Here is a 57,671-nt window from a genome sequence, read left to right on the forward strand (position 1 = left end):
GACTTCCCGCGTTATGCAGGCCGATATGCAGTCCAAAGGAACCGAGATGGATCTGCTGTATCAGGCGCTGGATGAGACATTGGATCAGTTCTTTGTCCGCACGGCGACGTGGGGCTTGGATTTCTGGGAGCAGGAGCTCGGTATTGAGACGGATCGTCTCAAACCTGTGGAACAGCGGCGTGCCGTGGTGGAATCAAAGCTGCGTGGTGCGGGAAAGTTTTCGGGGAGATTGGTTGCAAACGTGGCTGAGGCGTATGCCGGGGGCAAGGTAGATGTAACGTTTCAGCCGGAAGCGTGGAGCTTTACGGTAAGTTTTGTGGATACGATGGGCATTCCGCCCAATATCGATGATCTCAAACGTGCAATTGATGAACTGAAGCCGGCCCATATGGCCGTGGAATATGAGTATCGCTATTTGATCTGGGATGATCTGGACAACAAACAGATGACCTGGGATGATCTGGACGCCGCGTCCCTGACGTGGAATGAACTGGAGGTGTGGGCGTAATGCCAAAAGAAACGAATCGACTAAAATTGCCTCTTCCCTTGGGGAATGAGAACGTAACCCGGGAGAGTATTAATGGGATTTTTGAGAAGATTGATGCGGGGGTTGCTACTCAAGCGGATTTGGATACGCTTCGTGAAGCGGTGAGCAAGATGGATATTCCTGATGCGTCATTGACGCAGAAAGGGAAGGTCCAGTTATCCAATAAAATTGATGGTGACTCTGAAAAACTTGCACCTACTGAAAAGGCGCTCAGTGATGCTAGATTAGCGGCTCAACAATACGTGGATGATAAAGCGTGGCAAAAATACAAACTTACCAGTGACGAAGGTTTTGTTACCAATCTGACCGGGTCGGTTGACTTGAATACGTTATTGAATACTGGGTTTTACTTTATATCTGGTTTCATTAATGGTCCTAACAATAATGGCGGGGCGTACCATGTGGAAGTGTTGACACGGAATTATTCTGGTTTAACTTGGACTTTGCAAAGATTGACACAAGCGAATTATCCAGGAGGGACAAGAACATATCAAAGGGTGAAAATGAATGCTGATTGGAACCCTTGGGAATTGCAAACACCAAAACGAAACGTTTGGGGGCCGATTAGCTAATGGCAGACATTATAAAATTATTATATCAGGCAGTACTACCAACGTCGGCTACAAGCGTGTATACTGCTCCTCAAGGAAAATATACTGTAATAAAATCAATTTTTTTAAGCAGTCTAGCCAACGGAACCGACCGCACATTTAGGATGATAATTGGAGGAATTACCGTTGGGTATGATCATGTTGTTAAGTCGTTTAAGACTCTATTATTGAACGATTTGAACATATTCTTGCTTCCGGGAGAATCTATACAACTCCATTGCCCGGGGGGGAATATGATTTCTCAAATAAGTGGAATAGAAGTTGATTATATTGCTTCGGAGTTCCCTTACATTAAGAGCAATGGAGTCTTAAGTGTACCTTCTTCAGCCATCTTAAATCCTGACGCAAGCAATGACCGACTAATAAAGTCCTTAATAATTACCAATCCGTCTTCAACATCTACAGAAGTCGTAGTCCAGGCAAACGGTTTTGCTTTGATGTACAGACAATTAATTAAGCCATATGACACATTGGTAGTTCCTATGCCAAACTTCTTTTTAATAAAAGGGCAAACGATTACCGCAAATGTAATCTCCGGATCTGGCACGTTATTCGGAATAGTAGCCAAAAAGGTGGTGCAATAAATGCCGCTAATGGATAATTACTTATTGGATAATTACGGGTTGGATGGTCCGCTGGAACAAGGTCAATATCTATCTCAAAGCATATATTTACCGCAAACCACTCACAATCTATCCGTTAATCAACAAGGTATCATGAGGAGATTAGCTACATTCCCAGCAGGTACAACACTTATATCATCTACGCCAGATGTACAAAACGTGACATTGCCATATATATATACTCCTGTGCCTGCAATTGTAGTTGGCTTTAATCTTAGGAGCAAAAATTCCAATCGGAATCTAATCACCACTGGAGGTTCCGGTTACCTATGTATTTTGTCTATAATCATTGACTTGAAGCGAAGATACTTCACTGTGGTTTATGCATTATCAGGCTCGCAACTAACTGCTCAAAGTACAGCCGCATTTCAAGTACAGACAGGCAGTATTTCGGAAGATATGGATGTGTCAACCGAATTATACTTGGAAGCCATAGTTTCAACAAACAATTCCGGGACGACACAAAGTATTATAACGAAATGGGATTCTCATTGGACTGTATCAATGTAAACAAAGAAAATCGGAGACGGTGTTGGTATTGTGCAAGCCATAATATATAGATATAGAGGATCGAGGGGAAGAATCGCTCTCCGATAATACTAATGAAAGGTAGTGGGAAAATGAACGAGCAAGAGCCGAAAAATAAAATCGGAATGAAGATATACTACGACTTGCAATCCGGGAACGTAATTCAAATTACACCGGAAAGTGCCGGAATCGTAGTTGAAACGACAAGAGAACAAGACTTTAAATTGTATCAAGCCTTGGCTGATAAAGTACCCGAAAGTGTGGGCATGATCCAGCTTGAACATGTTGCATACAGCCTGGATCGTGCTGAGGGTGGATTGATTGCTCGTGTCGATCCGGAGACATTGGAACCGCTATTTGAATATCCGCCCAAAGGTGACGAAGAACCACAACCGCCAGGGGTTTCGTTCACGTCTCAAATTGCCGAATTGGCCGCTGAGAATGGGCGTATGAAGGAAGAAAACACCGAATTAAAGCAAGCCGTGGCTGAATTGAGTTTGGTTCTTGCAACAGTCATGGGGGAGGTGAACAACTATGACATACACTAAAGATAGCGGTTTGGTGAAAGTGTGGGTCGGTCTTGTGATGACAGGAGTGTATAAGGTCGATCAGGTGCCAGCATTGTTTAACTTAAAAGTAGTCGTGACGGAAGTCGTCAACGGCACAACATCTGCTTAACAAGCGTACCCAAGTGGTGCGCTTTTATTATGCCCTCTGGAGTGGGAGTGGTCTGGGGGATTTTTATATTTCCAGGTCAGATGAAGGGGGATTCCTATTCGTCTTTGTTTGGGTAATTGCTGACATATCAGGAGCTGATGTAGTGCTGCAATGATGGAGATGATAGGTGCGGTGATTATGGATGTGGTATGGTTACAAAGTCGGACTTCATTAGAAAAATTATAAAATAGGTTATTATATCCAAAACGACATTAGAATAGAATTAGCGCTGTAAACTATTAAGGTATCCAATATCTAATGCCAAAGGAGGTGAAACTATGGAACGATGGGAGACCCTATGGAAATGGGGAATTGCGCTAATGAGCAGTTCGGCAACGTACTTCTTCGGCGGCTGGTCAGGAGTGCTAGGTGTACTCTTAGTATTCGTCATCCTCGATTACCTAACAGGCATCGCGGGCGCGGGTATGACTGGAAAACTGGAAAGTAATGTCGGTATGTTCGGCATCGCAAGAAAGGTATTTATATTTGCAATGGTATCGGTGGCTCATCTGGTGGACGGTGTTCTGGGAGACGGACATTTGTTCAGGGATGCGGTCGCCTTTTTTTATATCGCGAATGAGCTGTTGTCCATTATTGAAAATGGCGGTAAATTGGGTGCACCAATTCCGCCTGCGATCCGGCAGGCCATTGAAGTGCTCAAGGGTAAGGGCGGAGACGGGGGTATTCCCGGTAACTATACTCCTGATTCCAAAGAATCTTTTGTACAGTCAGAACATGAGGACACTGATCAACAGACCAGAGATGAAATGAAGTAAGGACTTAGCATTCATTTAAATGTGCCTAGTAGCAAGAGATAGAGCAATATTCGAATTGAGAGTCCGATCCAATTAGCTACAAGTAGTGAAGGAGACGGAATCGATTCTGAAGAAGCGGTAGCGGTCGCCTTTGTCTCCGAATTTCTAACCTTTAAGAAAATGAATCAAGAAAATTTGGAGACAACAGCGATCGGAAGAACGATCCGTATCTGGAACGGTCACGTACCGACTCGGTATTTTTTCCTTAGTTAGTTAATGGAAATCCAATAGATTACCAATAGAAGTTAGATAGCACCGACATAGAATTCGAAACAGACTGACCAAGCAGCACCTAATCTTATCTTACCCAAATAGCAAAACCGACGTAATCTATAGCCATCCGAACTTGGCTTTCATCAACAATCAGGGACACGCACACAAGCAACCCCTGATCCCCAAGCATTAACTATAAGAGCATTTTGCATCAATCCAGAGAGCAACTTTCCATCAGCAATGTATAGATCAGAATGCTTTAGTCTGTCTATACTTGTACCCGGAGCGTTTGAATCGAATGATGCAAAATGCGGATACAAACGGCAATTTGCCGCATAAAGGATGTGAGATGCATGCAAACCAGAAGCTCGGGCAACACGCAGGGCATTGACGTCTCCCGATATCAGGGCACAATCGATTGGGCCAAAGTGAAGGCAAGCGACATGACATTTGTGTTCATCAAGGCCACCGAAGGGCAGACGTACACCGACCCAAATTTCCAAAAAAACGTAACTGGGGCACTGGCGGCAGGCATGCTGGTCGGAACGTACCACTTTTTCCGCGCAACGACAACCGATGGTGCCAAGGCTGAAGCGGCGCATTATGCTACGACATTGCAAAAAGTAGGAGGAGCCAAGGCACTACAATTACCTCCTGTCATGGACTACGAGAATAATCCGGGTAACCTGAGCAAAGCTCAGATCAACACGGTAGCCAAGGCTTTTTTAACGGAATTGCAACGTCTCACGGGTGTGAAACCGATCATATACACGGGCAATTCATTTGCCGGCAATTTTGAACCTTCGATAAGCTCATACGATCTATGGATTGCGCGTTACAGCAACACACGTGTACCGGATGACCAGCCGGCCTGGAAACGATGGACGTTCTGGCAGTATACGGACTCGGGCAAGGTGAACGGGATCAGCGGCAACGTGGATATGAACGAGTTTGAAGGATCGGCAGCGGAATTGAAAGCAAGATATGCAACAGCAACACCTAAGCCGCCAGAGCCATCCGAACCGACCAATCCCACGAATCCAACCGAACCACCGAAAGGGGGCGAACCGATGACAACCGAAGAGAAAGCAGCGTTTGATGCGTTGAAATCCCAGGTCGATAAACTGCAGGCGCGCCAGCAGATGGAAGTTCCAGTCTGGGCAAAAGCAGCCGTTGACGCAGCACTGGCATATGACACCAAAAATCCATTGTTCAGCATCGATAGTGGGGCGAGTTATGATTTTTACCGTTTTATTACGGTCATGTACCGCAGAGGTTTATTCAAAAAATAAGCTGATCTAACTTATAATATACGTTGGACCCGGTTTTAAAAGAGGGAACACAACAAGGGACACACGACGCATTTTGTCGAATGGTGTTCCTTTTTTGTGGTTTATGTAAATGATATTAACATATATAATAAAGTTGAAGACTTATGTCCGTAAATCTCTTGTCTAATTGATGAATGTGATGTAAAGTAAGTTACACGAAATCGATTTTCACTACTGTTTATTTACACAATCCTCCTCATCATGACAAGACTTTAACATGAAAAGTTATTGTAATGTCTCCCTGTTGTAAAATCCAACATCTCTAGATCAATCTCACAACGTTATGACACAATCCAACCTGTTTGAGAAACCACTAAAATGTTCTGTTTACCTACTTTGTGTTCCAGCTAATCGCCACCATTAGATTTTTGCCAATTACACTTTAGCCATGATGACCTAACTCCAAGAAAACTTCATACCAGGAGACACTACCGTTCTCTCTAAAACAGCCATATTTGGTCGCCACCAAGTCGGTACCATTCTACTGCTGTTTATTGACCTAAGTTCAATTATTACGCAACAACAACAGTTTTTATAAATCGTCACATCACCCCAAAAAATCTAACAAAATGTGTACGGTTACATCCCGTTTTACATTTCATATACACGCTTTAACTTATTCAGATTCACATTACAGGTATCAAAGGCATTTAAAGCCTTTCATATGATACAAAGCACCAAACCGATCGATTGCAATCATTGGAGTTTTTTCACGCCGGTATCACACACATTATGAGACAGGGAAGGGTGTTGTACGTATGCGAATGAGAAAAAAGTGGTTATCCGGGGTCATGGCAATGGCCATGAGCACAGTGTTGATTCTATCGGGCTGCTCCAGCGCCAGTAACGAGGGTACAGGCAATTCCCCCGCTCCGGCGGAAGGTAGTGAGCCTCCGGCAGAAGTGGCAGCACAGGATACGATGATTATGGGACGCGGCGGAGATTCCGTGGCATTGGACCCGGCAATCATTACAGATGGGGAGTCGCTGAAGATTGGACATCAGGTATTCGACTCATTGCTGGACTACAAAGAAGGTGGAACCGAAGTTGTCCCTGGACTGGCTGAGAGCTGGGAGATTTCGGCGGATGGACTCAAGTATGACTTCAAGCTGAAGTCCGGCGTGAAATTCCACGATGGTACCGACTTCAACGCAGAGGCTGTGGTGTTCAACTTCAACCGATGGAGTGATCCTGCTAGTGAATATAAATTCGAGGGAGATTCCTTCGACTATTATGACTCTATGTTTGGTCCAGAGGATGCACGTGTGATCAAGGAAGTAAAGGCGATTGACGAGACAACGGTCGAGTTCACCCTGAACCAGCCACAAGCGCCTTTCCTGCAAAACATTGCGATGACGCCATTTGGCATTGCGAGTCCAACCGCGATTCAGGAGAAAAAGGAGAATTTCAAGAGCGAGCCAGTAGGCACAGGCCCATTTGTATTCAAAGAGTGGAAGCGAAACGACTCCATCACCCTGGAGAAGAATCCGAATTATTGGAAAGAGGGATTGCCGAAGCTGAACAAGGTGATTGTGCGTTCCATACCGGATAACACGGCTCGCTTCAATGCGCTGCAAAACGGCGAGATTGATATCATGGAAGACCTGAACCCGGACGATCTGTCCATCCTTGAGGGAAATAGCGAGCTGCAAAAGATCGAGCGTCCACCATTTAACGTGGCATACATCGGCTTCAACTTTAAGAAAAAACCGTTTGATAACGTGAAAGTAAGACAAGCCCTCAACCATGCGGTAAACAAACAGGGCATTATCGATGCTTTCTTTGCCGGACAGGCCCAGCCTGCTGTGAACCCAATGCCGCCAACGCTTTGGGGATATAACGACAGTATTGAGGACTACGCTTACGATCTGGAAAAAGCAAAAGCATTACTTGCCGAAGCCGGCTATCCTGATGGATTGCCTGACCCGGTAACGTTCTATGCAATGCCGGTATCCCGGCCGTATATGCCTGACGGCAAGAAGGTTGCCGAAGCGATCCAGGCCGATTTTGAGAAAATCGGAGTGACCGTCAACATCGAATCACCGGAGTGGGCGACGTACTTGGATGATGCCAAAGCCGGGGAGAAAGATGACATTTACATGCTCGGCTGGACCGGTGATAACGGTGACCCGGATAACTTCCTGTACACGCTGCTCGATAAGGATGCAATCCCGGGCAACAACCGCAGCTTCTACGTAAACGAAGAATTGCATACGTTGCTGACGAGTGCGCAGAAAGAAACGGATCAGGACAAACGTGCGGAACTGTACAAGCAAGCGCAAGTGATTATTAAGGAAGATGCTCCATGGATTCCACTGGTGCACACCACTCCGATTCTGGCAGGGAAAGCGAACCTGAAAGATTTCGTACCGTCCCCATTGGGAACGGAATCCTATGCCAATGCCTATTTTGAATAACTTATATATGAGCTGAACTTAGTATTATCAAGATCCATTAGTTACAAAGCGCTGGCGTACACGCAATGCTTGGCAGAACCCACATCAGGATGTAACGATCTAAAGCATGCATGTCTGCCAGCGCTTTTTATACGTTAAAGGCAGGTGAATGAGGAGTGAACAGTTACATCGTCAAACGTGTACTCGTGTTACTGCCCGTGCTGCTGGGCATGACCCTGATCGTCTTTTCCATTATCCACGCCATTCCGGGTGATCCGGCCGAGACCATACTCGGACAAAAGGCTACCGAACAATCCAAGCAAGCTCTGCGTGACCAGCTCGGACTGGACAAACCTTGGTTTCAACAATATTTCGCTTATCTGGGCGATCTGTTTAAGGGAGATCTGGGCACATCCATCCGCACCAAGGTTCCCATTGCCCAGGAAATTGTGCCATATCTGACGGCGACCCTCGAATTAACGATGGCGAGCATGCTGTTTGCGATTATCATTGGTGTGAACGCAGGGATCGTCAGTGCATGGAAACATAACTCATGGTTCGACTATTGCTGTATGGTCATTGCGTTAGTTGGTGTATCGATGCCAATCTTCTGGCTTGGTCTCATGGAGCAGTGGTTATTTGCGAACAAACTGCACTGGCTGCCCTCCATTGGCAGAATGAATGCGCGTGATCCAATTGAAGCCATTACGGGCTTGTATGTGCTGGATACGATGATTGCCGGACGTTGGGATCAGTTGTGGACGGTAACAAAACATTTGCTGCTGCCAAGTATCGCGCTCGGTACAATTCCAATGGCTGTTATTGCCCGGATGACCCGTTCCAGCATGCTCGAAGTGATGAGTTCGGATTATATCCGTACCGCAAAGGCGAAGGGACTCGGGCCATTTTTTGTTGTATATGGACATGCATTGAAAAATGCGTTTATTCCCGTGCTCACCGTTATCGGCATCCAAACCGGATCTTTGCTGGGTGGAGCCGTGCTGACCGAAACCATCTTTGCTTGGCCTGGTGTTGGTCGCTATATATATGAAGCAATTAGTTCGCGGGACTATCCCGTGATCCAGAGCGGCATTCTGATCGTGGCATTCTTTTTCGTAGTGATCAACCTGATTGTGGACTTGCTGTACGCCGTATTCGATCCGCGTATTAGTTATAAATGAGTATGAACAGAAGGGAGACGCCGCATGGCCAAATTATCGACCAATACCGGGGCATCCATTGACGCCGCGTCGGCACCTGCATCAGGTCCATGGCGGGAAGCCTGGAGAACGTTTCGGAAAAATCGGCTTGCGCTGGCAGGCTTGATTATTATCGTTTTTTTCATCCTGTTGGCCTTTGTTGCCCCGTATATTGCCCCGTATGACTACAAAGAGCAGGTACTCACAGATCGTCTGCAAGCCCCTTCGGCAGAGCATTGGTTTGGTACCGATGATCTCGGGCGTGACGTTTTCTCCAGAGTGCTGCACGGAGCGCGCATTTCATTGTGGGTTGGTTTCTTTTCTGTTATTGGCTCTATTATTGCGGGTGCATTGCTTGGTCTGATTGCTGGGTATTATGGAAAATGGGGAGACATGCTCATCTCACGTTTGTTTGACATCTTGCTTGCTTTCCCCGCTATCCTGCTGGCAATTGCCATTGTGGCGATTCTCGGCCCATCTTTGCAAAATGCACTGCTCGCGATAGCGATCGTGAACATCCCGACCTACGGACGACTGGTGCGTTCAAGGGTACTTAGCTTGAGACAGGAGGAATTCATTACGTCGGCGCGTACGCTGGGGGCTGGCAATATGCGAATTCTGTTCCGGCACATCTTGCCCAATAGTCTCACCCCGCTCATCGTACAAGGCACACTGGGGATTGGAACAGCGATTATTGAAGCGGCTGCGCTTGGATTCCTCGGCATGGGTGCGCAACCACCTGACCCAGAATGGGGCAAAATGCTGTCGGATTCCCGCCAGTTTCTGCAAAAAGCGCCGTGGACGCTTATTTTTCCTGGACTTTCCATCATGTTCACCGTGCTCGGCTTCAACTTGTTGGGGGACGGCCTGCGCGATACCCTTGATCCAAAGATGGCCAAAAAGTAGAGATTGCATCTCTATTTTTATCTCTAACTGAGCCTCCGACGCTGTTCCAAATCTAACGAACCTAGGAAGCCTTATTCTGCGATTTCCTGCCAATTTCTCAGTCTAACCAATCTCACACACGCTATTTTGCGAAAACCTGCGGAAAGTCTCGAAAGGCCGGCTAAAGGTGAGAAATAGCGTGTCTACGATTCTTTAGATTATGAAATCATCCTAAAAAGGCCAATTAACGTCTGTGAGGTTCGTTAGCGTGTGGCTTGCCAATGCTGCCCACACTCATTACAATCTGTCTCCAAGCCGTTTCGAACTTTGGTTCGAGGCGGCTTTTGTATTGCATGATGTATTGAGCTAAAATGGTTAGAGATTGCAAAACTTGAAGTGTTATTCGATCATTTTGTTAAAATAACCGCCTTCGTATTGACACCCAATTTTCCCATATGTTATATAAAAGGAAGGGTTTAGCACTCTGACGATCGGAGTGCTAACAAATGATGTTTTTACTACACGACTACATATGGAATGATTGTGTTTTTGAATATGGATTAAGTTAAACTTGAATAGGACATGCGAAGCTAAGGAGACACATAAACTTGAAGAAGCGGCGCTCCACCTTTATAGCAGATATCACTTCATTGACGATCTCAATCCTTAAAATCAGTTCCTGATTAGATGCAAAAGTAGTGAAGGGGACGAAATCGATTTGGAGGAAGCGAAGCGTTCGCCTTTATCACTGAATTTCTCCCTTTTCAAAAAGGGAATCAAAAAAATTCGGGGATAACAGCGATCCGAAAAACGATTCGTAACCGGAACGGCTACATTGCAGAACGTCATGCACTTATTTTTACAATGAGTCATTAGAGTCAATCGCAATATCTGTGGACCAGAGCGATCAAAGGTTTTTGAGTCTACTAATCTTCCTGGATTATTTCAGTTACTTTCCACATTCAACCAAATCATTCTATATCCAAATTTGAAAGGAGACACCTATTCATGGCTAAAAAAGAATTCCAGGCTGAATCCAAACGCTTGCTGGATATGATGATCAACTCCATTTACACCCAAAGAGAAATCTTTTTGAGAGAATTGATCTCCAACTCCAGTGACGCCATTGACAAAATATATTACAAAGCATTGACGGACGACACACTTGTCTTCAACAAAGAGGACTACTACATCAAGCTTACCATCGACAAAGAGAACCGTACGCTCACGCTGACCGATACAGGAATCGGGATGACCCAGGAAGAGCTGGAGAACAATCTGGGGGTTATCGCGAAGAGTGGATCGCTGGCGTTCAAGAAAGAGAATGAAGCCAAAGACGGTCACAACATCATCGGACAATTCGGGGTTGGTTTCTACTCCGCATTTATGGTGGCGGACAAGCTGACGGTAACCAGTAAAACGCTGGGCAGCGACGAAGCATGGAAATGGGAATCCGAAGGTGCGGACGGGTACACGATCTCTCCTGCCGAGAAAGATTCCGTGGGTACGGAAATCGTCCTGACGATCAAACAAAATACCGAGGAAGATTCGTATGACGAATTTTTGGAAGAGTACCGCCTGAGATCCATCGTCAAGAAATACTCCGACTTCATTCGCTACCCAATCAAGATGGATGTGACAGGTCAGCGTCCGAAGGAAGGTACGGAGAACGAGTTCGAGGAGTACAAAGAAGAGCAAACCGTGAACAGCATGGTGCCGATCTGGCGCAAAAATAAAAGCGAATTGACCGAAGAAGACTACACTAACTTCTATATGGAAAAACGCTACGGTTTTGACAAACCACTCAAACACTTGCACATCAGCGCGGATGGCGCAGTGGTATATAATGCGATCCTGTTTATCCCGGAGAACACACCGTTTGATTATTATACAAAAGAGTATGAAAAAGGCCTCGAACTGTACTCCAACGGTGTATTGATCATGGATAAATGCGGCGATTTGCTGCCAGATTACTTCGGATTTGTAAAAGGTATGGTGGACTCGGAAGATCTGTCCCTGAACATCTCCCGTGAAATGCTGCAACATGACCGTCAGCTCAGTCTGATCGCGAAGAACATCAAAAACAAGATCAAGAGCCAACTGCAAAGCTTGCTCAAAGACGAGCGTGAGAATTACGAGAAATTCTATCAAGCGTTTGGCCGTCAGCTGAAGTATGGCGTATACAGCGACTATGGCGTGAACAAGGACACCCTGCAGGATCTGCTCTTGTTCTCTTCTTCCAAAGAGAAGAAGTTGGTTAGCTTGGACGAGTACGTTTCCAGAATGCCGGAAGATCAGAAGTACATCTACTACGCATCTGGTGAATCCATTGAACGGATTGAGAAGCTGCCACAGATCGAGGGTGTACTCGACAAAGGCTATGAAGTCTTGTACTTTACCGACGATATCGATGAGTTTGCAATCAAGATGATTACAAACTACAAAGAGAAAGAATTCAAATCCATCTCTAGCGGTGACCTGGGCATCGAGGACAGTACAGACAAAGAAGAGACAGACGCACAGGACAACGATAACAAAGAGTTGTTCGAAGCGATGCAAGCGCAGCTCGGCGGCAAAGTAAAAGCTGTTAAAGCTTCCAAACGCCTGAGAAGCCACCCGGTATGTTTGTCCACTGAAGGTGAGCTGACGATTGAGATGGAGAAAATCCTGAAAGCCATGCCGAACAGCGAAAATGTACAGGCAGATAAAGTGCTGGAGATCAACGTAAATCACGATGTCTTCAAATCCTTGAAAGACGCATTCGCACAGGATAAAGAAAAACTGAGCCTTTACACAAGCTTGCTGTATCATCAAGCATTGCTGATCGAAGGACTGCCAATTCAAGACCCGGTAGAGTTTACCAATGACATCTGCAAAGTTATGGTGTAAAATCCGCAATACTGCAGTAATATAACGGTGTAACAAGAAAGCAGGGTTACAACATTTTAAGCAACGTAAGGGTTCAAGGTACGGTTGATTTCTTCTGAAACCTGCAACGTCCTAACCCTTGCACCCACCATCTCCACTCCGACAGGGTGTTTCCGTCCTGTCGGTTTTTTTTATTGTAAGGATAGATGTGTTAATTCTGTTGGGGTTGAAACATATCGATAAAAAAGCTGATTCATTTTCTTGACATTCCAATGACAGAAAGATCACAATGGCAAGCGACAAAAACCGTTAGAAACCGTGGCCACCTTCATCTCATTAATCACAGACCTCGAAATTTTTAGGTTGGAAAACCGCTCACGAAACTTTCATAGAGGAACTGTCGCACCTAATTTTACAATTCGTGATAAAAAAATGAGGCTATGAGGTAGCCATTTGTTATAGATAGTGGTTCCTCCAGATGTAATTTTCAAAAAAAATGAATGAAACTATTTTTTACTGAAATTACTTTTGCATTGATACAAACTATTCACCGTGATACAATTTGTATCAAAAGCGATATTGAGAGGTGAAAGTATATTAAAGCATTATCCTCACCTAAACCTTTTGATAATTATTTTAAAATATGGGCCATTGTTTTACCTATAAATTCTTGGGTTTTAATGCCTTCAAATCCAGGAACAACGCCCGGGCTACTTTTATCCTTGTTATCAGTTGTTTTTGTGCTTTTATTTGCTATTAGTATAAAATTTAAAAACAATGTTAAACAGGTAACTAATTATTTTTATAGAGACTTAATTATTTTCGTTTACGTGTTAACGCTATTTAACGGTTTAGCACAATTAACTGTCTTATTCAAAATGAATGATGGATATGACTACGATTTCGTGCACAATGTTATATTAGTTAACGAAAATGGACATGTTTTTTTAAGATCTAGCTTATTTACTCAATCCATTTATCTTATTGCTGCTTCAATAATTTGCTTTTACACTAAGTATTTTTACAAGAAAGAGTGGAATAAGTACATATTCATAGGTACTTCTATATTTCTTATATATGGGTTTTACGAATGGATTTATTATTTACTATTTGGAACAACTGGAGACTTTTTAAGTAACAGAGTATTTGCTTTAGATATTAACGGTGATCCTAGATTGGGGAGCATGAGTCAGAGAACTGATGCTTTTGGAATAGATACACTCAGAATGAAGAGTCTAACAGGAGAGCCAAGCGCTTTCGCGCTAACTGTATTACCTCTCTGGATATTCGCAATACATTTACGCAAACCTTTATTCCACATTCCCATGCTAATAGCATTAATTTTATCTACCTCTTCTACTGCATTTTTAGGAATATTAATTTATTTCATGTATAGAGTTTTGCGCTATCATTTAAGAGATAGGTATTGTCAAATACTCATATATTTCTCCACAATTCTAGTTATCCTAAATTATAAAAGAGTTGCATCTGTTCTTGAATTCTTACTATTTAATAAGATAGATTCCCACTCTGGAATTCAAAGATCCTCTTCTATGTTCACGCATCTAGAATATTTTTCCCATATGCCATTTTTTAATAAATTGTTCGGGGTTGGATTTGGATATGTTCGCTCAACCGATTTTTTCTCTACGTTATTGGTTAATAGCGGTATTATTGGATTTATTTTCTTTAGCATATTTTTCTTATATCCAATGTTTAAATTAAAGAGAAACTATTTTAATGATGGTCTTAAAATTTCTTTGCTAATCATTTATGTATCCTTAATGATATCCGTCCCGGAATTTTCCTACTTGACTACATGGTTATTTTTAGGAATAAGTTACAATCAGCTAGCGAGAGAAAAAAAAACAACCATTCTTCATAACTTGAATCTCGCAAAATTTCAATCATCAAAAGTAATGTGAGTATGTCGGGACTTAGAATTAAATGTTCGGTAAAGTAGATTTCTCATTCTTTGAGGGATACTTTACCGAACTTTTTTTAAGAGAATTTAATCAATGGAATACGTTGTACTTATTTACTCAACTTTCGCACCTAGAATGTTGACTTAAACCCTTAAAGGCGTAAGTAAGAATTCAATACAGTTACTCCTATTGACAAAAAAACACCCCGCTTGTTTGGTTCATGGAAGTGTTGAGCAACCATGCCTGTCCAAACAACCTCGTTTTTCTAAACTTTTTCCTACGCTTCACATCGGGAAAGCCCTCAAGCATTCCAAATCGTTTGGCTTTCGATTTTAGCGATTTTTAGAATTGTATTCTCTCTGGTCTTTGAGGGACAGAACTGGACGCTGAATATTGAATAATATTATCATTATCATTTAGGTGCACGGATAATAGTCTGGCAGGGTATAATAAGAGAAGACGACTGTGCATCACAAGTTGATGTGAGAAGAGATGACAATCGCAGACAGGTTTTGCTTTTCGAAACTGCAGAATATGTGTATAATCACTCAAAATAGAGACAGTCGGCTAGGAGTGATCAAAACATGCAATGGAACGATCTGAGAGAACATAGACAATATCCTGAACTAACGAAACTGGATGGAGCTCGTGCAGCCTATGAGCGCGACTATTCCAGACTGATACATTCACCGACTTTTCGTCGGCTGCAAGGCAAATCGCAGGTGTTTGGTGCAGGAACGGGCGATTATTATCGCACACGATTGACTCACTCTCTGGAGGTGGCGCAGATTGCGCGAGAAGCGGCAAGAAGCTTGCTGCGTCGCTACCCGGAGGTGGAGTTGAACCAGGCGGACAGCCCCGGACTGATTATTGATTCGGAAGTGGTGGAGTGTGCCGCGATTGCGCATGATTTCGGTCACCCGCCTTTTGGGCATAAAGGGGAAGAGGTGCTGGATGGCATCCTCGATGATCTCATCAACACAGAGGTCAAGAAAATCATGAAGAAAAATCGCGGGGCCAAATCACCCCAACCGGAACCGGAGATTCGTGCAGAGCTGAAGCGGAAATATGAGCATTTTGAAGGCAATGCGCATAACTTCCGTCTCATTATGTTTCTGGAAAAACGGGAAGATATTGATGGGCTGAACCTGTCCGACGCGGTGCTGCTGGGCATCAACAAGTACCCTTATCCTGGCACGGAGAGCAAGAAAGGCATGTATCATCATGAATGGCAGTATATCCGCGAGATTCGCAATCGTTGGGACATCCCTGCTGGCAAAAAGACGCTTGAAGCGCAGCTGATGGACCTCTGCGACGATATTGCGTATTCTGCACATGATCTGGAAGATGGCATCAAGGCAGGCAAAATCGAAGTACACGAGCATTTCCTGCAAGATCCGCATATCAATCGACTGATTGTGGATAAGATTACCACGCTGGAGGATCTGTTCTGGAACGGATGGACAAGGGAAGCGATTGGCAAAAAAGTTGAAGAAGTCCTCGCTTCGTTCCTGCGCATCTGGAATGAAAAGATGCCGTTCTGCGAGCATGATTACTCACGCACCCGCCGTGAGGTCAAGGCTTACTGGGTCAGCCTTTTTGTCGCTAGCCTGGGAGTTATTGATAATGGAGACTGGAAAAAGGTGACGTTTGTCCGTGAAGGTGCCGAGGATCTCGATATGCTGCGTACGGTGAGTGTGCTCAAGAGTTTTGCCTGGGTGACCATGATTCGTGACCTACGTGTGCAGAGGTTGCAAAAGCGCAGTGAATGGATGATTAAGCGTCTGTGGGATGCTTTCCTTGACCCGGAAACGTCCAAATCCATTATTCCGTCCGATTGGCTGCAACGCTATGAGAAGGATCAGGCGAAGGAGAATCCGATCTGGACTTGGGAGCACATGGTGATCGATTATATAGCCGGGATGACGGATGCTTTTGCCGAGAAAATATACAATGAACTATACGGTCTCAAGGTCGGTTCCATCTACGATCTGGATTAGAGATAAGCGAGACGAAGGGAGATGAGACGCTTGGGTGCGAACATCAGTGGAAAATACAATCTGGGCGTACTTGACCTTGTTCCAAGGTTGAACGGCGCCACAGCAGAACAGGCGCTGCAACAATCCGTTACACTTGCGCAGCATGCTGAAGCATGGGGCTATTCAAGGTACTGGACGTCTGAGCACCATGACATGGACGAACTTGCATCAGCATCACCGGAAGTATTGCTTGCCCATATTGGCGCGCGAACGAACACGATCCAGCTTGGCTCCGGTGCCGTACTGTTACCACATTATAGCCCGCTTAAGGTAGCGGAGTCGTTCCGACTGTTGGCGGCGCTCTACCCGGGGCGCATTGAGTTAGGCTTGGGACGTGCTCCTGGGGGCGGTCCCCATGCAACGATGGCCTTGAGTGGCAATTACTTGCAACATGTGTCCAAGTTGCCTGAATCGCTCGCTGCACTGACTGAACTTCTGGAAGACCGTTATTCCTATGAAGAACATCCAGTGACGGCCCGTCCGATTCCGGAGCTTCCATTATCCTTATGGATGCTGGGTACCAACGTGAAGAGTGCTGAGTTTGCCGCCCGATTTGGTATGGGGTATGTATTCGGACAATTCATGAGTGATGCGGATGGTACGGAGGCTGTGCGGCGTTATCGGGAGGGCTTTATCCCCAGCGCCAATAGGAAAGAGCCGGAGGTTATGGTTGCTGTCAGTGTGCTGTGCGCTGAGACGCAGGAAGAAGCGTTGTCCTGGAGCCGCGAAATGACGGAGAGACGCAGAACCGTTGGAAAAGAAATTTCAGCGCAGTCTGACAATGTCAGCACAAGTACCAGCACCAACGACAGGACCGATGCCAATGAGAATGAAGTACAACGGCATTATGCCGGTACACCTGAACAGGTCTGGAATCAGCTGCAGCAGGTGTGCCAAAGGCTGAATACGGATCGACTGCTTGTAGTGACAACTGGACCGGATTACGAGCGAAGGTTGGCCTCATACAAGTTACTGGTGAACGCATAAGAGTACGGCTTTTAGCCGTTATGATACTAAGAATGGCGGGTTCCATACCCGCCATCTGCATGGAGTCAAATCGTAAGAGCTGCAGATCGGATATTTGCCGTATGCTGCAGCTCTTTTTTGCTTCATTTTAGCCTGAATTTTACATCATTCGATTCCGTTCAACAGGTGATGTGAAATAATCACAAGATTTTACAAAATAAAGCATGACTAAAACAAAAGAATGTTATAATACTTTACGTCTCTTTTCCTATAGATATAATATAGAAAAGAGTATTTTGCAAGATGCCAAAAGAAGGGTAAAACAACGACAAAAGCACCTAAAATACGGAAGTGGCCGAAGATGGGCACAAGGGGGAAATCATATGTTCAGCAGATTCAGGATCAAGAGTATCGGTCTGCGTATCAGCATCGCGTTCTATCTATTAATCCTCTGTTTAATTCTTCTTAGTGTCACGATTGTTACACAAATGAACTCGATGGAAAAAAACACGAATATGATCACCAATAACTGGATGCCCTCCATCCAGCAGATTAACCGTTTGAATTATACAACAGAACATATTTTGTCATTGAGCTATCGCCATTATGATGCACAGGCAGGGGCCAAAGCGGACCTCGCTGAAGAGCGCACTAAATACATTCGCGAAACGGCTCAGGCTATTAAAATATATGATCAGCAGGAGAAGATGGCTGAAGAAAAAGAACATTGGGAAGCGTTAAAGACAACGTGGGAAGCTTACCTCAAGATTAACACGCAATCCATCAAGCTGAGTGACGAAGGTCAGGAGCAACTGGCTAAGGAAGTATCCGAAAAAGGGGCCGCCTCCTTCGATGCCATGCAAGTCCATCTGGACTATCTGGTGGACTACAATCAGGAGCAGTCCGATCTCTCAGCGGCTCAGACGATCAGATCCGTACAGGATGGCCGAATCATTATTGTCATTGGTGTTCTCGTGATGATTATCATTACGGCGATTGCGATCCCGATCATCCGTTCACAAGTCGTTAAACCGCTGCTTCGGGTGATTAGTGCGGTGAAACTGATTGCGGAAGGTCAATTGAATGTCCAGGACATACATACCAAACATGAAGACGAAGTTGGTGTTCTTGCCAAAGCCGTGAATGACATGAAAGGTAATCTGACCTCCATGGTACTGAATGTCAGACGAATCGCTGAAGCCGTCAACCGCCAAAGCAGCGAATTGGCCATTTCCTCTGAAGAGGTTAAGATCGGCAGTCGCCAAATTGCCATAACGATGGAAGAGTCCGCAAAAGCGGCAGAGAGTCAGGCGGAAACGGCTGTTGAATCTGCCCGTACTGTCGAGGGATTGAACGCACATATTCAGCAACATTCGGAGCAGGGAAACCAGCTTCGGCTGATGTCGGACCTCATTCTGAAACAAGGGCTGACCGGTCGCGAATCCATGGAGCAATCCGTGAATCAGATGCAGCAGATTGCTGGCGCAGTTTCATCTTCCATGAACAAGATGGAACAGCTGGATCGCAAAAACGAAGACATATCGCAGTTGGTTCAAGTCATTCATGACATTGCGCGCCAGACCAATCTGCTCGCATTGAATGCTTCCATTGAAGCTGCCCGTGCAGGAGAGAGCGGACTCGGATTTGCAGTTGTTGCAGCAGAAGTGCGAAAGTTGTCCGAAGCCGTTCGGACTTCTGTGGAAGAGATTACCCTCATTACGGAGGATATTCAGAAGGATTCCCAGGGTGTTGTTGAGGAATTGCGAACAGGTGTACTGGAGACAGAGCGCGGGCAGCAGCAAGTACGTAATTCCGGCAATCTGTTCCGTACCATTAGTGAGTCGGTAGAGGGTATGGTACAGGTCATTGGTACAATGACGGATGGACTGGAAGGCATGCAGGAAGCGAGCGGACGTATGAATGATTTCAGTCAACAAATTTCGGCAGTATCCGAAGAATCAGCGGCCAGTGTTGAGGAAGTGTCAGCGTCGGCCGAGGAACAGGTGAGTTCAATGGAAACGATTAGCGGCAATATTCAAACCTTGAAAGACCTGTCCGAAGATCTGCTTGCCTCCATTGAAAAATTAAAAATATAAAACCTCTTCTTATAATAGAAGAAACATGAAGGACGGCTACCATGTTGAGCTCTACAAACATCAAAGATTCAGTTGTTGGAAGTTACGTATATACCTTCGCTTGCCATGATAATGAACGTGCTCTATGTGAACTGGAGTTGGGAACGATGCTCGTTCCTGGCACAGATATTGGTTCAGACGACCACGCCTATGTTCGCTCCAATCTATGCATCCCACCAGGTAGAAGCCCGTTTGTCCGGGGCAGACTGGATGTGATGGCCGAAGCGGATACAGTAGCAGGTCTAAAACCTGCCGCTTCACAAATCGACCTGTCATCTGGTGAAACGTTCAAGGTTGTCTGCTTGAAAGAGGGAGATGATATGCCGGATTATGCGCATTCCCGTCTGCTGGAAAAAGAGCTGGGCATGTGCATTCAAGGCAAAGCTATGATGAAACAGCCTGACGTGACTTTTGGACTAATGCATGTGAATGGTAAATGGCTCTTCGGTCAATGGACAGAAGCCGATCGCTCGTGGCAAACCCATCATCAGAAGCCGCAAAATTACTCCACAGGCCTTGGTGTTACGTTAGCCAGAGCGTTGGTCAATATTGCTATTCCGCAAGTGCAGGGACATCAGTTGCTCGATCCGTGCTGCGGAATGGGAACCGTTGTCATTGAGGCGTTGTCGATGGGCATTGAGGCAAAAGGAAATGATTTGAACCCTTTGGCGGTACAGGGTTCGCGCATGAATCTTCCTCATTATGGGTATGATCCAGCCAGAATTACCCTCGGCGATATGAATGATCTGGAAGGTTTCTACGATGCAGCCATTCTGGACATGCCATATAATCTCTGTTCTGTTCTTCCGGATGAGGAACAACTTGCCATGTTGGCCAGTTTGAAGAGACTTGCAGGACGGGCAGTTATCGTTTCCACCGAATGGGTGGAGGGGCACATTCTGGATGCCGGATGGAACATCGATCAGTATCGGACGGTGAGCAAAGGCACGTTTATACGTCACATTTGGCTATGCACCTAGAACGACTGTACTGAAAATAACAGAAAAAACCTCCATACCGGAAAAAATCCATTTTCCGGTATGGAGGTTTTTGATTTTCGTAGGGAAACTACGACACATGGATTTGTACAATTTCACATAGGGACATCAAGCATTTTTAGTATTTATGACTATAATTCACCAGATTGAGCGGAAGGGTTTCCCCGGCAATATAGGCTTCCAAATTTTGTACAAAAATATCAAGGGCCCGTTCGGTGTATTGCTCTGTACTGCCAGCGATGTGCGGCGTAATCAGGACGTTCTCCTTACCCCACAGTGGATGATCGGCAGGGAGTGGCTCCTCCTCGAATACGTCAAGTGCAGCAAAGGCAACTTGTCCACTGTCCAGTGCATCCAGCAGAGCTTCCGTATTCACGCTTGGGCCACGTCCCACGTTAACGAAACAGGAACCGGATTTGAAATGCTCAAATGCAGTTTGATTATAGATATGATGGGTTTCATCTGTGAGTGGCAAAATATTGATAATGTAATCGCCTTGCCCCAGTGCTTCATGCAGGCCGGACATATTGTACATTTGGTCTACATTTGGAACGTCTTTTCCGGAGCGCCGAACCCCAATGACGTTCATGCCCAGTGCTTTGAGAATGCGCGCAGTTTCTGATCCAATCTCTCCGACGCCGACGATAACCGCTGTTTTGCCATGCAATTCGGGAAGCGGTTTACCTGGTGATTTCCACTCCGCCTGCTGCTGGTGCAGCATCGCTTGTCTGAGCCAGCGGCTGTGGGACAACATCATACCCAGAATAATTTCAGTAATGGGAATGGCGTGTACGCCATTAGCACTGGTTACTAATATGCTTTTTTGTTCCAAATTTGAGAAAGGAAGGTTGTCCACACCTGCGGACCAGACCTGAACCCATTTCAGAGGACTGTTTTCTTTTAGTGCATGCTCGGTTACCAGAGGAGACCAGCCTACGATGATTTCGGCTTCTTTTAACTCCGATGCGTCAATCTCCTTGGCTTTGCCAACCGTAAGTGTATAACCTGGTGCTGCATCCAGAATGCGTTGCTGCTGCTTTGTCGACAAGGATGGAAAACATACAATTTTACCCATAGTTAGTGGCCTCCTGAATACAATTAAGTTGTGGTATTAGTGTAGCAGAAAAGATGGCGATGTGCGTAAAAGGCAGGAATACAGCCTCATGTGCAAATCCCAAAAATTGTGTCACTCTATACTTAACCAACTTGAAACCTTAGAGGCGATTGTGAAATAATAAAACGAACTTTAGAAGAGGTGTGTACCATGAATAACTATTCATATACGGATCTTCCATCCCGACGGGAACGACTATTTACTGCACTTCGGGTGCCGGCACATATTCAGAATTCACTTCAGATGTCTGCGGAACAGGCGCAAGGAAAGCTTGATTTTCGCAAATGGACCGATTATAGAGATTATCATATTACATTGCAATTTCTGGGGGATACCCTTGTTAGTGACATTGGACAACTTCGGAAAGCGCTGCGCTCGGCAACGTTCGGATTCCAGCCTTTTGAACTGCAATTATCCGGATGGGGAACGTTCGGTTTGGAAGAGGCACCAAAGGTACTGTGGAAAGGTGTTGAAGGAGAAACGGATCAACTACATTTTCTGCAAAAACGGCTCGTGGAAGCAACCTCTTCCCTTGGATTTGAGGCTGAATTAAGACCTTATTCTCCTCATATTACGATCGCACGTAAATTTCTGGGTCGGGACCCAGGAAATGAAGATAAAGGAATATTTGAAGTGCTTCCAGGACAATTTTTAGGTGTTAATTCTTGGATAGTGCAAGATTTTGTGCTTTATGTGACACAGCCAGGTCAGGCGCCGATGTATGAGGTCGTGGATACGTTTTCTTTTTCCTGAAACTCATTGATATGACATAAAATCACATTGACATTACGTTATTCCCTATGTAATATTAGCCATCGTTATTCAAATTCTTTTTTTGTGGTTACTTAGATTAGGGAATTGTTTCGACAGGAGGAATCTTCGAATGGATATTATAAGCAAGAATCGTTGGGTGGCACCGATGTTATCTGTGCTGCTTGTATGTATAGTGGGGGCTAACGTCGTTCAGGCGACTGGAAAATGGAATGAGGCAAGTGATAGCAAACAGATGACCGAACTAGCGGCTTCTGCAGAAAATAGCGAAAATTCTTTTAGCGGAGACAGGCGAATGATGGAAGACGGGACAAGTCTATCTACTGATGCGTCCATTCAGACTGATAACTGGACCAATTCGCTCCCGGCCAAGAACTGGCTGACGGCTGCCCAGGAAGAGCAGGAACAAAAAGAAGCCAAGGCTAAACATGCGGCCCGAGCTGCAGCAGCGGCCAAAGCGAAGAAAGAGGCTGCTCTGAAATTGGCCAAGGTAGAGCATGCCAAAGCGGTAGCTGCAATTACGACTCCCCCCCAAAAACTTTACTTTACACGGACCAAACTCCTGAACCAGGAAGACTCGAAACTTGCAACCTGGTCATACAGTGTGTCCGATAAAGAGCTGCTCCTGCTGCAAAAAATCGTCATGGCAGAGGCGGAAGGTGAACCGTACGAAGGCAAAGTGGCAGTTGCCAATGTTGTCTTAAACCGGCTGCGGTCAGCCAATTTTCCCGATACCATTTACAAAGTAATCTACCAGAAATCTCAATTCAGTCCTGTAGCGAACGGGCGCTTGAAACGTGTTACTCCCAATGAGGACAGCGTCAAGGCTGTTAATGCAGCGTTGAATGGGAAAAAGGAAGTCGCCGATGATACGTATTATTTCTTGTCATTGACGCTTGCAGATGATCTGACAGTGGCTCGCTCCCAGAAAAAAGTGAAAACGATCGGGCATCATACTTTTTACAAGTAATTGACCTGTAAATTCTGCAAACAGGCAGGGTAGTTAACTATGTATTGGCTACATAGACCTTGAAAAGCCCTGTAATGCAGTTTTATTTCGTCGTTTTTAAATTAATTGGTGATGAGAGTTTGTTATTTAAATTACCCTTTTTTGCAGCAAATCATACGGAGATATGAATGAAATAAAAGAAGGTTCCCTTCCGAATCAATGGAGGGGAACCTTCTTTATGCATGTCCTTAAGAGATGAAACGCCCTCGTAGGACGACTAGAGGGGGTCATAGAGCTGCTAGAATGGGATTCGGGTACCTGACAGCGAAGTTGCCCCAATTCCGGCTGTGAAGCGCTCTTTGGGCGCGGATGTGACTTCCGCTGTAGCCGGGAACAATAAATCATGGACAGCCTGGGCACAACACGTTGGATCATAGGTGTTTCTGCTCCCTTGTTTATGAACTGATTTCAGCTGGCTTTCAGCTTGACGTGGTGCATAGATTTGCTCACATAAATGCCTGAAGCGATTGTCAATAACGTCAGCAGAGTGAATGACCTGACCGTATCCGGCTTGTACAAAATATTCACAGTTTTCTTCTTCCTGTCCCGGCAATGGAGGTACGAATAACATCGGCAAGCCTTTAGCCAATGCTTCTGTACAAGTCATGCCACCTGGCTTCGTAATCAGCACATCGGATACGTCCATCAGTTTGCTGACCTCGCGGGTATACCCGAGAATGCGTATGTTCGGATGCTGGAAGCAGGACATTTCCTTCAACTTGGCAATCATTTTCTCATTGCTTCCCAGACAGAACAGCAGTTGTACTCGATCCGCCCATGACGTGAGGGCCTTCATATGCTCTTCATCAAAGGAAAGTCCCCATCCGCCACCCATCAGCAGAGCAGTGGGCATGTTCTGAAGCCCCATTTCCTGTCTGAGGCTAACCTTGTCTCCTGCTTCCCAGAAGTCAGGATGTACAGGAATGCCAGTGATTTGGATGCGAGAGGGCTCAACACCCCTGATCTCAAGCAGAGCCTTTACCTGTGGTGTGGATACCAAGTATTTGTTGACCTCGGGATTAATCCACGTTGCATGTACGTCGTAGTCTGTAACGAGCGTATATAGTGGAATATTAAGTCCCTGACGTTTCAGTCGTGAGATGACCGCATTCGGAAATGGATGGGTACAGATCACGGCATCGGGTTTCAATTGGGATACAACTTGAGCCGTCTGTGTATAGAAAATCCGGTGCAAGGCCAGCTTGGTGAATCCGTTTAGTGATTTGTTGTATTGCGTCCGATACAGCAGACTGACCAACTTGGGCTGAACGGTTAGTGTCTTGCGGTATGCGGACAGAATAAGCGGAGCCATGGTTGGATTTAAAAATTTGCCGAGCTCAATGACCCGACTATGCACATGTGGACTGACTTTCTTAATGCCGCTTGCGAGCGCATGGGCGGCCTGGGTGTGACCGGTGCCGAAACCTTCGGATAACAAGAGCACTCTTGGTTTTCGCATGAGTTCACCTTTATTCATCAATTTAAATTTAACATTCACAGTCATACCGCACGTTGCATTACTACATGAATATACAGCGAAGCGGAAAATCATGTTCATTCGTTACATATTTACACTATAGTTAATGTTCTGATACATCGAAACTTCGTCTTTATCCGTGTTGTTGGAGTCATCATACACTATAGACGACGATTGAAGCAGTTTCCACTGCATTTCGGTTAAAAAAAATTAACACAAATTTTTAATGTTAGGGTTGCAATCTGATGATGAGAGTGGTAACCTTGGTTTTGACCGAATGACCGAATTGTATTTATGGTCATTTTAATGAGGACGATCAACGAAAATGAGGAGGGATATGATGGCTCCGATTGACAGGAGACAGCAGGTCATTCATGCAGCCTCGCAGTCTTTTGCCATGTTTGGATACAAGGCAACCACGATGGATCAGGTAGCGAAGATTGCGAATGTTGGCAAGGGAACGATCTACACGTTCTTTACGAATAAGGAACAATTGTTTGATCAGATTTTGGTGGAAGTAATCCAGGAAATGAAGAACATTGCTCATCGTGAAGTTCATCAGGAAAGTGCTTTTTTTGATAATCTGTTTCGTGTGCTTGATTCATTGCTGGAGTTTCGCCGTGATCACGATTTGCTGGTTAAATTGTCCCAGGAGCTTAAGGATTTTGGAACTCTTCAGGCCAAGGAAGGTTTGGAGAAAGTGGAGAAAGTCATCTCCGATTTTCTGGCTCGGGAGCTTGAGAAGGCAAGAAGCAACGGAGAGATTCGTGATTGTGATCCACAGGTAGTAGCCTTTATGATGATTCGTTTGTACATTGCCCTCACCTCAGATTGGAGCAAGCAACACGAGCCGCTGAGCAAAGAGGAAATCAAGAATTACTTTCGCCTTTTCTTAATGGAAGGAATTGCTGCTGCAACGTAACCCGAATTTATTCTACTATAATATGGGTTAGTCATACGATTGAAGGCAGTGAGGCTTGTCGTGAGACAGGTTTGTTTTTTTGCTCTAAAGTGACCGTTTGAGGAAAATAGTCACTTCGTATTTCGGTAAATTTTCCGGAAGGCATCAAATTAATTTCATTATGGTTATTCTGCTTTAAATAGCAGAGAGAACAAGGGGAGAAAATGACATGAAATCTTTATCTGTGTTTTTCAAGGATGTGGGATCGGCCGTGAGAAACCCGAAGGTGTTGATCCCCGTTATTGCAATTTTGTTTATACCGATTCTATATAGTGGTATCTATTTGGTGGCCTACTGGGACCCATATGGTCATGTCGATGAAATGCCGGTTGCGGTTGTTAACCTTGATAAAGGTGCAGAGCTGGAAGGCAAATCATTGCATGTCGGTAGTGACCTCGTCGATGAACTGAAGAAGAATGCAGATTTTAAATGGGACTTTGTCAGTGCCAGCCAAGCCAAAGAAGGCATGGAAAATGACAAGTATTATATGCAAATTACTATTCCGGAAAACTTTTCATCCCAGGCAACCACGTTGCTTGATGACAAGCCAGAGCCGGCTGATCTGATCTACGAACCGAATGGCAATTACAGCTTCGTGGGTGCGCAGATTGGCAAGACGGCCATCAAGGATCTGAAAGCTAAGGTTTCGGCCAAAGTAACGGAATCCTATGCGGAGACACTGCTCGACAAGTTTTCCGAAGTATCGGACGGATTGGCTGAAGCTGGCGACGGCGCAGGAGACTTGAATACAGGCGCAGGCAAGCTGGATGATGGAGCTGTGAAGCTCAAGGATAATCTGGAGAAGCTGGCATCGGGTACATTGGAGCTTCAGGATGGCTTGTCTCCATTAAGTGATGGTGTCAATGCACTGCACACGGGTGCAACCAAACTTGAAAGTGGTACATCGAATCTGGTATCTGGTTTGCAGCAGTTACAAGCAGCGGCGACAAGCCAGCTTCAGAGCGGTGCAGACCAGTTGAAGGACGGCAGTGCCAAGCTGGAAACTGGACTGAAGTCTTCCGTGGACGGAGCAGGCAAGCTGCAAGCAGGTCTGCAATCGTCTGAGCAGGGCAGTGCGAAGCTGTCCGAGGGTCTGCAAAGCGCAGAGCAAGGCAGCGGCACATTGGCTACTGGCCTGCAATCGGCAGTAGACGGCAGCAGCAAGGTTGCTGATGGTGCCCAGGGCGTTGCAGATGGGTTGAAGCAGCTAGCTGCATCCAACCCGGAACTGGCAGCCAGTGAAGACATACAGAAGCTGCTGGCAGCCAGTGCAGCAGTTGCTGAAGGCAGTAAGCAACTGCATGAGAGCGAACAGAAGCTCGCACAGGGGGCAGATCAGCTGCACCAGGGCAATCAGCAACTGGCAGCAGGTGCGTCCGAGCTGCATGGTGGCCAAGAGCAGCTTCTGACGGGTGCGAACCAGTTGGTGGATGGTCAGCAGCAATTGCTGGCGGGAGCTGGACAGCTTAGCCAAGGAGGAGCGAAGCTCTCCGATGGTCTGAAGCAGTTTAGCGGCAAGTTGGGCGAAGCTGCAAGTGGTGGTACATTGCTGGCAGATGGAGCCAAGCAACTGGGCTCAGGAACCACAGCCCTGCAAACGGGTGTAGGTAAACTGAGCGGTGGCGTGAGTTCACTCACGGACGGCTCCAAACAACTCGGTGACGGTGCAGGCAAGCTGGCAGACGGTTTAACTGAGCTGAAAGACGGTTCGAGCGAACTGGCTACCAAGCTGAATGATGCGGCTCAGAAAACGTCAGAAGTCAAGAAAACGGACGATGTGGTGAATATGTTCGCTGAACCTGTGAATACGTCCGAGAACACAACAGAGAACGTGAGCAATTACGGTACAGGGTTGACGCCGTTCTTCCTGTCCATCGGTTTGTTTGTTGGATCATTGATTTCAACGATTGTTTTGAAAATGCGGGAAACTTCTGTACCAGGCGCAACGGGTTGGAACCGTTTTGTCAGCCGTACACTCGTATTCGGCTTTGTGAGCATTATTCAATCCGTAATCGTGGCAAGCTTCATGCTGTACGGTCTTGGACTGGAAACACACAGCGTACCGCTGTTCTATCTGTTCACGATCTTTACGGGACTGACCTTTATGTTTATTGTTCAAGCCCTCGTAACTTGGCTTGACTTGCCAGGACGTTATGTTGTCATCCTGTTATTGGTCTTCCAACTTGCAGCCAGTGCGGGAACCTTCCCGGTAGAGCTGATTCCGTCGTGGCTTCAGGCATTTAGCCCTTGGCTGCCAATGACGCACAGCATCATGGGCTTCAAAGCAGTTGTATCCAGTGGCAATTTCGATGTGATGTGGCATCAGGTCGGTATTCTGGCAATCTATGCAGGTGCATCCGTGCTGCTGACATTGGCTTTCTTCCTTTGGAACGGCAGACGTCGCAAAAAAGAAGTCGAAGTGGCTGAATCGGGTCAAGTGGTGACGGCGTAAGCCGAATTACACCGGAATAGGACAGAATACTGAAAATAAACTTTGAACTCAAGTATCAAAATTATGCAATATAGTAGTCAAATAGTGCAAAGAGTCTGTGACCCGGAAATGGGTTGCAGGCTCTTTTTGTATACAAATGCATAGGGATGCAGATATTCGCTGGAATATGGCATGAGAAATTGGCCCAACTATGGATAAACGCAGGCCACATATGGAATGATTTTCTTTTGTCAGCAATTAAAATTAGTTGTACTCTGACATAAAATGTGTATAATTATTCGAAAAAGAGATGAATTTTAACGTCATTACACTAAAGCTGTACTGCAAATCATTTCTTATCAGAGGTATTAAAAAGTTTAAATTGCGCTGATGTTAGGTCGGTGTTAAAATAATAGAACTATATCAAAAAACGTCGCTCCATATCAGCGGCCGTGCCAGCGGTTGCGTGTTGTTATACCAAGCTGTTTGCCGGATGATCCGGACCAGCTTCTCATGGATGGCCTCTGCCGCAATAGCAGCACTTATATGATTGACAGCCCTTATTGCTGTCGCCCTCGTTCATCCAGCAGGCGATTATTCATATCGAAAATGCCCGCTCCTCCCGTTTCATTGTTGCTTGTTGCCTATGTTCTTGATCTTTCCGAAATACTTCATTATAGAAAGGTTGCGTTCCATGAGACACATCGGATTACCTCCTAAACAGGGTCTGTACGACCCGCAGTTCGAAAAAGACGCATGCGGAATGGGTTTTGTTGCCAACATCAAAGGAGTACCTTCACACGATATCGTTAGTCAGGCACTGACCATGCTCAGTAACATGGAACACCGCGGAGGACAGGGCAGTGAGCCGAATTCCGGTGACGGAGCCGGTATCCTGATCCAGATTCCACATCGCTATTTTGCACAGGAAGCGGACCGTCTTGGTTTTGCATTGCCTGAACAGGGCTTCTATGGCGTAGGGATGCTGTTCCTTTCGCAGGACCCGGCCACTCGCAGCGCGCATGAAGAGAGCCTAAAGAAGATCATTGAAGAAGAAGGCCAGTCATTCCTGGGTTTCCGGGATGTGCCTACGTTTGATGAGATGCTGGGACGTTCTGCGCTTGCAGCGAAGCCTTATGTACGTCAGGTGTTCATTGGAAGATCGGCAGAAGTTAAGGATGAACTTGGATTTGAGCGGAAGCTGTACGTCATTCGCAGACGTGCTGAGCTGGCTATTCGTTATTCGGCGGATGAAGCAGAAGGTGGTTCATTCTACCTGCCAAGCTTGTCCTGTCGCAAAATCGTTTACAAAGGCATGCTGACAACTGAACAAGTGGGACAGTTCTATCTGGATCTTCAGGAAGATCTCGTGGAATCAGCGATCGCGCTTGTTCACTCCCGATTCAGTACGAATACATTCCCAAGCTGGGAACGTGCCCACCCGTATCGCTTCATGATCCACAACGGTGAGATCAATACGATGCGTGGTAACGTGAACTGGATGCATGCCCGGCAGTCGCTGTTTGAGAGTGAATTGTTCGGTAACGACATCTCGAAAGTGAAACCGGTTATCAATCCGGATGGTTCGGATACAGCGATGTTTGATAACACACTGGAGTTCCTGTATCTGAGCGGCCGTTCATTGCCACACGTGGCGATGATGATGGTTCCTGAGCCTTGGAGTACAGATGAGGGAATGGACCCTGCCAAAAAGGCATTCTATGAATACCACAGCACGATGATGGAGCCTTGGGATGGACCGGCAGCGATGGCCTTTACAGACGGTTTGCAGATTGGTGCAACACTTGACCGGAATGGTCTGCGTCCTGCACGTTACTACGTAACGAAAGACGACCGCATTATTTTGTCCTCCGAGGTTGGAGTACTTGATATCGCTCCTGAAGAAATTCTCTATAAAGATCGTCTGCGTCCAGGACGTATGCTGCTTGTTGATACACAACAAGGACGGATCATCGCGGATGAGGAAGTAAAAGCTCTCATTGCGGCCGAGAATCCGTATCAGGATTGGCTCGATGAGCATCTGATGGATCTGAATGAGCTGCCGGATGCACCTGAATTGCCTGATCCAAAACATGATAACGTGACCCAGCTTCAGCTGGCCTATGGATATACATTTGAAGAATTGCGCAAAGTGTTAGAGCCAATGGCTTCAACAGGGATGGAAGCTACAGGCTCCATGGGTTATGATGCACCGCTGGCGGTTCTGTCGGATCGTCCGCAGCGTCTGTACAACTATTTTAAGCAGATGTTTGCACAAGTTACCAATCCACCGATCGATGCCATTCGTGAAGAGATTGTAACGTCTACGGCAACAACGATCGGACCTGAGCGTAACCTGTTGAACCCTGAACCGGAGAGCTGTCGCCAGATTCGTCTGGATACACCGGTATTGTCCAATGAGGACTTCGCGAAGATTCGCCACATTCGTCGTCCGGGCTTCCGTTCGATGACGATCCCGATCTTCTTTACAGCGAAAGAGGGCGCAGAAGGACTCCGCAAAGCGATGGAACTGCTATTCGAAGCTGCAGACCGTGTCATTGACAAAGGTCATAACATTCTGATTCTGTCCGACCGTGGCGTGGATGCTGAGAATGCAGCTATTCCTGCATTGCTGGCGGTAGCAGGTCTGCATCACCATCTGATCCGTCAGGGAACCAGAACCAAGGTCAGCATTATGCTGGAATCGGCAGAGCCGCGTGATATTCATCACTATGCCTTGTTGCTTGGTTACGGCGTAAGTGCAGTGAATCCGTATCTGGCGTTTGAAACGTTGGATGACATGATTCAGCAAGGGCTGCTGCGTGGCATCTCGCATGAGAAAGCCGTGAAGAACTATATCAAAGCCGCTACCAAGGGCGTTATTAAAATATTGTCCAAAATGGGAATCTCGACGATTCAGTCTTATCGCGGGGCTCAAATCTTCGAAGCAGTGGGTCTGAAATCAGACTTCGTTGACCGTTACTTTACCTGGACACCTTCCCGAATTGGCGGGATTGGTCTGGAAGAAGTGGCTGCCGAAGCATTGACTCATCACAACCGTGCATTTACGGACAAAGATGGCAATGACAAAGTGTTGGACTCCGGCGGTGAATACCAATGGCGTAACGACGGAGAAGAGCATTTGTTCAATCCACAAACAATCCATACGCTGCAACATGCAGTGCGTACTGGAGATTACAAACTGTATAAAAAGTATTCCAAACTCGTGCAAGGCGAAAATGATCAGTTGCTCACCATTCGCTCCATGCTGAAACTGAAACCGGTCGGTCCTGCGATTCCTTTGGAAGAAGTAGAATCCGTTGAAGATATTATGCGCCGTTTCAAAACAGGGGCAATGTCCTTCGGTTCAATCAGTAAAGAGGCACACGAAGATCTCGCTATTGCGATGAACCGTGTTGGTGGTAAATCCAATACAGGTGAGGGCGGGGAAGATCCGGCTCGCTTCATTAAAGATAGCAACGGCGATTCTCGTCGCAGTGCGATTAAACAGGTTGCATCCGGACGTTTTGGTGTAACATCCAACTATCTGGTCAATGCCGACGAGATTCAAATCAAGATGGCACAGGGAGCAAAACCGGGTGAAGGTGGACAGCTGCCTGGACGTAAGGTATACCCTTGGGTTGCTGAGGTTCGTGGATCAACACCGGGTGTAGGTCTGATCTCTCCGCCACCACACCATGATATCTACTCGATTGAGGATCTGGCTGAGTTGATCTATGACTTGAAAAATGCCAATCCACGTGCAGAGATCAACGTTAAATTGGTATCCGAAGTCGGGGTTGGAACGATTGCGGCTGGCGTAGCCAAAGGTCGTGCCGATATTATCCTCGTCAGCGGTTATGACGGTGGTACAGGTGCATCCCCGCAAGGCTCGATTCGTCACGCGGGAATGCCTTGGGAGCTGGGTCTTGCAGAGACACATCAGACGTTGATGCTGAACAATCTGCGTGACCGTGTCGTACTGGAAACAGACGGCAAAATGCTGAATGGTCGTGACTTGGTCATCGCTGCTTTGCTGGGAGCTGAGGAGTATGGATTCTCTACAGCACCACTCGTTGCACTCGGCTGTATCATGATGCGTGTCTGCCAGATGGATACATGTCCGGTAGGTGTAGCGACACAAAACCCGGAATTGCGTAAAAATTACACGGGAGATCCTGCTCATGTCGTCAACTTCATGCGTTTTGTTGCTGAAGATGTTCGTGAAATCATGGCTGATCTTGGTTTCCGTACGATTCAGGAAATGGTGGGCCGTACCGATTGTCTCGAAACGGTAGAGGCTGTAGACCACTGGAAGAAAAAAGGTGTGGATCTGTCGGTATTGTTGCATGTGCCTGAAATGCCGGAAGGCTCTGCACGTTACCGTACACAGCATCAGAACCACCAATTGGAAGAGACGCTGGATATGCAGCAGTTGCTACCATTGGCTCAACCTGCGCTCGAATCCGGTCAACCGGTTGAAGCGGTGCTTCCAATTACCAACGTTAACCGTGCAGTAGGTACCATTTTGGGTAGTGAAATCACACGCAAATATGGAATTGCAGGATTGCCAGAAGATACGGTTCAATTCAAATTTGTCGGCTCTGCTGGGCAAAGCTTTGGGGCCTTTGTACCTAAAGGTATGACATTGACTGTTGAAGGGGATTCCAATGACTACGTAGGTAAAGGATTGTCCGGAGGTAAATTGATTGTCATGCCTTCACCAAAAGCCACATTTGATGCCGAAGATAACATCATCATTGGTAACACCGCTCTATACGGGGCAACCAGTGGTGAAGCCTATATTCGTGGTATTGCCGGGGAGCGGTTTGCTGTACGGAACTCGGGTGCCAAAGTGGTTGTTGAAGGTGTAGGCGACCATGGTTGTGAGTACATGACAGGTGGACGTGTCGTCGTTTTGGGTGATACAGGACGTAACTTTGCAGCCGGGATGTCCGGAGGTATTGCTTATGTTTATGATCCGAAAGGTACATTCTTGAAACGTTGTAATCTGGAAATGGTACTTTTGGAGCGTATCGAAGATGTTTCTGAGAGCGCAGATCTGCGGGGTATGATTCAACGCCACGTTGCGAATACAGGCAGTGCGGCTGGTCAGCGCATTCTGGATAACTGGCAGCAATCTGTAGATCAATTTGTTCGGGTTATACCGAAGGACTTCAAACGGATGACCGAGCAGATTGAACGGATTCAGGCAACGGGCTTGACCGGAGAGGCTGCTTTGCTGGCTGCTTTTGAAGCCAACATGCGTGAACTTGCACGTACAGGCGGTTAATCCATTCCTGTTCGAGTGCATGAACCGGTTGTATTAAGAATAATAGGAGCTTTATGGCGGCCAATGCGGCGTCGTAGAGCTCCTATTTGGTATTCGACAAAATTAGAACCCGCACAAAAAACGCTATCGCCATGAGACGACAACATTGAAGAACTTTCTCAAGTATAATAAGGCTAGTTTTGGAGTGCAGCGAAAGTATAAAGATAAGAGAGGTTAGCGGAATGAATATGAAGCATCCAAACAGGGGCGATCGTCAGCCGAAAGGTAAACCAGTCGAAGCAACCCAGATGGACATCATGAAAGTTTTACTACAATGCGGAATCGACCCGGAGCGTTGGAACCATTTCGCATCCTCCGACAAAAACAAGCGGGCTTGACAACACGATAAGCATAGAATAGATGGAGGGAAATCAAGACATAAAAAAGCCCAGAAACCGGAGAGTGATATTTCTCGGTACTGGGTCTTCTTTGCGGGTTTAATCCATACTGCGTTCCATGCGGACAAAAGCAATAAAACGACGTGCCTCTTCTTCTGTTAAGGGTTTGCCATCAATCATCAGGCCGAAGCGTTCCAGCACTTCCTTATCCGATAATTCAAGGGCGTCCACGAATTCCCTTACGTCCTCATCCATCACGACATCACTTTGTTTCGTCCGTCCAATGAGATAATCAATGGATACGCCAAAGATGTCAGCAAGTCTCGTTAACACTTCGAAATCCGGTTTACGTCGGTTTTTCTCGTAGTGGGAGAGAGCAGCTCTCGTAATATGAATGGAGCTCGCAAGTTCTTCTTGAGTAAGTCCCCGCTGTTCCCTTAATTCAGCAATGCGATTTCCGTAGCTCATATGCTATTTCCCCCTGAACGCCATCAAATATATATTGAAACAATCCTGAGCCAAGTGTTTGATCAGGGCAGCTTTCCTGCATCATCGTAACGCCTTATTAGTCCTAGTTGTATATAGGTCTGTCTAAGGACATCTCATATTGTCGTAAATCAAAAGAACCATGTCCAAATACTGCTTGACATGATACAAATTGTATCGTAAATTGAACGTATGGAGTTACAAAATGTATCATTTGGGATATTTTAAGTATGACCACGTTGCCTAGCCAATATACCTGTGAGAAGGAGTATAGGCAACTCTTGCAAGCTAATCCATTCTAAAGGAATGAAGCCATGAATTCAATGATTCAGGAATGGGCGGATCTCAAATTAAATGTCCATATGTACATTCAGGAGTTTCAAGGCAAATGGGTAGACCGCAAAAGACGCCCAGTTCTGTTGCTTGGTATGGACACACGAGCGATCACCTTCCTGAGCGACCTGGACTTGCCAATATTACCAGAGATGCTGATTGGTTTGGATGTAGAAGATAGCCATGTATGTGTAAGACTCCACGCAAGGTTGCAATGGAAACAGCCCTTCGGTGAGCTCACATTGTATCATTCAAACTTGCATATTCAGCAAGAGCAGACACTATATATAACTGGACAGTTAAATACAATGATTCGAGAAGTTCAGTTTCCGACCGTTTCCCGGTTCCAGTATGAGAAGGCATCGGAACAACCTAATTTGCAGGAAACCTATCATTACATTGATTTTACCATATGAGTTGAACACATTCTAAACATATTCTGAACAAGCATGTACTTAACGCCATTTTACTATATTTCATAGCGTTATGCATTAGTTCTTTAACACCAAAAGCATTTGCGCACTGAATAAAGAGGCGAGGGGGATCATACATTGAGGAAGTTTGGATATGGTTGAAATGCACTGCCACATTTTATCCGGTCTGGATGATGGCCCTGTTCATATGGAACAGTCCATTGCGATGGCTGAGAAAGCGGCAGCCTCAGGAATTACCTCCATCATTGCTACTCCGCATCACCTGAACGGGCAGTACAACAATAAACCCAACGTGGTCAATCAGGCAGTGGACCTGCTACATGCAGAACTTCGCAAACGCAACATTCGCTTGGAGATCCGTCCCGGACAGGAGATCAGGGTGCATGACAACCTGATTGCAGACTTATACGCAGGAAAGTGCTGCACACTCGCCGGGAGCCGATACATGTTGCTGGAATTGCCCTTTGGTCATATCCCCTCGCAGTTCCCCGGGATACTCCAAGAACTTAGGTTGGCGGGTATCATTCCTATTATTGCTCATCCCGAACGAAATCGTCCAATCCAGAACAATCCCGATTTATTGGTTGAATATCTTGGGCAAGGTGCTCTATGTCAAATTACGGCTCAATCGGTTATGGGACTTTTCGGGCGAAAAGTTCAGAAATGGTGTTTCCATTTTTGCAAAGAAAACGGATTTCATTTCATTTCATCGGATGCCCATAATATGGAAAGACGAACGTTCTCGATGAAAGCCGCATATCACCTGCTTGAACGCCGATTTGGAAGTCACCTGGTTCAAAATTTGCAAAATAATGCTTGGTCAGTATGGAACAATCAAATTATAGAGCCGGAAGAACCCGTAATTATGAAGCGTAGATTGTTGTTCTGGTAACCAGCACTATCTTCATCATAATTTGCTGACTTAAATGGGAGGAATACGAGATGGAGCTAAAAGAGTATATGCAAATTTTGCGCAAACGAATTTGGATCATCATTGCCTTTGTTGCAGTTGCTTGTATAGGGGCAGGTGTTAAAAATTATTTTTTTACTGTTCCTGTTTATGAGGCTAACGCCAAACTAATCGTGAACCAGGCTTATAATGCTCAAGGTGTACCGACCCTGGATATTAGTTCAATTCAAACCAATATTAAAGTGATTAATTCCTATATCGAAATTATTAAATCTTCAGCAATCCTCGATAAAGTTGCTGCTACATATCCCGATCTAGGCATGAGCGGGAATCAACTGGCACAGATCATCCAGGTAACGACTGCGAACGAATCCCAGGTTATGAGTTTGACCGCCACTGGTTTATCTTCTGAAAAAGCAGCGAAAACGGTAAACGCGGTTGCCAAAGTGTTTAAATCCCAAATCCCCGTAATTATGAAAGTTGACAACGTAACCATTCTGAGTGAAGCCAAGCCTACAGATTCCTCCAGACCCATTAATGTCAATCCCGTTTTAAACATCCTTATCAGTTTCCTTGTTGGACTTCTGCTAGCTATAGGGTTTGCATTCCTGTTGGAATACCTGGACGATACTTTGAAAACAGAGGATGAACTGGAAAAAGAACTGGGTATACCTGCACTTGCCGTCATCTCTAGAATCAGAAAAGAAGAAGCGCGTTTCTCCAAACAGTCAACAACATCTCAAAAACAGGTAGGTGATGGCCAGTATGCCACGGTTAACCAATGATAAAGGGAGCCTAGTAACAATGGCTAATCCCAAGTCTACTTCATCTGAGGCGTATCGAAAGTTGAGAACCAATATCCAGTTCTCATCTATTGATAGTCAGATCCAAACCATCATGATTGCTTCGGCGTTGTCCGGTGAAGGGAAAACGACAACAATAGGCAATCTGGCAGTTACTTATGCGCAAGAGGGGAAAAAGGTTCTGCTTATGGATACGGACTTACGTAAACCTGCGGTGCATCGCATGTTTAATGTTCCTAACCATGTGGGGCTGACAAGTGTATTATCCAGCCAATATAAAGTTACGGAAGTACTTCGGGAAACCGGAGTGGAAGGGCTGCATGTTCTGTCTTCTGGCCCTATTCCTCCTAATCCTTCAGAGATGATTGGATCTCGTAAAATGACGGCTTTGCTCCAGGATTTGAAGGAAGAATACGATGTGATTTTATTTGATACACCTCCTGTTCTGGCAGTTACGGATGCTTTAATTATTAGTTCATTGTGTGATGGTGTCATTCTTGTCGTGAGCGCGGGCAAGGCGAAGAAGGATCTCGTTAAAAAGGCAAAGGCCCATCTTGAACATGTGAACGCGCGTATTCTCGGAGCTGTCTTGAACAATGTGCAGCTGCCTAAAAGTCGGACTTCTTATTATGGGGGAAATGCATAACGAATGTGCGCATTAAATTAAAGAGAATATTGTCAAGGTGATGTCTACTATACCTTTATCAAGGTAGGCACTCGGTCACACTGTGGGTAGTGTACCTTAGACGTATATCGTCAAGGGTGTGACGTGAGGATGGGTTTGATGCCCTTTTATGAAATTAAAAGTAAGAATTGCATCAATTTATTTCATGGTTTCATGGATTTAAATGATCCAACTCATGCTTTTAAACATAAAAAATAATAATGGATAGGGTGGTATTTATGACTAAAGTGAGGAAAGCAATCATTCCCGCAGCCGGCCTGGGAACCCGATTTTTACCCGCTACAAAGGCAATGCCTAAAGAAATGCTCCCTATTGTGGATAAACCGACCATTCAATACATCGTTGAAGAAGCTGTAGCTTCCGGAATCGAGGACATTATTATTGTAACGGGCAAGGGGAAACGAGCGATTGAAGACCATTTCGATAGTGCGTTTGAACTGGAGCAAAATTTGCTCGAAAAAGGAAAGCTCAGCTTACTGGAAGAAGTCCGGAAGTCCTCCAACGTTGATATTCATTACATAAGGCAGAAGGAAGCGCTGGGACTCGGGCATGCGGTATGGTGTGCTCGGAACTTTATTGGCAATGAACCGTTTGCTGTATTGCTCGGCGATGATATTGTGGTTTCTGATGTGCCGTGCACGAAGCAACTCATTCAGCAATATGAGAAGGTCAACCAGTCTGTACTCGGTGTGAAAACAGTAAGTCCAAGTGAAACCTACCGCTATGGAATTATTGATCCCCTGCATACAGAGGGACGCTTATCCTCTGTGAACAGCATGATTGAGAAACCCACGTTGGGTACAGCACCTTCCAACTTGGCTATTATGGGCCGTTACATTTTGACACCTAAAGTTTTTGAGTATCTGGAAGAACAAAATGTGGGTGCGGGTGGTGAGATCCAACTCACGGATGCGTTGCAAATGCTGAATCGGGATGAAGGAATTAGTGCTTATGATTTTGAAGGCTCACGGTTTGACGTGGGTGAGAAGCTGGGCTATATTCTGACCACACTTGATTTTGCTCTCAAAAACAAAGAATTGCGTGCGCCAGTCCTGATGGCGATAGAAGAGATTTTGATGAAGGAACAATTGAACCAATTGCTTGTAGCAGGAGGGGATAGTCTGTGAAACTTTCAAGACCGGAATATGTTGGGAGTGGAGAAGCCCTTGCTAAGGATGGCACTTCGGCAGTATTGGAACAGCCTTACTCGCAGCGTGTTGGCGGATATGCTGACGTAATAAAACCGTTTATCGATTTTATTATTGCGGCAGTGCTGTTGCTGATTACATCACCGGTCATGCTTATTGCAGCAATTATGATTAAGTTTGATTCCAAAGGACCTGTAATATTCAGACAAGAACGTTACGGGAAAAACGGAGTTAAATTTAGTATTTATAAATTCAGAACGATGCGTACGGATGCGCCCAAATATGGCGTATCTCCAACAACAAGCGATGATCCGAGAATTACACGGCTGGGTAGATTACTTCGTAAAACTAGCCTGGATGAGCTGCCACAATTGCTTAATATTATCAAGGGTGACATGAGCTTCATAGGTCCCAGACCTGAAATGAAGCGAATCGTAGAAGAAAGCTACACGGATCTGGAGCGCAGACGTTTTCTGGTGAAACCGGGGATTACTGGATTATGGCAAGTAAGTGATGTTCGCAAGGAACCGATTCACCATAATCTGGAATATGATTTTCACTACATCTCTAACGTCTCTTTGAAGATGGATATAATCATCATTTTTAAAACCGTTGGCGTTATGATTAAAAGTAATACATTTTGACCTACTCATTAGATAATATGGAGTGTGATCGCATTGAAACATATTGTAGTGACGGGTGCAGCCGGTTTTCTGGGTTCCCATCTAGTCAAATCATTGATTGATCAAGGACATCGGGTTACCGGAATAGATAACCTTTCGACAGGCGTTTCTCAAAATCTGCAAGAGGTGGCTAACAGCCCCCTCTTTTTTTTCCATGAAGCCGACGTCACGCTGCCCGATTCACTAGATTTTCTGGTAGATCAGCCAGTGGATGAAGTCTATCATCTGGCTTCACCTGCTTCACCCAAATTCTATCAGGCAGATTCGATCGGTACGATCTGGGTGAACACTCGAGGAACCTATCATTTGCTGGAGCTGGCCCGTATCAAAGGAGCAAAGTTCCTGTATTCAAGTACGAGTGAAGCATACGGAGATCCCGAAGTTCATCCACAGCCCGAGAGTTATCGCGGTAACGTGAACACTTGGGGACCAAGAGCCTGTTATGATGAGGCCAAGCGTTTGGGCGAAGTTTTTTGTTATGAATACTACACGAAACACAGTGTTACCGTGAAGGTAGCTCGTATTTTTAATACGTATTCCTCAGGACTTCGGAACGATGATGGCCGTGTTATTTCTAACTTTGTGACACAGGCACTAACAGGTGAGGACATAACGGTGTATGGAGACGGATCACAGACACGCTCGTTCTGTTATGTGGATGATAACATTCGAGGACTACAACAACTGATGGCTGTAGATAGAGCAAATGGGGAAATTATCAACATTGGTAATCCCACGGAATATAGCGTACTGGAAGTTGCTCGTTTGGTAAAAGAGCTTACGCAATCAGACAGCAATCTCGTTTTTTTACCTTTGCCAGAAGATGACCCTAAGGTAAGACGTCCGGTCATTGACAAGGCTCGAGAAATTTTAAATTGGGAACCTGAGATTGGCTTGGAAGAAGGATTAAAACTTACGATCGACCATTACCGCGCGATGCTGCTGGGAACCTCATAAAGCTGATTAAAGTGAGTTGAGAAGAATGGAAAAAGTATTAATTGCTCACAGTTTGTATCCACCCCATATCATTGGGGGCGCAGAGATATCAACACAAATTCTGGCGCAGACGATGAATCGTCATTATGATGTCAGAGTCATTACTGTAGGTGGACACGAAAAAAGGGAAGTACGTACAGAGTTGATTAACGGGATTGAAATCTCGCGGCTGCCCTATAACAATCGGTACTGGATCGGGAATTCTGATAAGGAAGTATCTACAGTTAACAAGGTGGTCTGGAGAATTCAGGATATTTTTAATATCAGGCAATACAAGTACATCAAACAGTATCTCACACAGACACGACCGGCAGTTATTCATACACAGAATATCCCAGGTCTTAGCTTGGCGATCTGGAAGGCTGCACATGAATTGCATATTCCGGTCGTGCACACGCTGCGCGACTTCTCGCTAATTGATCCTATTAAAATATCAGCGTACTCCAGGATATATAGACAAATATCAAGAAGATATAGCCGAATGGTTTCGTCGGTCATTGGTATATCCAACCATATTCTTGGGAGCCATACAGCGCTTGGTTTCTTCGAACGCTCCTCGAAACGAGTCATTCATAACATCGTAGAGGAGAATACCAAGGTCCAGCAGTTGTATACACAGAAGCAGGTTAACCATAACAAGCCGCTGAATATTGGCTATTTCGGACAATTAACGGAAGTGAAAGGCGTTCAATATTTAATTGATGCGGTCAAGAGTCTTGGACATATTGTAGGGAATTTGTACATTTATGGGGACGGTCCACTGCTGCCTCATTTGAAACAACTGGCTGGGTCAGATCAGCGAATTGTTTTCAAAGGTAAATTGGATAAATCCCAGATTGCCTATCACATGAAAGAGATGGATCTTACCGTGGTTCCCTCTACGTGGGATGAGCCTTTTGGAAGAGTGGTTATTGAGTCTTATCAGGTGGGTACCCCTGTATACGCATCGCGTGTGGGAGGCATGGCGGAGATTCTGCTGGATACGGAGACGTTTTCATTTCCTGCGCACAGTTCGGATGCTATTGCCCAAGCAATTGATCAATATTATCATCTGCGAGAACAGGAAAAGGTTCAATTGAAGCAGCAATGTTACGCACATAGTCAGACGTTTAATGAATCCTACCTTCTAAAAGAGCATATTGAGATATACGAAAAGTTAATCAGGCGTGGAGGGTAATATACATGACTTCCTTGAATGCCAATACCTATAGGTATATCCAAATAAAAAAGGAACCACAGCATACACCATTCATGGCAACCATCCATATATTGTTGATTTATTTATCGATCTATGGTTTGGTTTCTATTTATGTGGATAACATCATTATTCGTTCCCTTAAGGACGCAGGGGTGATGGGGATCGCGATCTTTGCCTTGAGCAAAGTATATCGAAGCCACAAGGCATTCATCAAACCTATTCTCTTCCTGTTAGGGTCCATTATTGCACTGGGTTCGTTGAATTTGTTGCTGGGTGCAAGTGTTATAACACTTGTATATGGGATTAAAATAACGTTCCTACCTATGATGATGATGTTTACGGGGATGCTGATCTCACAATGTTACAAAGTTTACTCGTTTACCAGAACAAATCTTGTTATTTTTATTTTATTAATTGTTGGCTGGTTGATTCAGTATTCGCTTGGCGTTGAGAATTTGATTTCACTTGGTTTTGTCTATGGCGTAAATGTGAAAAACTATTTTGAGGGTGTGCCGCGGCTGTCATCCATTACATATTCACCTGACGGTTATGCGTATGCTTTGGTGATCACAGGTTTAATAGCAGAACGAACCAAAATGGCGATGAATCACCGGCTGATTCGGGGAATCATTCAATTGCTAACGATCAGCTTTTTGCTGTTATCCACCATTCGTTCGGCATTGGTTTTGTGGATTGTATATCAAGTGGTTATGTTTTTTTTCCAGATTCGAAAATATAGTAAAAAGAGTACATTGTTGCTTGCATGCACGTTCATTATGATGCCCGCAGTGGTGTTCTATGGGGGCCGGATGCTAGAATCCTACAACCTGCTTTCTGTGTATTCCTTATTAGATCGATTTCAGACATGGGGGAACATTCTTACCTCTCCGTTCACAATGAATGGAGCTATTGGTAACGGTATCGGTTCAGTGGGGGCTGCAAGTCGGAGAACACATATTATCGGTGTAGAGTCCTATAACTTTGCTGTGGACAATCAGTATTTTTCCCTTTATGAACAGACAGGCTGGATCGGTATGATTTACTTTATGATGTTATTTATGTGGATTATCGCCTCTCTTGTGAGGAGGATGAATACTCTGCCTGCTTCTAACCCGTTGCGTCTGCCGCAGATGGCACTTGCACTTATAGCAGGTGTAACAGCCGCAAGTCTTACAACGAATGTACTGGAGATGTTTCCTTCGAACATCTTTTTCTGGATGGTCATTGGCATGGCTCTCGTTCAGCCTCTTGATTCTAGTGATATACCACAGAAAGCGGTGGGATAGAAATGAAGATTTTACACATCGGTGAATATGTCATTGGTGGAATGGCGACTTATCTTAATGAAGTTGTTGGATACCAACGTCAATTTTTTGATGTTTATCTGCTGATGAGTGATTATAACAGTGCTACGAGTTTTGATTTGGAGCCTGATCATATTTTGCACTACAAGTATAGACGTCATCCTAGATATTTCCTTTCGGCTATGCGGCAGATTCATCAAGTCATCCAAGACATTCAACCTGATATTATTCACGTTCATAGCTCATTTGCGGGCCTACTCGCAAGGGGCTTATTTTTCGTTCAACCCAAGAAAGCCCATATATTTTATTGCTCCCATGGCTGGGCTTTTCTGATGGATACCAAGCCGTTGTATAAAAAAGGATTTTTATTAATAGAAAAGCTCATGGAGTTCAAAACAGATGTAATTATTAACATTTCCCAGCATGAGATGGAACAATCTTTACGTCGAGGTCTATCCCCTTCCAAATCAAGACTCGTATATAGCGGCATACGCGAACGGGAGTCTACTAACGTGATTCCCCTAGAAGAAGCCGCAGCGGAGACAGATATCATCCAATTATTATTCGTTGGCAGGTATGATCGGCAAAAAGGACTTGATATTGTCCTTAACATCTTAAACGAGAATCCTGAATTGCAGCAGCATATTCGCTTGTATGTTATTGGTGACACCGTACTTGAAGATAAGGTATGGGATTTTCCCGACAACGTTATTCGTCTGGGTTGGGTGAACAACGCCGAAATTGATCGTTATTATCAGCAATGTGATGCGGTTATTATGCCATCCAGATGGGAAGGATTCGGGCTTGTAGCCATCGAGGCTATGAAAAACCGGAAGCCTGTCATTGGAAGTAATCGCGGCGCATTACCGGAGCTGATTCGGCATGGGGAGAATGGATATATTTTTGACATTGAACATGCATATGAACTTTTGAACACCCTGAAAAATCTAGACAAGGATGAATTGGTGAACATGGGTGAGGCAGCCTATGCCATCTATAAAGATAAATTTAGCGCTGCCAGGATGAACGAGGAGATTGTTGGTCTCTATTATGAGACGTATACCGGGGCTTCTGTTAAGGAGATACCCGTTACTAGCGGGTTAGAATTTTCTAAGAGAGCTGGAGATGCACATGATTAAAATATATATTAATGCCCGATTTCTGACCCAGACGATGACGGGAGTTCAGCGATATGCGCTGGAGCTTGTGAAAGAAATCGATCAAATGATTGATCGAGGGGAAATTGATGGCAGTCGTTATGAATTCTGCCTCTTGTCGCCATCCAATGTTATAACAAACCTGGAGTTCAAGCATATAAGTCACCATAAGGCCGGTAAGTTGAAAGGGCACCTATGGGAGCAACTCGAACTTCCCTTCTATGCCAAAGGGGGATTGTTAATAAACCTGTGTAACACAGGTCCAGCTTTTAATAAGAATCAGATTGTAACCATCCATGATGCTGCTGTCTTCAATTATCCGAAGGCTTTTTCGTTTGCTTTTCGGGCCTGGTACAAATTTTTAATGGTTCGTCTGGGTAAAACCTCTAAAAAAATTATTACGGTGTCTAACTTCTCTAAAGGGGAATTGATTCAGCACTGTAAAATAGCCGAGCATAAGCTGGTAGTCACTCATCTGGGGATCGATCACATTCACAGAAAAAAGGCTGCTCCAGGTACTCTTGAAAAATATGGGATAAAGTCCCCTTATGTTCTGGCTGTAAGTACGATGAATCCTTACAAAAACTTCAACCTAATTGTTGATGTTTTACCCGAACTCAAAGCTCATAATCTGAATGTTGTGATTGTTGGCTCCAAGAACAGTAAAGTGTTTGGTGAACAAACATGGGCACAATCCGATGCAATCAATTGGGTGGGCTATGTTACGGATGAGGAATTAAAGGCGCTATACGAAGATGCTGCAGGGTTTATTTTCCCTTCTCTATATGAAGGATTTGGCTTGCCGCCACTAGAAGCGATGGCGTTGGGTTGTCCGGTCATCGTATCTTCACGTGCATCCATACCCGAAGTTTGCGGGGATGCAGTGTTGTATTTCGATCCCCAGAGCCCGCAAGAAGCAGCTTCACGTTTGATTGAAATTACATCGGACCCGGAGTTGAGTCAGCAATTGTCATATAAAGGCAAAGATCACTCCAGTTTATTTTCCTGGAACAAATGTGCTAAAGATACAGTCAACATAATTATGAACACGGTATAGCCATGCTGGATGATCCATTAGGATCATATGTGAGACCAGCAAAAACCATGGGGGATAACGGTTATGATGGAATTAGCTCCAAAAGGAAACATTCAACAGCGAAATATGTACATCGCTATATTAATGACCAGTTTCACTAACATTCTCATCTTGGGAATTACAACGGTAACTTCGATCATTACCAGTCGAATGTTTGGAGCTGAAGGCAAGGGCGAATTGGCAGCTATCTTGTTCTGGCCCGGGTTCCTAACCAATCTGGCTACATTGGGGTTACCAACGGCGCTTATCTACCATATCAAAAAGAATAATAAACAAATTCCTGTGTTTACAGGAATCGGATTCCTGCTACAGATTCCGGTCAGTATTGTGGTTGGGGTCATTAGTTGGTTTGGAGTATCTTCGTGGTTATCCAATTATGCGGAGTCCGTTATTTCCATATCGAGGGTATATATCGCGTCTTTGACACCTGTTTTGCTAATTATGGGCGTATTCGCAGCTACTGCTCAGGGGATGGAAAAGTTCCAAATTTACAATTTAGCGAGGCTGCTTGCGCCGTTTATCAATTTGATAGGGCTCGTGTCTCTATGGATCACGGGGACGTTGTCGTTGGAACGTACAATAATTGTAAGTTTTGTATCGTTCGTCTGCGTTGTGGTTTTCTATGCGTATTCACTCAGGGAGCATATTTCACGGCAGGTCTTCTCCGTATTTCATCAGATGAAGTCCGGCTTGTATTTGCTTAGTTATGCTGCAAGAGTTAGTGGAGTGGAACTGCTGAATACATTGTATAACCAGTCCGATAAAATTATTATTTTGGCACTGCTTACTCCACGTGAATTCGGTCTTTATTCCGTTGTATACGCACTTTCCCGTATGTTTAATGTATTCCAGACCGCTATAACGAATGTGATCTTTCCAAGAGCTACTGGATTAGAAGAAGACAAAGTGTTCAGCCTAGTAGGCAGATCTTTCAGAACCAATATGGTTTTTATGATGATCATCATCGTACCTTCTATGGTGGTAGGTCGTTTTTTGCTCGGTTTATTGTATGGGCAGGAATTTTTGGAAGCCAGTGGCGCATTTTATTTATTATCCATTGAATGTGTTGTGGGTGGGGGAGCAGGAATTTTAGCCTCTTCTTTTAACGCTTTAGGTCGCCCAGGAGTCATTCTGGTTGGACAAAGTGCTGGAGTAGCTGTAAGCATAAGTTTGTTTCTACTTCTAACCCCTCATTTCGGATTATATGGGATAGGTCTTTCTTTGCTCACAGGTTCGATCGTGCGGGTTATGGTATCTCTAATCTCACTAAAAAAGATCTATAAAATCCCAATAAGACAAATGCTCTATAACAAAGGAGATATTCAATTTGTGATGCAGCGTCTGAACGAAAAGCTCATTTTGAAAAGAAGCAGATAAATGGAGTGATAACCATGAGAATCGTACTTCTCTCCGGTGGATCAGGCAAGAGGTTATGGCCCTTATCCAACGATACGAGATCGAAGCAGTTCCTGAAAGTACTGGAGGGCCCTGAAGGGCAGACGGAATCCATGGTTCAACGGGTATGGAGGCAACTGCAGCACACGGGGTTAAGCGAACAGGCCACGATTGCAACGAGTAAGCCACAGGTGGAGATTTTACGGAGTCAACTGGGCGATGAGGTTGATCTTGTCGTAGAGCCGGAACGTAGAGATACCTTTCCCGCGATTGCCTTGGCAGCTGTTTATCTGTACTCGGTACAGGGTGTCAGTCTGAATGAAACGGTTGCTGTACTTCCCGTTGATCCATATGTGGAGGAATCCTTTTTCTATAAAGTTACGGAGCTTGAAGGAGTATTGGATGAGTCTGGTGCGGAGCTCGCATTAATCGGGGTGAAGCCCACGTATCCTTCAGAGAAATACGGTTATATTATTCCTGATCCACATGAAACCGAAAAACATAACCATTACGCCAAAGTATCACGTTTTCAAGAAAAACCCTGTGAGACTGAAGCGGCAGAGATGATAGAGCAATCTGCCCTTTGGAATTGCGGGGTTTTTGCATTCAAGCTGAACTATCTGATAAATCTGCTGATCTCCCTTGAACTTCCAATTCAGTATGAAGAGATACTCAAACAATACGGAAGATTACAGAAAATTAGCTTTGATTATCAGGTAGTCGAAAAAGCCAGTCACATTGTGGTTACACCTTATGAGGGATATTGGAAAGATCTCGGCACATGGAATACGCTGACGGACGAGATGAGTACCCATATTGTGGGCAAAGGTGTGATGACGAACAGCTCGGTGAACACACATCTGATCAATGAGTTGAATATTCCGGTCTGTGTGCTGGGGGTATCCAATCTGATTGTTGCGACCAGTCCGGATGGAATTCTGGTCAGTGAGAAAGAGGCAAGTCCACAGATTAAAGAGGTTCTTAAGGATGATACTCAACGTCCTATGTATGAGGAACGCCGTTGGGGTTGTTACAAAGTACTTGATTACACACGTAATGCTAAAGGAGAAGAGGTATTAACCAAGCGCATTATTGTTGGGGCAGATAAGAATTTTTCTTATCAATATCATCTCAAACGCAACGAAGTATGGACAGTTGTTTCGGGACAAGGCGAATTGATTCTGGATGGTGAACTGAGAGTGCTTAATCAGGGGGATATCATTTCCATTCTTGCAGGCAGTAAACACAGTGTAAAAGCCGTAACCGAACTTGAGATCATTGAAGTACAGATGGGCAGTGAGCTGGTGGAAGAGGATATCGTACGAATAGAGATGGAATGGGCAGATATTATCCAAAATTGTGTGAATTGGGGGAAAACAAGATGAATATCGCGGTGATTGGAACAGGGTATGTAGGTCTTGTATCGGGAGTATGCTTTTCGGAGATCGGCAACCAGGTCATCTGTGTGGACAACAATGAGGCCAAAGTAGAGATGCTCAACGAGGGCAACGTTCCCATCTATGAGCCTGGCCTCAAAGAGTTGATGGCTTCCAACATGCAAGCAGGCAAACTATCGTTTACCTCCAATATTGCTGAAGCAATTAGCCAGTCGGATATTATCTTTATCGCTGTAGGCACGCCTTCTCTTCCGAGCGGCGAAGCCAACCTGAGCTATGTGGAGCAAGTAGCTATAGAGATTGGAAGTCACATTGAGAGCTATAAAATTATCGTGACCAAAAGCACTGTTCCTGTAGGCACCAATGATCGTGTCCGCGAGTTGATTAGCAGTATTTCATCTCAGCCTTTCGATGTAGCGTCTGTTCCCGAGTTCCTCCGCGAAGGATCTGCGGTCAATGATACGCTGAATCCTGACCGGATTGTCATTGGAACAAACAGTGATCGTGCAATTAAATCACTAAAGAAACTTCATCGGCCATTGACGGAGAACCTGATCATTACGGATATTCGATCAGCCGAAATGATTAAATATGCTTCCAATGCATTTCTCGCAACCAAAATCTCATTCATTAATGAAATCTCGAATATATGTGAAAAAGTAGGAGCCGACGTTACAAGAGTGGCAGAAGGCATGGGCTACGACAAGCGTATTGGAGCTTCCTTTTTGAAGGCAGGCATTGGTTATGGAGGTTCATGCTTTCCAAAAGATACACAGGCACTAATTCAGATCGCAGGCATGGTCGATTATGATTTCAGACTGTTAAAGTCCGTTGTCCAAGTAAACCAGGATCAGCGTTTTCATGTCATTCACAAGCTGGAAGAAGCGCTGGGTTCCTTAAAAGGAAAAACAATTGCAGTCTGGGGATTAGCGTTTAAACCAGAGACAGATGACGTGCGGGATGCTCCAGCGATTGATATCATTCAGCATTTAAGTGATGCTGGAGCAGTAATTAAGGCCTATGATCCCATTGCAACTGCAAATTTTCGTAAAGAGGTAGATGTAGCCTCCATCACGTGGGAAGAGAATCCACTTCACGCCGCTGAAGGAGCAGACGCATTGTGTGTGTTGACCGAATGGAAAGAATTCGCTCATATCGATTTGAAAGAACTGGCCAAAATCATGAAGGACCCAATTATGATTGATGGTCGTAATTTGTATAGTGCTGAACAGGTTCAGGCATCTAATCTTCAATATTATTCGGTTGGTCGTCCAGGATTGACGAAGCTGGAAGGGAAAGCAGCAGCAATCATTTAACCGCTATTCATCATCTTGAATGTGAGTGAGGAAGAACCCATGAAAAAGTGGATGAAAGTTACCATCTGGATTGTTTCCTTGTTTGTAGTTGTTGTGTTTGGTTATGCCATATATCTCTACCAATCCGTTAAATCAACCGCTGACCAAATTTATGAGCCTCGAAATCCTGTAAAGCCCGTCTCGGTCACAGATAGCCGAGGTGGGCTACCAGTGGATATCAACAGCAAAGAGCCTTTTAATGCGCTTATTCTTGGCGTGGATGAGCGTCCGAATGACCGAGGGCGCTCGGATACGATGATCGTACTGAGTGTGAACCCGGGGAAAAAACAAGTGCTCATGTTTAATATTCCAAGGGATACACGGACAGACATTGTGGGACACAATACTGTAGACAAGATCAATCATGCATATGCTTTCGGAGGCGTAGACATGTCGGTGAATACGGTCGAGAGATTTTTGGGAGTCCCCATTCATTATTATATGAAAGTGGATATGGAGGGCTTTGCCAAAATCATTGACCTGGTCGGAGGCGTGGATGTCAATAATCCTTTTGCATTTGATTATGAGGGCCAGCGTTATGATCAAGGGAATATTCATCTGGATGGTGTTGCTGCACTTGGTTTTTCAAGAATGCGCTATGATGACCCGAAAGGGGATTTGGGTCGTAATGATCGACAGCGTGAGGTTCTGAAACAGATGCTTAAGAATACGATGCAATTCTCCAGTGTACTTCATATCCAAAATATGCTTGATGAACTAGGTACTCATGTCAGAACGGATGTTACTTTTGATGAGATGAAGGAACTTCTCCTCGATTATCGTAATGATTTGGAGAATGTAGATACGGTGGAGATTAAGGGTAAAGGCGAGAAAATCAATGGGATTTATTATTACATCGTGGATCAGCAGGAAAAGGATCGCATTCACGGAATAATTGAAGAACATTTGGAGCAATAAACAGAAATATTGAAAGGCTTATGAAAGTGGTGAGAACTTTGCTTATGGAGGAGGATTACGGAAAACGAAGACATAAGCATAGACGAAAACAACGACCTTATGTTTATATCTTGTCACTGCTGCTGATTGCGTCTTGGGTTTTGGTGATCTGGCACTTTTCGACACAATCATATCAGCAGCAAACCATCCAGCCTTGGCTGCATAAATGGGCTGAAAAGGTGAACATCGGATTTGCATTACCCGATGTGAAATTCACATACGGTGAGCTTGATTATTCCTTAAGACAACAACCGTATGACTTTGTTGAGTTCATTTTTCGGAAAAGTGCACATTTATTTGTATATGCTGTGCTGGCGGTGCTTATCTATGGTGGGTTGAGATACAGAAAAATGCGAATGTGGACTTGTATCACTGCTGCCATGACCGTAGTAGCGATTATCGCCTCCATTGATGAATATATTCAGCAGTTCAGCCCTAACCGGACGAGTTCAATCCGTGATGTCGGCGTGGATCTGCTTGGTGGATGTGGCGGAATTGCCTTATATATGGGGGTTAATGCCGTTTTCAGAAGATTCAGGTCTCCAAGGCGATATTCAGTCAAAAGAAAGTGATTTCCCAGGAAATGCTGCTCGATAGTTCCCGCTTCTACTTGCTTGCTATCCATCATAAGTATGGAAGTAGGACAAGGGGGAGGGGCATGCTGCGAAGAAGGAACCGGAATGCGTTACTTAAAAAGATCGGATTCATAGCACTTGTATTGCTGCTGTTGTGGCTCATAGGCAGAACCATCCCATATCTGTTTCGTGCGGATGCACCAGATGAAGCAGCTGGCATTGCCCAAGAGTTTTACAAATATGAGCAGACGGGTGATTTCGGAAGTTCATGGGAGTTGTTTCATCCATTGATGAAACAACGCTTTCCCAAAAGCGCCTATTTACAGTCCAGAGCGCATATTTTTATGCAGCATTTTGGGGTGGAAACCTTTGATCTGGAGATGGAAAAACCGGAGCGGGAGTTTGACGTTACGGTAATTGATGGCGTTAAGCCATTTGCAGAGGCGTATCGTATCGGTGTTACCCAGAAGTTTACGGGAACCTTTGGTCAATTTAAAATCGTACAGAATTGTTATATCGTAAAGGATGGGGACGATTGGACGCTGCTTTGGTATTATCCGAAGAATGGGGATAACGAGACCGAGCATGATAAAACCGATTGATAGTATTAACCCATACTATGAACCGAATTGTATCATTTGTACTTGAAAAGGCTCTATGAATGCGAGACTTTAGTCGCATTTATAGAGCTTTTTTTGCATTTCATTTCTTTTTAAACCTGTAAGGGGTTGACATTAGTCCCGGTGTCAAGTAAATTACGAGTTAGATACAAAATGTATCAAAATTCAGCGTCTAACGACAAATAACAGGGACTTCAATGCTCCTTGTGAGGGGAAGGAATTTCATTGATCGAAACGGACCGCTTTTACTGTGTCAGTTGTGGGATGATTGTGTCGGTCGCTAGGGGCTCTGTCGAACTAAAGGAAGAGGACTGTGGAGGCAATCACGTATTTCGCACCGGATTTTATCGGAGTGAGATGCCGCTTGGATGCTGTGAAGCGTGTGTAGTTCATACGAAACGTCAGGGGAAATCCCAGTTTGCGGGACAATATACTAAAGATTATGATACACTATCTTCATATGAGAAACGGGCATGATGTGAATGTCCGTTGATGAAGGAGGAAATGGAATGCAGCAGGAGCCGGTCGTCCGTCTTCAGGGCGTCAGTAAAATCATCTCCTCCCGATCATTGGTCAGTGACCTGACTCTGGATATTTCTCCGGGGCAGGTTTTTGGTTTTTTAGGACCTAATGGGGCGGGGAAAACAACAACGATTCGAATGATGGTAGGACTCATGTCCATCAGTCAAGGAGATATCATCATCTCGGGACACAGTGTAAAGAATGAATTTGAGCAAGCCATCGCGCAGGTCGGGGCGATTGTCGAGAATCCAGAAATGTACAAGTTTCTGACTGGATATCAGAATCTCGTTCACTTTGCACGGATGTCACCTGGTATTACGAAAGAACGCATTGCCGAGACAATTGAACGTGTCGGGCTTACCGCTCGCATTCATGACAAGGTAAAGACCTATTCGCTGGGTATGCGTCAGCGTCTGGGTGTGGCCCAAGCCATATTACATAAACCAAAGTTATTGGTATTGGATGAACCCACCAACGGACTTGATCCGCAGGGAATCCGGGAACTTAGGGATTATTTGCGTCAGCTCTGTCAGGAGGAAGGGATCACCGTCTTTGTATCCAGCCACTTGTTGTCGGAGATGGAATTGATGTGTGATACCGTTGCGATTATCCAAAATGGCAAATTAATTGATGTAAGAAATCTCAGAGCTGATGCGGGAGCGGACGTACTGACTGAAGTTGCTTTTGAGGTGAATGATGCACCGCGTGCAGCCGAGCTAATTAGCGAGGCTACAGTGCAGGGCAATGCCATTGTAATTCGTTTATCCCGTGAGCAGATTCCGGACTTGAATGCGAGGCTGGTCAGTGAAGGGTTCCAGGTATACGGTATCCGTAACGTAACCCATACGCTGGAAGATCAATTTTTGCAGGTGACTGGGGGCGGAAGCATTGGGTAATTTCGGTAATCTCATTATGAATGAAAACATGAAAATTTTCCGTCGTCCGCGTACTTGGATTATGTTATCCATTCTGGCATTGATCTCGCTGTTGATGCCGGTTCTGCTCAATGAAGGCATGGGGTCCAGTGAAGTTCCATACTGGCAAGCAGCTATTACAACCGTTCAGATCGTCTTTTTCCTGAATACCATCTTCTGTGTCGTCATTGCAGCTGAAGCGGTAGCTGGAGAGTTCACCTGGGGAACTATTAAACTACTGCTGATTCGTCCGTGGTCACGCAGCAAAATACTGGCATCCAAATATTTGACCGTGATTGGATTTAGTATTCTAAGTACGTTACTTGTTGTTATTTTGGCAACTGTAATGTCGTATATGCTGTTCTCCCATTCTGTAACGCAGGATGGAAGCGGTGTTTCTGCATCACACGCATTTGCACTATGGGGATATCTGTACGTGGACTTGTTTATTACGCTCGCTATTGCTTTTATGGTCTCCTCCGTGTTTCGTTCGGGAGCTCTGGCAATCGGTTTGTCTCTGTTTATCATGTTTACACAGAATTTGTTCTCATTGATCTTCAATCCCGTTCGTTACGAATGGGCCAAGTATGTTCTGTTCAATAACATGGATCTCAGTCGTTATATGAATTCAGCATCGGATTATGGATTGCTTGGCGATGGAAATGCAGGCATGACACTGGGCTTTTCTGTTGCTGTGCTAGCTGTATATTATGTCATTTTCATGTTGATCTCATGGGTTGTATTCAACAAAAGAGATGTGGCAGGCTAATCGCCTGCTTCTTTTTTTTGCCCAATTTCTCCTTCAGGATGGAAAATAGAGTATATTCAGCATCCGCTGTGGCATGACTAGCATTTAAGGGTACATATAATCATACATGAGAATACGGCTTGGAATGGAACACGCTGCCCAAGCTGTAGTTAGTTGCAATACATACATATTATCGCCGCAGTCGTATTTGGCAGAGCAGCGTATGGAGGGATCACGTTTCTTGATAAATAACAAGTTTTACCGTATATGCACAGCTATTATTTTGCTGCTGCTCATCGTGTATTTGGGGGATAAAGTCAACTTTATTTTCAGCCCCCTGACCTCGTTGATTCACATCATCATCATTCCGCTGCTGATTGCTGGTTTCTTCTATTATCTGCTGCGTCCGCTCGTCGATTATATGGAACGGCACAAAATGAAGCGTGCACTGTCAGTTCTTATTATTTACGTGGTGATTGCGCTGATTATGGCAGGATTCAGTGTGCTTGTATGGCCTTCACTGCGTGAACAACTGTTGAATTTTGTGGAGAATGCCCCGGTACTGGTCACTTCGCTCAGCGATCAGTTGGCTGAATTCGAAAAGAGCGGTTTCCTTTCAAAATATATACCTGAGGATTCCGATCTGTTCTCTCGCTTCTCCGATTTTCTGAGTCAAGGGATTGCGCAGGTAACGGATTACGTATCCGGATTATTCTCGGTCGTATCGAATCTGGTAATCATTCTGGCGACGTTCCCGATTATGCTGTATTACATGCTCAAGGAAGGCAGCAAATTTGGAACCAATCTTACGCTGTTGCTCCCGAGACGTTACCGTAAGGATGGAGAAGAGACGGTCCATGAAATCGACGAAGCTTTGAGCAGCTACATTGTAGGTCGTGTCATTGTCAATGTAGCCTTGGGCATCCTGATGTATATTGGTTTTCTCTTTCTCGGTTTGCCATATGCATTGCTTCTGACGGCCGTATCCATTATTCTAAACTTCATTCCTTATGTAGGGGCCTTGCTGGCAGCTATTCCTGTCGTCATTGTGGGGTTCATCGAATCACCTTCAATGGCGATCTGGTCGCTTGTCATCATTGTCATCGCCCAGCAAATCCAGGACAATCTGATCTCTCCTTATGTTTATGGCAAACAGTTGGACATTCATCCGTTGACTACCGTCATCTTGCTGCTTGTAGGTGCAGACCTGGGGAACATTCTTGGGATGATCATCGTTATTCCGCTATATATGATTATCAAAATTATAGTTCGCAGAATCCATTATCGGATTGTCGAAGATAAGACTGAACTTTGAATGGAATTTGAAATACCACTCTGTCATATGATACCACTATCGTTTTCTCGAATCACATAGATAAGCTCAACAGGATAAGCCGCATATCAATGGTGAAGGGTCGCCCTCACCATTGATATGCGGCTTTTTTTTCATATATATTGCTCACTTATGTTATATCTGTTATACTTGATATATAACAGATAACGAAAAAGAAGGTGGACCCTTGATTATTCAACTGGATATGCAATCCGAACTTCCCATCTATTCGCAACTTGTTTATCAAATTATCGAAGGTATTGCTAGTGGCGAGTTACAACTAGGTGAGGCGTTACCTTCGGTTCGGAATTTGGCCGCAGATATTGGCGTTAACCTTCATACAGTCAACAAGGCTTATACACTACTCAAGCAAGATGGATACATTCTAATTCATAGACAAAAGGGAGTCGTAGTGAACCCTGATGGAATGCCTAATTTAACGGATGATTTTTTGAAAAAGCAGCAAAGAGAATTAAGACCGATTATTGCCGAAGCGATATGTCGCGGAATGACCAAAGAGGAACTATCTGCGGTATTAGACCAAATTTATGATGATGTAAAGATGGGTCACAACAAAGAATAAAAGAACCAAGGGAGTGTGTTATGTATGCAACTATTTAGTATATTACCTATCATCTTAATCTTTGCTCCATTAGCCTTATTTCTATCCTTTGCACCATATGTGACAAGGGAAACCATTAGCTTTGGGGTTACGGTAAGTGAATATAATTACTACACACCCATCTTACGTAAGCTCCGGAGTACGTTTGCTACAGTAAGCCTGATCGGGAACGGGATTGTTATATTTGTCTGTCTGTATTTACTCCGATCTGCTAATGAAGAGTCTACCGCAATGATCACCGGTGTTTGCACAATGATATTCATTGTGTACTGGGCAGCACTAAATATGTTATTTCATTTCAAGATGAAAAAGCTAAAGGGAACACTTACAACTGTAGAAGCACCTCAACGGGTTAAAATTGATACCACCTTCCGCCAAAATAAGCTCACCTATTCCAACTATTGGTTTCTCATTCATATTGCCATTATTGTAGCCATTGCGATCATTTCGATCCTGAATTATAAGGCACTACCTAACGTCATTCCAATGAAATATGATTTTCAGGGCAATGTCACTTCCAGTGTGCCTAAAACCTACCTTTCGGTACTGGCTATTAATCTTGTACAGCTAGGAATTATTGCACTTATGATGTTGGTGAACTGGAGTATTAAAACAAGCAAACAACAGCTTACTACTTCTAATCCTGCCAAATTTGCTGCTGAAAATATTCAATTCCGCCGTAAATGGTCCCTATTTACGATCATAACAGGGTTGCTTCTTACCATTTTATTTGCCTTCATTCAGTTCAATATGTTCGTCCCTAATCTGGTCTTGTTAACAGCGATTAGCTTTATCACCCCTGTGGCGATCGTATTAGGCGCTGTATTGCTGTCTCTCACAGGCAGACAAGGCGGTGGGGAAATTCGTAATCATCAAGAGAAGCGCGAGCGATCTAAGGAGCAGCCTGTGAATGACGATGATTATTGGAAGCTTGGCTTTATTTACTTCAATGCCAATGATCCTTCTTTTACCGTAGAAAAACGTTATGGAATAGGCTGGACTATTAACTTCGCTCGTCCATTATCTTGGGTTCTGTTGTTATTCATCATTGCTATTGTTGTTATAAGTATAGTCCTGAGCCAATAAATGCTCATATATCTATACATATAATAAAAAAATATTAGGAGGAGTTATTATGATGAACAATTGGAAAAAGCTATTACTTTCTCTTACTTTCGTATGTCTCATCCTGCCGGTAACATCCATCTCTGCAGCTGCTGAGAAACCCGCTGGTAGTGAAAATCTAGTTCCTATTCGTGAGATTGCAGAAAAGAATGGGGCAGAGGTATCTTGGCAACAAAAAACAGGAGAAATCACAATACGAAAAAATGAGCTTACGATTGTAGTTAAGGTAGGAGAGAAACAGGCGATTGTGAATGGGCAAGTCATAGCTTTAAACAATCCTGTTCAGTTGACTAAAGGAGTTACCTTTATGGATGAGGGATTTCTTACTGATACGCTGAAAGCAGCACCTGAGGATATATTTATTTCACTTATAAGTGAGGGCGATGGCAAGGAAGCAGCGAAGTGTGTTCATACCTCTGTGAGTGGAGTGTTGTCACCCGCATTGTTGAGTCAGCTATGGGGAGCTTTAGAAAGACAAAATGGCAAAATTACAAGTAAAGCCATAGCTAAACACGTAGAAAATAACACAGTCCATCGCAATGTCACCTATACTTTTAAGACAGAGCTTACTCGTTTAAATATTACAGTCAGAATGAATGATGACGGACTTGTGGATGATTTGTATATTGCCGCCGCTACGACAGAT

The 57,671-nt window shown here is 44.8% G+C and carries 48 protein-coding genes and 1 pseudogene (2 of these 49 running past the window's edge); 46 read left to right on the forward strand and 3 right to left on the reverse strand.

Annotated elements, in window-relative coordinates:
* The 17 genes and pseudogenes from ACFVQB_RS12440 to ACFVQB_RS12515 form a co-directional block, all read left to right on the forward strand.
* A protein-coding gene (locus ACFVQB_RS12440) for a YmfQ family protein (protein WP_379438949.1) crosses the window boundary here: on the forward strand, window positions 1–508 show its 3' portion. The gene continues 83 nt to the left of window position 1, outside the view; only the last 508 of its 591 coding nucleotides appear in the window; its start codon lies off the left edge, out of view; the stop codon is at window positions 506–508.
* The gene (locus tag ACFVQB_RS12445) at window positions 508–1,119 is read left to right on the forward strand and encodes a pyocin knob domain-containing protein (protein WP_379438952.1); all 612 of its coding nucleotides are present in this window, start codon (window positions 508–510) and stop codon (window positions 1,117–1,119) included. The genes ACFVQB_RS12440 and ACFVQB_RS12445 overlap by 1 nt, the downstream gene beginning before the upstream one ends.
* Complete coding sequence (locus tag ACFVQB_RS12450; RefSeq protein ID WP_379438955.1) at window positions 1,119–1,742, forward strand: hypothetical protein; 624 nt, start codon at window positions 1,119–1,121, stop codon at window positions 1,740–1,742. Before ACFVQB_RS12445 ends, ACFVQB_RS12450 begins: the two co-directional genes overlap by 1 nt.
* The gene (locus ACFVQB_RS12455) at window positions 1,743–2,291 is read left to right on the forward strand and encodes a hypothetical protein (RefSeq protein ID WP_379438957.1); all 549 of its coding nucleotides are present in this window, start codon (window positions 1,743–1,745) and stop codon (window positions 2,289–2,291) included.
* Window positions 2,292–2,401: 110 nt separating this feature from the next.
* Window positions 2,402–2,857, forward strand: coding sequence for a hypothetical protein (locus ACFVQB_RS12460; protein ID WP_379438960.1), 456 nt, complete (start codon window positions 2,402–2,404; stop codon window positions 2,855–2,857).
* Complete coding sequence (locus tag ACFVQB_RS12465) at window positions 2,844–2,987, forward strand: hypothetical protein (protein ID WP_177031298.1); 144 nt, start codon at window positions 2,844–2,846, stop codon at window positions 2,985–2,987. Before ACFVQB_RS12460 ends, ACFVQB_RS12465 begins: the two co-directional genes overlap by 14 nt.
* Window positions 2,988–3,304: 317 nt before the next feature.
* The gene (locus ACFVQB_RS12470) at window positions 3,305–3,802 is read left to right on the forward strand and encodes a phage holin family protein (protein ID WP_379438964.1); all 498 of its coding nucleotides are present in this window, start codon (window positions 3,305–3,307) and stop codon (window positions 3,800–3,802) included.
* A 605-nt stretch (window positions 3,803–4,407) separates the two neighbouring features.
* Complete coding sequence (locus ACFVQB_RS12475) at window positions 4,408–5,346, forward strand: glycoside hydrolase family 25 protein (RefSeq protein WP_379438967.1); 939 nt, start codon at window positions 4,408–4,410, stop codon at window positions 5,344–5,346.
* A gap of 803 nt (window positions 5,347–6,149) precedes the next feature.
* On the forward strand, window positions 6,150–7,802 hold the full coding sequence (locus ACFVQB_RS12480) for an ABC transporter substrate-binding protein (protein ID WP_379439733.1): 1,653 nt from the start codon (window positions 6,150–6,152) through the stop codon (window positions 7,800–7,802).
* Window positions 7,803–7,957: 155 nt separating this feature from the next.
* On the forward strand, window positions 7,958–8,962 hold the full coding sequence (locus ACFVQB_RS12485; RefSeq protein ID WP_024632912.1) for an ABC transporter permease: 1,005 nt from the start codon (window positions 7,958–7,960) through the stop codon (window positions 8,960–8,962).
* A gap of 24 nt (window positions 8,963–8,986) precedes the next feature.
* Window positions 8,987–9,886: a nickel transporter permease gene (gene nikC / locus ACFVQB_RS12490; protein WP_379438970.1), complete on the forward strand. Its 900-nt coding sequence runs from the start codon at window positions 8,987–8,989 to the stop codon at window positions 9,884–9,886.
* A gap of 987 nt (window positions 9,887–10,873) precedes the next feature.
* Window positions 10,874–12,754, forward strand: a complete 1,881-nt coding sequence (gene htpG / locus ACFVQB_RS12495) for a molecular chaperone HtpG (RefSeq protein ID WP_379438973.1) — start codon at window positions 10,874–10,876, stop codon at window positions 12,752–12,754.
* A 2,147-nt stretch (window positions 12,755–14,901) separates the two neighbouring features.
* Window positions 14,902–15,041 (forward strand): annotated as a pseudogene (locus ACFVQB_RS34540) (IS4 family transposase); the annotation flags it as partial.
* A 201-nt stretch (window positions 15,042–15,242) separates the two neighbouring features.
* Window positions 15,243–16,658 carry a deoxyguanosinetriphosphate triphosphohydrolase family protein gene (locus ACFVQB_RS12500; protein ID WP_379438976.1) on the forward strand — a complete coding sequence of 472 codons (1,416 nt, stop codon included), beginning with the start codon at window positions 15,243–15,245 and terminating at the stop codon, window positions 16,656–16,658.
* 30 nt (window positions 16,659–16,688) lie between these two features.
* Complete coding sequence (locus ACFVQB_RS12505; protein ID WP_379438980.1) at window positions 16,689–17,684, forward strand: LLM class flavin-dependent oxidoreductase; 996 nt, start codon at window positions 16,689–16,691, stop codon at window positions 17,682–17,684.
* Window positions 17,685–18,046: 362 nt separating this feature from the next.
* Complete coding sequence (locus ACFVQB_RS12510) at window positions 18,047–19,759, forward strand: methyl-accepting chemotaxis protein (RefSeq protein WP_379438982.1); 1,713 nt, start codon at window positions 18,047–18,049, stop codon at window positions 19,757–19,759.
* A gap of 41 nt (window positions 19,760–19,800) precedes the next feature.
* Window positions 19,801–20,778: a TRM11 family SAM-dependent methyltransferase gene (locus ACFVQB_RS12515; RefSeq protein ID WP_379438985.1), complete on the forward strand. Its 978-nt coding sequence runs from the start codon at window positions 19,801–19,803 to the stop codon at window positions 20,776–20,778.
* Window positions 20,779–20,914: 136 nt separating this feature from the next.
* Here ACFVQB_RS12515 and ACFVQB_RS12520 read toward each other — a convergent pair whose 3' ends face one another.
* Entirely contained in the window at window positions 20,915–21,871 is a 957-nt protein-coding gene (locus ACFVQB_RS12520; protein ID WP_379438988.1) for a D-2-hydroxyacid dehydrogenase, read from the reverse strand.
* Window positions 21,872–22,060: 189 nt separating this feature from the next.
* Here ACFVQB_RS12520 and thpR point away from each other — a divergent pair, with 189 nt between their 5' ends.
* Together thpR and ACFVQB_RS12530 are read left to right on the forward strand one after the other, a co-directional pair.
* A complete protein-coding gene (thpR, locus tag ACFVQB_RS12525) occupies window positions 22,061–22,663 on the forward strand; it encodes an RNA 2',3'-cyclic phosphodiesterase (RefSeq protein ID WP_379438991.1) in 603 nt (200 codons plus the stop codon).
* 130 nt (window positions 22,664–22,793) lie between these two features.
* Window positions 22,794–23,651: a cell wall hydrolase gene (locus tag ACFVQB_RS12530; RefSeq protein ID WP_379438994.1), complete on the forward strand. Its 858-nt coding sequence runs from the start codon at window positions 22,794–22,796 to the stop codon at window positions 23,649–23,651.
* A gap of 277 nt (window positions 23,652–23,928) precedes the next feature.
* On the opposite strand, the gene ACFVQB_RS12535 is transcribed toward ACFVQB_RS12530, so the two are convergent.
* Entirely contained in the window at window positions 23,929–25,149 is a 1,221-nt protein-coding gene (locus ACFVQB_RS12535; protein ID WP_379438997.1) for an MGDG synthase family glycosyltransferase, read from the reverse strand.
* 358 nt (window positions 25,150–25,507) lie between these two features.
* On the opposite strand from ACFVQB_RS12535, the gene ACFVQB_RS12540 reads away from it, so the two are divergent.
* The 4 genes from ACFVQB_RS12540 to ACFVQB_RS12555 all read left to right on the forward strand — a co-directional run bounded on the left by ACFVQB_RS12540 (window position 25,508) and on the right by ACFVQB_RS12555 (window position 34,229).
* Window positions 25,508–26,089: a TetR/AcrR family transcriptional regulator gene (locus ACFVQB_RS12540; RefSeq protein WP_379439736.1), complete on the forward strand. Its 582-nt coding sequence runs from the start codon at window positions 25,508–25,510 to the stop codon at window positions 26,087–26,089.
* Between the two features lie 208 nt (window positions 26,090–26,297).
* Window positions 26,298–28,580 (forward strand): YhgE/Pip family protein, encoded by a 2,283-nt coding sequence (locus ACFVQB_RS12545; protein WP_379439000.1) that lies wholly within the window; start codon window positions 26,298–26,300, stop codon window positions 28,578–28,580.
* A 673-nt stretch (window positions 28,581–29,253) separates the two neighbouring features.
* Window positions 29,254–33,852 carry a glutamate synthase large subunit gene (gene gltB, locus ACFVQB_RS12550; protein WP_379439003.1) on the forward strand — a complete coding sequence of 1,533 codons (4,599 nt, stop codon included), beginning with the start codon at window positions 29,254–29,256 and terminating at the stop codon, window positions 33,850–33,852.
* Between the two features lie 221 nt (window positions 33,853–34,073).
* Window positions 34,074–34,229 carry a hypothetical protein gene (locus ACFVQB_RS12555; protein WP_379439006.1) on the forward strand — a complete coding sequence of 52 codons (156 nt, stop codon included), beginning with the start codon at window positions 34,074–34,076 and terminating at the stop codon, window positions 34,227–34,229.
* Between the two features lie 99 nt (window positions 34,230–34,328).
* Here the strand turns inward: ACFVQB_RS12555 and ACFVQB_RS12560 are convergent, their stop codons facing one another.
* Window positions 34,329–34,697 carry a helix-turn-helix domain-containing protein gene (locus ACFVQB_RS12560; protein ID WP_024632898.1) on the reverse strand — a complete coding sequence of 123 codons (369 nt, stop codon included), beginning with the start codon at window positions 34,695–34,697 and terminating at the stop codon, window positions 34,329–34,331.
* Between the two features lie 332 nt (window positions 34,698–35,029).
* Here ACFVQB_RS12560 and ACFVQB_RS12565 point away from each other — a divergent pair, with 332 nt between their 5' ends.
* The 23 genes from ACFVQB_RS12565 to ACFVQB_RS12675 form a co-directional block, all read left to right on the forward strand.
* A complete protein-coding gene (locus ACFVQB_RS12565) occupies window positions 35,030–35,464 on the forward strand; it encodes a hypothetical protein (RefSeq protein WP_379439009.1) in 435 nt (144 codons plus the stop codon).
* Between the two features lie 151 nt (window positions 35,465–35,615).
* The gene (locus tag ACFVQB_RS12570; protein WP_379439012.1) at window positions 35,616–36,374 is read left to right on the forward strand and encodes a tyrosine-protein phosphatase; all 759 of its coding nucleotides are present in this window, start codon (window positions 35,616–35,618) and stop codon (window positions 36,372–36,374) included.
* Window positions 36,375–36,424: 50 nt separating this feature from the next.
* Window positions 36,425–37,177, forward strand: a complete 753-nt coding sequence (locus ACFVQB_RS12575; protein WP_379439014.1) for a YveK family protein — start codon at window positions 36,425–36,427, stop codon at window positions 37,175–37,177.
* A complete protein-coding gene (locus tag ACFVQB_RS12580; RefSeq protein ID WP_379439017.1) occupies window positions 37,158–37,841 on the forward strand; it encodes a CpsD/CapB family tyrosine-protein kinase in 684 nt (227 codons plus the stop codon). The genes ACFVQB_RS12575 and ACFVQB_RS12580 overlap by 20 nt, the downstream gene beginning before the upstream one ends.
* A 257-nt stretch (window positions 37,842–38,098) precedes the next feature.
* Window positions 38,099–39,007: a UTP--glucose-1-phosphate uridylyltransferase GalU gene (galU, locus tag ACFVQB_RS12585; protein WP_379439020.1), complete on the forward strand. Its 909-nt coding sequence runs from the start codon at window positions 38,099–38,101 to the stop codon at window positions 39,005–39,007.
* Window positions 39,004–39,672, forward strand: coding sequence for a sugar transferase (locus ACFVQB_RS12590; protein ID WP_379439022.1), 669 nt, complete (start codon window positions 39,004–39,006; stop codon window positions 39,670–39,672). Before galU ends, ACFVQB_RS12590 begins: the two co-directional genes overlap by 4 nt.
* A 33-nt stretch (window positions 39,673–39,705) precedes the next feature.
* Window positions 39,706–40,668, forward strand: a complete 963-nt coding sequence (locus ACFVQB_RS12595; RefSeq protein ID WP_379439025.1) for an NAD-dependent epimerase/dehydratase family protein — start codon at window positions 39,706–39,708, stop codon at window positions 40,666–40,668.
* 25 nt (window positions 40,669–40,693) lie between these two features.
* Window positions 40,694–41,884 (forward strand): glycosyltransferase family 4 protein, encoded by a 1,191-nt coding sequence (locus ACFVQB_RS12600; RefSeq protein ID WP_379439027.1) that lies wholly within the window; start codon window positions 40,694–40,696, stop codon window positions 41,882–41,884.
* Between the two features lie 5 nt (window positions 41,885–41,889).
* Window positions 41,890–43,191, forward strand: a complete 1,302-nt coding sequence (locus ACFVQB_RS12605; protein ID WP_379439029.1) for an O-antigen ligase family protein — start codon at window positions 41,890–41,892, stop codon at window positions 43,189–43,191.
* A 2-nt stretch (window positions 43,192–43,193) separates the two neighbouring features.
* Window positions 43,194–44,348 carry a glycosyltransferase gene (locus ACFVQB_RS12610; RefSeq protein WP_379439031.1) on the forward strand — a complete coding sequence of 385 codons (1,155 nt, stop codon included), beginning with the start codon at window positions 43,194–43,196 and terminating at the stop codon, window positions 44,346–44,348.
* The gene (locus ACFVQB_RS12615) at window positions 44,341–45,423 is read left to right on the forward strand and encodes a glycosyltransferase family 4 protein (RefSeq protein WP_379439033.1); all 1,083 of its coding nucleotides are present in this window, start codon (window positions 44,341–44,343) and stop codon (window positions 45,421–45,423) included. The genes ACFVQB_RS12610 and ACFVQB_RS12615 overlap by 8 nt, the downstream gene beginning before the upstream one ends.
* A 63-nt stretch (window positions 45,424–45,486) precedes the next feature.
* Window positions 45,487–46,839, forward strand: coding sequence for a lipopolysaccharide biosynthesis protein (locus ACFVQB_RS12620; RefSeq protein ID WP_379439035.1), 1,353 nt, complete (start codon window positions 45,487–45,489; stop codon window positions 46,837–46,839).
* A 14-nt stretch (window positions 46,840–46,853) separates the two neighbouring features.
* Window positions 46,854–48,242 (forward strand): sugar phosphate nucleotidyltransferase, encoded by a 1,389-nt coding sequence (locus ACFVQB_RS12625; protein ID WP_379439038.1) that lies wholly within the window; start codon window positions 46,854–46,856, stop codon window positions 48,240–48,242.
* Entirely contained in the window at window positions 48,239–49,570 is a 1,332-nt protein-coding gene (locus ACFVQB_RS12630) for a UDP-glucose dehydrogenase family protein (protein WP_379439041.1), read from the forward strand. The genes ACFVQB_RS12625 and ACFVQB_RS12630 overlap by 4 nt, the downstream gene beginning before the upstream one ends.
* A 39-nt stretch (window positions 49,571–49,609) precedes the next feature.
* Entirely contained in the window at window positions 49,610–50,527 is a 918-nt protein-coding gene (locus tag ACFVQB_RS12635) for an LCP family glycopolymer transferase (RefSeq protein WP_379439044.1), read from the forward strand.
* 44 nt (window positions 50,528–50,571) lie between these two features.
* Window positions 50,572–51,138 carry a VanZ family protein gene (locus tag ACFVQB_RS12640; RefSeq protein WP_379439739.1) on the forward strand — a complete coding sequence of 189 codons (567 nt, stop codon included), beginning with the start codon at window positions 50,572–50,574 and terminating at the stop codon, window positions 51,136–51,138.
* An 86-nt stretch (window positions 51,139–51,224) separates the two neighbouring features.
* Complete coding sequence (locus tag ACFVQB_RS12645; protein WP_379439047.1) at window positions 51,225–51,743, forward strand: hypothetical protein; 519 nt, start codon at window positions 51,225–51,227, stop codon at window positions 51,741–51,743.
* A gap of 527 nt (window positions 51,744–52,270) precedes the next feature.
* Window positions 52,271–53,179 (forward strand): ABC transporter ATP-binding protein, encoded by a 909-nt coding sequence (locus tag ACFVQB_RS12650; protein ID WP_379439050.1) that lies wholly within the window; start codon window positions 52,271–52,273, stop codon window positions 53,177–53,179.
* Window positions 53,172–53,966, forward strand: a complete 795-nt coding sequence (locus tag ACFVQB_RS12655) for an ABC transporter permease (protein ID WP_379439052.1) — start codon at window positions 53,172–53,174, stop codon at window positions 53,964–53,966. The genes ACFVQB_RS12650 and ACFVQB_RS12655 overlap by 8 nt, the downstream gene beginning before the upstream one ends.
* A gap of 220 nt (window positions 53,967–54,186) precedes the next feature.
* Window positions 54,187–55,260, forward strand: coding sequence for an AI-2E family transporter (locus ACFVQB_RS12660; protein WP_379439055.1), 1,074 nt, complete (start codon window positions 54,187–54,189; stop codon window positions 55,258–55,260).
* A gap of 205 nt (window positions 55,261–55,465) precedes the next feature.
* The gene (locus ACFVQB_RS12665; protein ID WP_379439058.1) at window positions 55,466–55,861 is read left to right on the forward strand and encodes a GntR family transcriptional regulator; all 396 of its coding nucleotides are present in this window, start codon (window positions 55,466–55,468) and stop codon (window positions 55,859–55,861) included.
* 24 nt (window positions 55,862–55,885) lie between these two features.
* Window positions 55,886–56,986 carry a DUF1648 domain-containing protein gene (locus ACFVQB_RS12670; protein WP_379439061.1) on the forward strand — a complete coding sequence of 367 codons (1,101 nt, stop codon included), beginning with the start codon at window positions 55,886–55,888 and terminating at the stop codon, window positions 56,984–56,986.
* A 49-nt stretch (window positions 56,987–57,035) separates the two neighbouring features.
* A protein-coding gene (locus ACFVQB_RS12675; protein ID WP_379439064.1) for an alpha/beta hydrolase family protein crosses the window boundary here: on the forward strand, window positions 57,036–57,671 show its beginning. The gene runs 951 nt beyond the window's last position; the window shows 636 of its 1,587 coding nt (coding positions 1–636); its start codon is at window positions 57,036–57,038; its stop codon lies off the right edge, out of view.

Origin of the sequence: Paenibacillus sp. NPDC057886, from assembly GCF_042796655.1 — a bacterium.
In the GTDB taxonomy this organism is placed as follows: Bacteria; Bacillota; Bacilli; order Paenibacillales; family Paenibacillaceae; genus Paenibacillus.

What these genes read in the sequence shown, in the direction of transcription:
- ACFVQB_RS12445 (WP_379438952.1), top strand. Translation starts at nt 508, where the DNA reads ATGCCAAAAGAAACGAATCGACTAAAATTGCCTCTTCCCTTGGGGAAT.
- ACFVQB_RS12450 (WP_379438955.1), top strand. Translation starts at nt 1,119, where the DNA reads ATGGCAGACATTATAAAATTATTATATCAGGCAGTACTACCAACGTCG.
- ACFVQB_RS12455 (WP_379438957.1), top strand. Translation starts at nt 1,743, where the DNA reads ATGCCGCTAATGGATAATTACTTATTGGATAATTACGGGTTGGATGGT.
- ACFVQB_RS12460 (WP_379438960.1), top strand. Translation starts at nt 2,402, where the DNA reads ATGAACGAGCAAGAGCCGAAAAATAAAATCGGAATGAAGATATACTAC.
- ACFVQB_RS12465 (WP_177031298.1), top strand. Translation starts at nt 2,844, where the DNA reads ATGACATACACTAAAGATAGCGGTTTGGTGAAAGTGTGGGTCGGTCTT.
- ACFVQB_RS12470 (WP_379438964.1), top strand. Translation starts at nt 3,305, where the DNA reads ATGGAACGATGGGAGACCCTATGGAAATGGGGAATTGCGCTAATGAGC.
- ACFVQB_RS12475 (WP_379438967.1), top strand. Translation starts at nt 4,408, where the DNA reads ATGCAAACCAGAAGCTCGGGCAACACGCAGGGCATTGACGTCTCCCGA.
- ACFVQB_RS12480 (WP_379439733.1), top strand. Translation starts at nt 6,150, where the DNA reads ATGAGAAAAAAGTGGTTATCCGGGGTCATGGCAATGGCCATGAGCACA.
- nikC (WP_379438970.1), top strand. Translation starts at nt 8,987, where the DNA reads ATGGCCAAATTATCGACCAATACCGGGGCATCCATTGACGCCGCGTCG.
- htpG (WP_379438973.1), top strand. Translation starts at nt 10,874, where the DNA reads ATGGCTAAAAAAGAATTCCAGGCTGAATCCAAACGCTTGCTGGATATG.
- ACFVQB_RS12500 (WP_379438976.1), top strand. Translation starts at nt 15,243, where the DNA reads ATGCAATGGAACGATCTGAGAGAACATAGACAATATCCTGAACTAACG.
- ACFVQB_RS12510 (WP_379438982.1), top strand. Translation starts at nt 18,047, where the DNA reads ATGTTCAGCAGATTCAGGATCAAGAGTATCGGTCTGCGTATCAGCATC.
- ACFVQB_RS12515 (WP_379438985.1), top strand. Translation starts at nt 19,801, where the DNA reads ATGTTGAGCTCTACAAACATCAAAGATTCAGTTGTTGGAAGTTACGTA.
- ACFVQB_RS12520 (WP_379438988.1), bottom strand. Translation starts at nt 21,871, where the DNA reads ATGGGTAAAATTGTATGTTTTCCATCCTTGTCGACAAAGCAGCAGCAA.
- thpR (WP_379438991.1), top strand. Translation starts at nt 22,061, where the DNA reads ATGAATAACTATTCATATACGGATCTTCCATCCCGACGGGAACGACTA.
- ACFVQB_RS12530 (WP_379438994.1), top strand. Translation starts at nt 22,794, where the DNA reads ATGGATATTATAAGCAAGAATCGTTGGGTGGCACCGATGTTATCTGTG.
- ACFVQB_RS12535 (WP_379438997.1), bottom strand. Translation starts at nt 25,149, where the DNA reads ATGCGAAAACCAAGAGTGCTCTTGTTATCCGAAGGTTTCGGCACCGGT.
- ACFVQB_RS12540 (WP_379439736.1), top strand. Translation starts at nt 25,508, where the DNA reads ATGGCTCCGATTGACAGGAGACAGCAGGTCATTCATGCAGCCTCGCAG.
- ACFVQB_RS12545 (WP_379439000.1), top strand. Translation starts at nt 26,298, where the DNA reads ATGAAATCTTTATCTGTGTTTTTCAAGGATGTGGGATCGGCCGTGAGA.
- gltB (WP_379439003.1), top strand. Translation starts at nt 29,254, where the DNA reads ATGAGACACATCGGATTACCTCCTAAACAGGGTCTGTACGACCCGCAG.
- ACFVQB_RS12555 (WP_379439006.1), top strand. Translation starts at nt 34,074, where the DNA reads ATGAATATGAAGCATCCAAACAGGGGCGATCGTCAGCCGAAAGGTAAA.
- ACFVQB_RS12560 (WP_024632898.1), bottom strand. Translation starts at nt 34,697, where the DNA reads ATGAGCTACGGAAATCGCATTGCTGAATTAAGGGAACAGCGGGGACTT.
- ACFVQB_RS12565 (WP_379439009.1), top strand. Translation starts at nt 35,030, where the DNA reads ATGAATTCAATGATTCAGGAATGGGCGGATCTCAAATTAAATGTCCAT.
- ACFVQB_RS12570 (WP_379439012.1), top strand. Translation starts at nt 35,616, where the DNA reads ATGGTTGAAATGCACTGCCACATTTTATCCGGTCTGGATGATGGCCCT.
- ACFVQB_RS12575 (WP_379439014.1), top strand. Translation starts at nt 36,425, where the DNA reads ATGGAGCTAAAAGAGTATATGCAAATTTTGCGCAAACGAATTTGGATC.
- ACFVQB_RS12580 (WP_379439017.1), top strand. Translation starts at nt 37,158, where the DNA reads ATGCCACGGTTAACCAATGATAAAGGGAGCCTAGTAACAATGGCTAAT.
- galU (WP_379439020.1), top strand. Translation starts at nt 38,099, where the DNA reads ATGACTAAAGTGAGGAAAGCAATCATTCCCGCAGCCGGCCTGGGAACC.
- ACFVQB_RS12600 (WP_379439027.1), top strand. Translation starts at nt 40,694, where the DNA reads ATGGAAAAAGTATTAATTGCTCACAGTTTGTATCCACCCCATATCATT.
- ACFVQB_RS12605 (WP_379439029.1), top strand. Translation starts at nt 41,890, where the DNA reads ATGACTTCCTTGAATGCCAATACCTATAGGTATATCCAAATAAAAAAG.
- ACFVQB_RS12610 (WP_379439031.1), top strand. Translation starts at nt 43,194, where the DNA reads ATGAAGATTTTACACATCGGTGAATATGTCATTGGTGGAATGGCGACT.
- ACFVQB_RS12615 (WP_379439033.1), top strand. Translation starts at nt 44,341, where the DNA reads ATGATTAAAATATATATTAATGCCCGATTTCTGACCCAGACGATGACG.
- ACFVQB_RS12620 (WP_379439035.1), top strand. Translation starts at nt 45,487, where the DNA reads ATGATGGAATTAGCTCCAAAAGGAAACATTCAACAGCGAAATATGTAC.
- ACFVQB_RS12625 (WP_379439038.1), top strand. Translation starts at nt 46,854, where the DNA reads ATGAGAATCGTACTTCTCTCCGGTGGATCAGGCAAGAGGTTATGGCCC.
- ACFVQB_RS12630 (WP_379439041.1), top strand. Translation starts at nt 48,239, where the DNA reads ATGAATATCGCGGTGATTGGAACAGGGTATGTAGGTCTTGTATCGGGA.
- ACFVQB_RS12635 (WP_379439044.1), top strand. Translation starts at nt 49,610, where the DNA reads ATGAAAAAGTGGATGAAAGTTACCATCTGGATTGTTTCCTTGTTTGTA.
- ACFVQB_RS12640 (WP_379439739.1), top strand. Translation starts at nt 50,572, where the DNA reads ATGGAGGAGGATTACGGAAAACGAAGACATAAGCATAGACGAAAACAA.
- ACFVQB_RS12645 (WP_379439047.1), top strand. Translation starts at nt 51,225, where the DNA reads ATGCTGCGAAGAAGGAACCGGAATGCGTTACTTAAAAAGATCGGATTC.
- ACFVQB_RS12650 (WP_379439050.1), top strand. Translation starts at nt 52,271, where the DNA reads ATGCAGCAGGAGCCGGTCGTCCGTCTTCAGGGCGTCAGTAAAATCATC.
- ACFVQB_RS12670 (WP_379439061.1), top strand. Translation starts at nt 55,886, where the DNA reads ATGCAACTATTTAGTATATTACCTATCATCTTAATCTTTGCTCCATTA.